The organism is Bradyrhizobium sp. USDA 3256 (assembly GCF_054058275.1).
In genome coordinates this window covers 172199-227760 of sequence record NZ_JBSSAE010000001.1, presented here as the reverse complement: position 1 = coordinate 227760, position 55562 = coordinate 172199, and the positions used below count along the sequence as shown (strand labels likewise).

Sequence of the window (55562 nt, the reverse complement as noted above, 5' to 3'; positions counted from 1 at the left end):
GGCAGCCCAGACCGGCACGGCGAACAGAGAGAGGGCTGACAGCGCGCTTTCCAAGCCTTCAGCGAGGCATATCGTCGCGGCGGCGGGACCGCAATGGATTGCGGCGCCAAGCGCGGTGCCGAGCATCCGGCGCGGCGCCGCCAGCTCGGCTTTGCGCGGCGCGCTTGGGTCGAGGTAGGTCAGTTCGACGGCGACGAGGCGGTTGTCGAGGTCGGTGAGGGCGGCGACCAAGGTGGGATGCGGATGGCGCGGGCGAGGCGGTAGAAAGCGCAGCGTTGCCGCGGGCAGCTGCGCGGCCGCGAGCCCGCGGGCCACGAGATAGGCTTCCGCCGGCGTTGCGGCGAGCGGCTGGGCCTGCCGCCAGATGGCGCGGGCGAGATCGGCCGACGTGTTCGCTGGGCGGCGGAACGGCGCCGGTGGGATGCGCGGCATGCGTCCAAGCGCCTCCATGATCGCCGCTGGCTCACAGCCGGCATAGCAGCGCACCAGCAGACGGCGGTCGCCGTCGCGGATGAAGAGCGAGGGATGGAGGTCGCCGCGTCCCTTGCCGTGGCCGGGGCACGGGCATGGAATCAGGTAGCCGCCACCTGTGGCGATGCCGCACCGTCCGGCGGCGATCGTTCGGGCGGTCCAGTTGCGAACGATTCGCATAAGATGAATTATGGAATATTTATTAGTGGTATCAATAGCTTACAGAAACGTAAGCGTTGGTCGACCGTCATCATCGCTCGCGTCCGCCATCGCGCTCGGTGCCGTCGAGCGTTCGAGAACCCGGTAATAGCCTGGCGTAGAAAATCGTACGATTGGTAGCGGGTGAGCGCTACAACGCGAAACCCACTATTTCCGAAGCCCTATTTTCCTATCGGAGGGTAGCCTAACTCGCGGCGTAGAACGTTGGTAGTTCGTCAAAGCTCGCCGTTCGTACGCAATCCCTCGCCGACGAGAAACTGTCCGCGAATAGGTTCAAATCGCAGAGACCGGAGAGCCGACCTCGTCAGTCATGCGCCCCTTCACTCTGCCACCTTGTGCGGAGAGCGTTCCAATCTGCCCGATGTGGAGGGAGTGGGCGCGACGCCGGCCTTGAGAGCCTCGCGAACTTCATCGTCTTCCAGCCGGTCCAGCAACCAGCAGTCTTGGCCGGACTCCGCGGAAGCGAGGCTTGCGGCGTCCTTCGGACGCGGGTCCGCTTGTTCGACAAGGGGTAATTTCACTTGGTCAGCCACGGCAGCACCCGTCAGGTCAGAGCATGCCGCCCAACATCCACCTTCGTTCGTGCAGGAGCATTGAGCAGGGTCAATTCGCCAGCAACGGACCACCGGAACCAGTTGGAGGGTACTCCGTTGCCCTGCCTTGACACAGCTCTGCTATCGGCGATCACGAAACTCCGACGGGGCACGACGACGACAATTGAATCGCCATCGGCGGGCACGTTTGAGCTGGCTCAAGCCATTTCCGTCACATCGGTCGTCTAATCTGGAACCTAACTGTGGCGTTCGAGGTCACCCCCCGAACCTTTCTTCGGAGAGCGACATGCAATCAGAGACTGCTCCAAACCAGGCTGCACGCGTCGATAATCTGGAACTGCTCGACCGCTACTGGCGCGCCGCCAACTATCTCTCCGTCGGCCAGATCTATCTGCTCGCCAATCCGCTGCTCAAGGAGCCGCTCAAGCCGGACCAGATCAAGCCGCGGCTGCTGGGCCATTGGGGCACCACGCCAGGTCTCAACTTCATCTATGCCCATCTGAACCGCGTGATCCGCGCCTCGGACCTCAACATCATCTATGTCTGCGGCCCCGGCCATGGCGGCCCCGGCATGGTCGCCAACACTTATCGAAGGCACGTACACCGAGATCTATCCGGAGGTGACGCGCGATACGGATGGCCTGCGAAAGCTGTTCCGCCAGTTCTCGTTCCCCGGCGGCATTCCGAGCCATGCGGCGCCGGAAACGCCGGGCTCGATCCACGAAGGCGGAGAGCTGGGCTATGCGCTGGTCCATGCTTTTGGCGCGGCCTTCGACAATCCTGACCTGATCGTGGCCTGCGTGGTCGGCGACGGTGAGGCCGAAACCGGCCCCCTCGCCGCATCCTGGCACTCGAACAAGTTCCTCAATCCGGTGCACGACGGCGCAGTGCTGCCGATCCTGCACCTCAACGGTTACAAGATCGCCAACCCTACCGTGCTCGGCCGGATGAGCGACGAGGAGATCCGCAGCCTGTTCATCGGCTACGGTTACGGGCCGTTGTTTGTTGAAGGCGACGAACCGGCTGCGATGCATCGGCTGATGGCTGCCACGATCGATCGCGCCCTCGCCGGCATCCTCGCGATCCAGCGCGGCGCGCGCGAGGCGAGCTCGCGCTTCCAACGGCCGAGATGGCCGATGATCGTGCTGCGCAGCCCGAAGGGCTGGACGGGACCGAAGGAGGTCGACGGGCTGAAGGTCGAAGGATTCTGGCGCGCGCATCAGGTTCCGATCGCCGACCCGCGCAGCAATCCCGAACACCTGAAACTGCTCGAACGCTGGATGCGGAGCTACGAGCCCGAGATGCTGTTCGATGCGGACGGGCGGCTCGCGCCCGAATTGCAGGCCCTTGCACCCGCTGGCGATCGCCGGATGGGAGCCAACCCTCACGCCAATGGCGGCCTGTTGAAGCGTGAGCTCAAATTGCCGGATTTCCGCGCGCATGCAGTCGAGGTTCCCGCTCCCGGCGCCGTGGTCGCCGAAGCCACGCGCGAGCTCGGCAAGTTCCTGCGCGAGGCCGTGAAGCTCAATGCAGGCGCGCGCAACTTCCGCATCATGGGACCGGACGAAACCGCATCCAACCGGCTCGACGCGGTATTCGAAGCCACCGAGCGGGTCTGGATGGAAGGCATCGAGCCCTACGACGTCCACCTCGCTCACGACGGCCGCGTGATGGAGGTCTTGAGCGAACATCTCTGCCAGGGCTGGCTCGAAGGCTATCTGCTCACCGGCCGCCACGGCTTCTTCTCCTGCTATGAGGCCTTCATCCACATCGTTGACTCGATGTTCAACCAGCACGCCAAATGGCTGAAGGTCTCGCGTGCGCTATCCTGGCGGCGGCCGATCGCCTCGCTGAACTATCTTCTCACCTCGCATGTCTGGCGCCAGGATCACAACGGATTCAGTCACCAGGACCCCGGCTTCGTCGATCTCGTCACCAACAAGAAAGCCGATATCGTCCGCGTCTACTTCCCGCCCGATGCCAACTCTCTGCTCTGGGTCGCCGATCATTGCCTGCGCACCTATGACCGCATCAACGTGATCGTCGCAGGCAAGCAGCCGTCACCGCAATGGCTGCCGATGCGCGAGGCGATCACGCATTGCGAAGCCGGCATCGGTATCTGGAATTGGGCGGGCACTGAGCTTCCCGACGCCGAGCCCGACGTGGTGATGGCCTGCGCCGGCGACGTTCCGACGCTGGAGACGCTGGCCGCCGTCGACCTGCTGCGCCAGGCGCTGCCGGATCTCAAGATCCGCGTCGTCAATGTGGTCGACCTGATGACGCTGCAGCCGAGGGAGCAGCATCCGCACGGCCTGTCCGACCGGGACTTCGACAGCCTGTTCACCCGCGACAAGCCGGTGATCTTCGCCTATCACGGCTATCCCTATCTGATCCACCGCCTGACCTATAATCGCGCCAACCACGCCGGCATGCACGTGCGGGGCTTCGCCGAAGAAGGCACCACGACGACACCATTCGACATGGTGGTGTTGAACCAGCTCGACCGCTTCCACCTCGCGATCGAAGCCATCGAACGGGTGCCGACGCTCGGGATCGCCGCGGCCCACGTCAAGCAGCGGTTTCGCGACAGGCTGATCGAACATACGCGCTATGTGCGCGAGCATGGCGAGGACATGCCGGAAATTCGCGACTGGGTCTGGTCCGGAAGCGCACGTGGCGCCGCGTAGCGAAAATGAAGCGCTGCCTCCGCGGCGCGCATGAACGGGACTGCCAATGTCCGACAATGTCCTGGTTCTCAACGCCGGCTCCTCCAGCGTCAAGTTCGGCCTGTTCGACATCGCGCCGGCCGAGCCGGAGCTCAGGTGCAAAGGCCTGCTCGACGAACAGCAGAATGCGCCGCGCATCCTGGTGACGGATGCAAGCGGCAAGCCACTGTTCGAGAAGCGCCGTCCCGCCGGCGAAGCCGACCGCAACGGCTTGTTCGCCGATATCTTCCCCTGGATCGAGGAATACCTCGGAGCCGGGCGGCTTGCCGCCATCGGCCATCGTATCGTGCATGGCGGGCGCGCGTTCTCCGGTCCCATCGTGCTCGACGAGCGCGCCGTTGCGGCCCTCGACGCCTTGACGCCGCTGGCGCCGCTGCATCAGCCGCGCTGTCTCGCGCCGGTTCGGGCGGTGCAGTCGCTGCAGCCCGGACTGACGCAGATCGCCTGCTTCGACACGGCCTTTCATCATGGCCTGACGCCGCCTGCGAGCCGCTTCGCCATCCCCCGGCGCTTCGAAGAGCGCGGCGTCCGCCGCTACGGATTTCACGGGCTTTCCTTTGAATTTATCGCGGGCCGGCTTGCCACGCTCGCCCCGCCCCAGACGCGGACCGTGATCGCGCATCTCGGCAACGGCGCCAGTCTCTGCGCACTGCATCACGGCAAGAGCGTCGACACCACGATGGGACTTACACCGCTCGACGGTCTTGTGATGGGGACACGCTGTGGAACAATCGACCCGGGTGTTCTGCTCTATCTGTTGCAGGAAGAAAAGATGTCGGTCGATCAGTTGCAAAACCTGCTCTATGAAGCCTCGGGCCTGCTCGGTGTCTCCGGGACATCGGCTGACATGCGTGCCCTGCTCGCAAGCCGCGAGCCCAGCGCACGCGAAGCCATCGACCTGTTCGTCTTCCGCGTCGCCGCCGAAGTCGCCGTGATGACGAACACGCTCGCCGGCCTCGACGGCCTGGCGTTCACTGGCGGCATCGGCGAACATGCCGCCGAGATCAGGCAGCAGATCTGCGATCGCCTCGCCTGGCTCGGCGTCCATCTCGACACAGCGGCGAACGCCAGGGGAGAACAACGCATCGCAGCCGAGGGAAGCTCGGTGGACGTGTGGATCATTCCCACCAACGAGGAGGTCACCATCGCGCGGCATTGCCGCGATTTGCTGGTTGCATTGAATTAGGGCGCGATGAGTTCAAGTTGGACATTGCGCCAACGCGGCCCTCGGGTCCGGATCAGGCTTCAGCTCCGTCGCACGATCTTCTCAGATCCGTCCAGGCTTCGCTCGAGCGCCACCAGCAACTCCAGGCGGCCAGCGATGCCGACGACCTGCGCGTCACGAAGCACGAGCACCTGCGAAATCTGGCGACGGTCCATTTCGCCGACGATCTCGTCGACGGTCGCGCACTCATCAACCGAAACCGGATTCCGGCTCATGACGGCGCCCACCTGGAGAGCTCGCGTCCGCTCGCGAACAAGCTTGCCCTCGTCTCTGCCGAGCAGCGCTTCGAGCCAGAACCCTTCGGGACAATGCACGCCGAGCTCTCTGCGGTGAAGCAAGTCGCCTTCCGAGATCACACCGACCAAAGACCCGGCGTTGTCCAGCACCGGCAAGGCTCGTTGACCGGTTTCCAGCAGTAGCTGGACAGCTTCGAGCAATGACGTGTTCGGATTGATCGTCGCAAACGAGGTACGCATCACGTCCATCGCAAACATGGCCGCCTCCGTTTGATCTTTGGGCTACGTCTTCAGCTTTGCACGAACCGCTCTCCCCGCACTTGACAGCCGTCAATCGTGAACCCGCCCGGATCAGGACTTGCTCATACTGGAGACGATGCCCAGGTCATCAGCTTGCGTGCCAGTGCGCCGAAAGCCTGATCGAAAGCTCCCGCCGCGTTCGACGGCGCCAGAGTCGAAATCGTCGCGGTCTCCTCGAACAATCGCGCTGCCTGGAGGTGACCATCGCCGCCCACGATTTTCGCCGACAACGCGATGATCGCTCGTGGCTGAGGGCCAAGGGTGATCTCGAAACGACGCAGATCGATCAAGAGACGCGGTGCGCCCTCCGCACCGCTATCGGCGCGCAGCGGCGCGTGCGCGATGTCGTAATTCTCGAAACTCTGCAGCAGCCGCGCATGGACCAGCGCCGGAAGGCTATCGCTCCACTGCGCGCCGTCGAAGCCTTCGGTCTCCTCGTCCGGCGTAAACAGAAATCGCTGGGTCTGCAGGCGCGTGATTGCGGTCGGCTCCGCCATGACCAGCGGCGTTGTCAGCGGCTCATGGTGTTGCGGGCCGAAGTTGTCCACGGCATGAAGATCGTACACCACCTTGCGCGGCGCGGGCGTTCCGCCCCCGGTCATGCGCTCCAGCCCGGCGACGATGCCGTCGAGTTTTGGCGTGTTGCGGGCCAATCCTTCCGCGAACGTATTGAGATTGCCGATCGTATCGTGCAGCGGCGCGGCATTGTCGGAGAGCACGGCATCCATACGGCGCAAGGCATCCCGCGCGGCCTGGGTCATGCTCCGTCCGGCGCCTTTTTCAGCGACCAGCGGCTCCCGTGCCGGCGGCGCCGCAGGATCATCACCTCCTTCCAGCGCGATCACCGGAACACCGGTCAGTCCCTGGAAATCGAGACCGACGCGCGTGTCGCTATGCACCGGCGTGCGCTCGGCGACTGCAATCCTGGCATGGACCTCGCGCGGCCGATCGGGAACCAGCTCCAGCGCGGTGACTTCGCCGACGCGGATTCCGTTGAAGAGGACGCCTGCACCAACGAGGAGCCCGGGTACCGGATCGGTGAAGACAAGCTGATAGGTCTCCCGCTTGCCGATGCCGCCGACATTGTTCAGCCGGTAGACGAAGCCGAACACGGCGACGATGGCTGACAGCACGAATGCACCGACGACAATATAGGGCGCACGAATTTCCATGTTGTTTTCTCTCGTCTAGCTGCCCAAGCCCAACATTTGCGCGCGGGCACCATGAAAGTAGGCCTTGACCCAGGGATGATCGGACTCGAGCACGGACGGCAGCGGGCCGATCGCCGCGATCCGTCCGTCGGCAAGCGCGGCAACGCGATCGCAGACGGCCTGCAGGCTGTTCAAGTCGTGCGTCACCATGAATACGGTGAAGCGCAGCGTCCGGTGCAACGTGCGGATCAGGGCGTCGAACTCGCCCGCGGCGATCGGATCAAGGCCGGATGTCGGCTCGTCCAGGAAAAGCAGCGCCGGATCGAGCGCCAGTGCGCGCGCAAGCGCAACACGCTTGGTCATACCGCCCGAGAGCTCGGACGAGAACTTGTCGCCGTCCTCGCGGGTGAGACCGACCATCTCAAGCTTTGCGTCGGCAATTTCGTCGAGCAGCCGCGGTGAAAGTCGCGCCCGTTCGCGCAGCGGAAACTGAACGTTCTGACGAGCGGTCAAGGCCGAGAACAGCGCCCCTTGCTGGAACAGGATGCCCCAACGGCGCTCACCAAGACCGCCGCCCGCGAACTCGATCTGTCCGCTGCGCTTGCGCAGCAAGCCGACCAGTGTCCGCATCAGGACGGACTTGCCGCCGCCGGAAGCGCCCACAAGGCCGATGATCTCCCCATCCTTCACGTCGAGGTCAAGGTGATCGAGGATGATCTTCTTGCCGAAGCCGACCACGAGGTCGCGAATCCGTATCGCCGGAACGTCGGCCATGGCTACATCCCGATCGAAGCGAAGAAGATTGCGAACAGGCCGTCGAGAACGATCACCAGGAAGATCGATTTCACGACCGACGTCGTCGTCTGCTGCCCCAGCGATTCCGCGCTGCCCTTGACGCTCAATCCCTCCACCGCTGCGACCAGCCCGATCACCAGCGCCATGAACGGCGCCTTGATGATGCCGACCTCGAAATGCGTGACGGAAACCGCCTCGTGAAGCCGCGCGATGAAGATCGCAGGGCTCATGCCGCCATAAAGCCAGGCGATCAGTCCCCCGCCATAGAGGGCCGACAGCGAGCCGAGAAAGGCAAGCACCGGCAGCGCCACCACGAGCGCCAGGATTCTCGGGAGGATCAGGACCGCGACAGGATCGAGCCCCATGGTGCTGAGCGCGTCGATCTCCTCGCGCATCTTCATCGCGCCGATCTCCGCCGTATAGGCGCTGCCCGATCGTCCGGCGACCATGATGGCCACGATCAGCATGCCGATCTCGCGCAGCACCAGGATGCCGACCATGTCGACAACGTAGGATTCCGCGCCGAAGCGACGGAAATGGAAAATGCCCTGCTGGGCGATGATGGCCCCGATCAGGAAGGTGATCAGGGCCATGATCGGAACTGCCTGCCATCCCACGCGGCCCAACTGGTAGACGGTCGAGGTCAGCCGGAACGACCGCGGATGCCTGAGGGCACCGAGCAGCGCGGCGCTGAAAGCGCCGAGCATATGCAGAAAGGCGGCGGCATCGGACACCAGCCGCCTGCCGCTGCGGTCGAGCTGATCGAGTTTCTCCAGCACGGGATTGACGGTTACGCGGTCGACCGGCCCGGCCCGGTTCAGTCCTCGCACCTCTTCGAGCAGATCACCATGCGGCCCGTCGGCGCCGGTGAGGACTGCCCTGGTCGCGCCTTTGCGGAGCAGCTTTTCGAGCAGCCAGGCGCCGACCGTGTCGAGTGCGGTGACACGGCGCAGATCGATCGAACCGATATCGGAGCGCGCGGCATGCTCACACAGCCGCTCCAGCACTTCAACATTGGCAACGTTCCAGGCTCCGCATGCGACAAGCGTCCGCGGATCGTTCGTATCTGCCGTCAATACCGGTGCGCTGAGCAAGAGACCAACTCCAAAATCTGCAGAGCAAGCATAGGAGGCCCGACGACGGCCGTGTTTGACCCAACGCAATCGATGACAGGGATGTTCTTGACGCAAATCAATGGCTTGGTGGAACCGCATCCTATGTTTTGACCTGTCCGGCCCGACAGCATCGGGCGCCCCCTTGGGAGACCTTCAATGAACCGCGCCGCCTTCAAGCCCCTGCAGAACACTGCGTTGCCGCACTCATTCAGGCAGATCCGACTGGAACGCGCGCGTGAGCACGATCACCCCGAGGGAGCATCCGCAATCGGCTATGTGATCGTCGCTCCGTTGGACACGACGTCGCGGATCAGTGTCGAGACCTGGAAAACCCATCGCGAAGCCTGCCGCGTCGTCCGTCAGCGGCCGAACGAACCCGATCAGCTCGGTCACCTCGTGCATGGTCCAGGCGACAGCTGGCGCTTCCATTACGACGTAGCCGGTGCGGCGGCCGACGAAGCCGGATATCATTTCGGCAATGAATGCTTCCGGCTCGGCGAATATGTCTCCGTCCGCGAGGCGGACGGCATGCATCCCTATCGCGTCGCCGCCGTCATGCCGCTGTGATCTCTCTCGGCCGGACCAGACCGTCAGCCTTCACGGCGCCGGCCGGGAAAGATCGAGCACGACGTCGACAAGACCGTGGTCGGCCGGATCCGGCTTTGCAGCCACTCGTCCGGGCTGACATAGGATTGATCCGCCTTCTTTTCGAGAAGCTGATAGCTGCGCCCCTCCTCCGACGGCGGAGCAACGATGCCGGCGTTGTGCCCGCCGCTCGCCAGCACGAATGCGATATCGGCCTCCGCAAGGAGATGGATCTTGTGAACTGACCGCCAGGGCGCGACGTGGTCACGCACCGTCCCGACCACGAACATGGGAGCGCGGAGGTCGGAAAGCGCCACCGGATGTCCGTCAGCCAGATAGCGGCCCTCGGCATGTCGTTGTTGAGGAACAGTTTGCGCAGGTAGTCCGAATGCATCCGGTAAGGCATGCGGGTGGCGTCGGCATTCCACGACATCAGATCACTGGGCGCGGCACGCTCGCCCATCAGGTAGTCCCGCACCAGGCGCGACCAGATCATGTCGTTGGATCGAAGCAGCTGGAATGCACCGGCCATCTGCCCTGCTTCGAGCACGCCGCGCTGCTGCATCAATGTCTTCCAGGAACGCGACCTGGCTCTCATTGATGAAGAGCGTCAGCTCGCCCGCTTCCGTGAAATCGACCTGGGCGGCCAGAAGCGTGACCGATCGCAGGCAACCGGGCCGTTCCTTCTGCAGCCGAGCAGCCGCGATCGCAAGCAATGTCCCGCCGAGGCAATAGCCCGCGGCATGGATCGGGCTTCCAGGAACCAGCTGGTTGATCACGTCGACGGCGGCATCGACCCCGAGCTTGCGATAGTCATCGAGGCCGAGATCCCGATCGGCCGGCCCGGGGTTGCGCCATGAGATCATGAACACCGTGAAGCCGCTCGACCAGGAAACGAACCAGCGAATTCTCCGGCGAGAGATCGAGGATGTAGTATTTCATGATCCACGCCGGTACGATAAGCACTGGCTCCGGGCAGACGTCTGCAGCCGCAGGCGCATACTGGATGAGCTCGATCAACTCATTGCGGTAGACAACCTTGCCCTTGGTCGCGGCAACGTCCTTGCCGACCACGAAATTGTCGGCTCCGGGCGGTTTGTCGCTCAACAGGACCCGGTAATCCTCGAGCCAGTTGTGCCAGCCCGACACGAAATTGCCGCCGCCCGAGTCGAACGCATGCCGCAGCACTTCCGGGTTGCTGAACGCGAAGTTGGGCGGCGCCAGCACATCGAGGCACTGGCGGATGGTGAAGTCGACAATTGCCGCGTTTTCCCTGGAGACGCCACGCACGTAGCTCGTCGCCGAATGCCACCACTGCTCGCCGAGCAGGAATGCCTGCGCCATGACATTGTAGGCTGGCGACGTCCAATCCTGGCCGGTAAACCTGTTATCGCCCGGCTGAGGTTTGATCATGAACCAGGGCTGCCAGGCGGCATGCGGCCGTCGACGCCATGCGCGCAAAGCGCAAGCCGTCACCGAGAGCGGTCAAGGCAAGCTCCAACCGCTTCCCGGGTGATGCCGCCAGATGGAGCTGCCAATCGGCGAACGCCAGCGCGAGACTGGCCGGTGAAAGTCCTCCGGTCCATCGCGCCATTGCCGCATGGGCCAGGACGTCGAGCGGCGCGGCCCCCGTCGATGCTTCGCTCCCGGGTGGCGTGGGCGCCAACGCTCCGGCGGCCAACGAATCATCGTTGGCGGGTGACTTTGACTGATCGAGAGCGGCACGGAGTGTCATCGCTGCTTCCTTGCTCGAGTGGCATCAGTTCGGGCCGGACCTGCTCTTGCCGTCCCGCGGTTGTCCTGACACCCAATATCTCTGCCTAATCGAAGCGAAACCGCTTCCGGCCCAGCGCCACAATCTCCGGATCGGTCGGATGATCGCTTGTTTCGACGCGCAAATTGAGATCGGGCCTTTCTTCCCTGAGGTACCGCATCAGCTCGGTCTTTTCGGTGCCTGGCCCGATGACGAGCAGATCGCTACAGCTGCGCACGGCCTGTCCCACCCTGGCGAGGAACGTCGCATCGGTCTCGACGCGGCCATCGCCGATCGTGTTCGCCTTGTGATGCAGATGTTCCGACGGCAAATGGGCATGAACGGCGCTCGCGCTGACGCCCGTCAAGCCAATGCCGAAGATCTTTGCAACAAGGTGGTCAATCCACACGACGGCGTGGGCATGCGATTGAATGGTCGTCTCGCTCATGAAGCAACTCCGGTGTTGGGTTTTACTGCTTGTCTCAATCGGAGCGCCAATGCCGCCAGCAGTTCCCTGCGGCTGACAATACCGACGACGGTGCCGGCGCAGACCACCGGAACCTGAGCAATGTCGTAGACATCCATCTGGGCGACGACGTCCTCGATCGAGGCATTGGCACCGACCGCGATGGGAGATGAGCTCATCAGCGATCCGACGCTCAGCGTGCGCATGCGCTCGCGCTCAGGCGTATTCTCCGCAATGCCGAGCAGCGACTCCAGCCAATTTCCGGACGGAGGGCTGATGCCAAGCTCGTCGCGATGAAGGAAGTCGCCCTCCGTAACCATGCCGACGAGATCGCCGGCATCATCGATGACGGGAAGACCGCGCTGATCGGTTTCGAGCAGCAGCTGGACGGCGTCGAGCACCGTGGCGGTCGGCTTGATCGTCGCAAATGAACTGCGCATGACATCGGTTGCGAGCATGGCGATTCCTCCCATTCAGCACATGTGTTGGCCGCCGTTGATCGAAAGCGTCGAGCCGGTAATGAACCCCGCTTCGTCGGCAGCAAGAAATGCGACGGCACGGGCAATCTCTTCCGGCTGCCCCAGCCGCCCGACCGGAATCTGCGGCAGGATCGCGTTCTGCATGACATCGGAGGGCACCGCGGCCAGCATCTCGGTGTTGATGTATCCCGGGCAGATCGCATTGACCGTGATTCCGAACCGCGCGCTTTCGAGCGCCAGCGCACGGGTGAAACCCAGCTCGGCGCCCTTGCCCGCAGCGTAGTTCGTCTGACCGATCTGGCCCTTCTGGCCATTGATGGACGAGATGTTGATGATCCGGCCGAACCTGCGCGCTCGCATGCCCTCGATAAGCGGTCTGCACATATTGAAGAGCGAATCGAGATCGGTCCGGATCACCGCATCCCATTGCGCCTTGGTCATCCGGTGCAGCGTGGCATCCCGCACGATGCCGGCATTGTTGACCAGGATGTCGACCGGACCAAGCGCTTGTTCTACCTCGCGGACACCGGCGACGCCGGCCTCGAAGTTCGCAACATCCCACTGGAAGACCGGGATTCCGCTCTGTTCGTGGAACCGGTGCGCGGCATCCAGATTCCCCGCATAGCTCGCCGCAACCCGATATCCCGATGCAGTGAGGGCGCGCGATATGGCTGCACCGATTCCCCTGCTTCCGCCCGTTACCAATGCGACGCGTGCCATGCCGGCCTCCTTCAAGCTCGGCAGGATCATTGCGCGAAGTATGCGTCCGGTGGATTGATCTCGCTCAAACGGGATCAACTCGGCGCATGAGGCAGATCAATTTACCCGGCGCCGACACATGCTTCGATGGCTTGTCCCTTCGCCCCGTCAGGAGAACGGCCCATGTTCAGGAACATTCTGGTCCACATTCCCACAGAGCTGTCACCGCGTCCCGCTGTGGACGGCTCCGTCTCCCTCGCGCTCGGCACGAACGCCCATCTCGAAGCGATCGCGATTGGCTATGAGACCGCCAGCATCCCGCTCGTCGCCGAAGGCGGCCTGGCGGTCGCCTCGCTCTACGAGGCCGAACATGATCAGGCTGTCGAACGCGCCGAGGCGGCATTGCGCATCTTCGACATAGAAGCGCGCAATGCAGGGATTTCCTATGCGACGCGCGTCGCGGGCGCGCTGCCGATCGATGCCCGCGAGATCATCTGCGCGAGCGCACGACTGCACGACCTGACTGTGGCGACCCAGCCGCAGAGCAACCACGGCAGTTACGACAACATCATTCCACAGGAGCTTCTGTTTCACGCCGGTGGTCCCGTCCTGTTCATGCCCTACACTTTCCACGGCTCATTCTCGGCCAAGCGGATCGGCATCTGCTGGGATGGCAGCCGGCTCGCCGCGCGCGCCTTGCATGACGCGATGCCGCTGCTGCGCGAAGCCGACGCCCTCGTGATCGTCACCATCGACGGCCCTGAGCCGATCCCCGCGGAGTGCTCCACCGACCATTTGTTGCGCTACCTTGCGAGGGAGGGGCTTCCTGCCAAGGTCACGTCGCTGCCGGCGTCGCGGTCGGAAATCCAGTCGATTCTCCTGTCCATCGCGGCTGACGAGAGTCTCGACCTTCTGGTGATGGGCGGCTACGGCCACTCCCGGCTGCAGGAAATCCTGCTCGGCGGCGTGACCCGCGACATGCTTCGCGCCATGACCGTTCCGGTCCTGATGTCACATTAGGCGCGAGTCCAGCTGTGAGACGTCCTGTCATGACATTCCTGTATCTCGTCGGTCGCGGCCTCATCGTCGTCGGCACGATCTGCGCCGCGATGGCGCCTGTTGCCGCAGATGAGGGCCACGGCCGCCGCCTTGCGCAACTCTACTGCGCCCGGTGCCACGCGATCGACCGGGTAAGCCCCAGCCCGTTGAGGATCGCACCGCCGTTCCGAACGCTGCACGAACGCTATCCGGTGGAGATGCTGCAGGAAGCACTAGCCGAGGGCATCGTGACCGGACATCCGACCATGCCCGAATTCAGCTTCGAGCCGGACGAGGTGAACGACTTCATTTTGTTCCTGAAATCGCTGGAGCGTAGCAAGAACGACCGTTGAGCCAGGTCAATGTGCCCTATCGCTAAGGCTCTAGGATTGGTTTTCAATACGGAGGCCCGACATGCGCGCACATCAAATCATGACAAAGCACGTCATTGCCGTCAGTCCACACACCAAGATCCTGGATGCGGCCAACATCATGTTGCGGTGTCATCTCAGCGGCCTGCCGGTGCTGGATGAAGACGGCACGTTGCGGGGCATGGTCTCGGAGGGAGATTTCCTGCAGCGCGCCGAGATTGGCACAGGACGCAAGCGTTCGGCCTGGCTGGAGCTGTTCACGGGCGTCGGTCGTGCCGCAACCGATTTCGTGCACGAACGCGGCCGCAAGGTCGAGGATGTCATGACCACCAATCCGATCACCGTCGAAGAGCAGACGCCGCTCGACGAAATCGTGCATCTCATGCACAAGCACGGCGTGAAGCGGGTTCCGGTCGTAAACGGCAAGACCATGGTCGGGATCGTCACCCGGGCCGACATCTTGCAGGCCGTCACGTCGATGACACGAGAAGTTCCCGACCCGACCGCCGATGACACCCATATCCGCGAACGAATTCTGCGCGAAATCAACGCGACGGGCTGGCGACCGGCCGGCTTCCAGGTCTGGGTCCGCAACGGCATCGTGCATCTGCATGGTCTGATCTTCGATGATCGCGCCCGCCAGGCCTCCATCGTGCTCGCCGAAAACACCGCGGGCGTCAAAGAGGTTCACGATCACCTCTGCTTCGTCGACGGTTACTCCGGCTACTACGTGGAATCGCCGGAAGATATCAAGGCAGCCAGCTAGTTATGCCGAGAACAATGACATGGCGATGGATACACTGCTTGTCGTGGCAGCAGTCTGCCTGATCTTTTCGTCCTTTGCGCTCGTTCTCGCCCTGACCGATCGCAGCACGACACGTTGGCTACGTCACGAATCGGATCAGGATCACGCCAGCACGCGCGCCGCCTATCCCGACAAGGACGACACTATCCATCTATCCAGCCGCACGCCGAAGCAGTGACGTCCCGACGCGCGCGGCGATCGTTCATCCCGCGTCAAAGCCTACGTACAAATACGCAGGTGGCTTCTACTTAGGGAAAACATCCGAATTTCCCAACCTATCAGATGCGATCAGTCTGCCTCCATCGATTTTCCCATCCTTGGAGCGTCGCCATGCAGATCCAGAACGCCAATTCTCTCGAGATCAACCATCGTTCGAACGGCGTCCTGAGCCGGCAGGCTCGCGTCGAAGGGCCCTTCGGCATGATCGGCACGCCGATGCGGTTCGCCCGCAACAGCGAGATCTACGGAGAAGACGAGGCCGCCGAATATCTCTATCAGGTCGTATCCGGCGCGGTCCGCACCTACAAGATTCTGGAAGACGGACGCCGCCAGATCGGCGCGTTCTACCTGCCCGGCGACATCTTCGGCCTCGAGGCCGGCGAGACCCATATCTCCTCGGCCGAGGCTGTCTGCGAGGCGCGAGTGGTCATGATCAAGCGGTCAGCCCTAATGGCCCGCGCGTGTCATGAAAGGGATATCGCGGAGCAACTGTGGGGGGCGACCGCCCGCGAATTGCGCCGCTCCCAGCAACATCTCATGCTCCTGATCTGCAGTGCCGAAGAACGCGTTGTCGGCTTCCTGCATGACATGGCACGCCGCAGTGTCAAGAATGCCGCGATCGAGCTTCCGATGTCGCGACAGGATATCGCCGACTATCTGGGTCTGACGATCGAAACGGTATCGCGCACCTTTACCCAACTGGAGCAGAACGGCGTGATCTCCCTGCCGACCTCGCGCCGCGTCGAGCTGTGCAACCGCGCGCTGACGAACAGGCTCTTGGCAGCCTGAGTGACGACGGACGCGCGACACGGTACCAGGGCTATCCCTCATCCGGTGCCACGGCTGACGTGGCACGCGACGCCCGCCGACCGCCGGCTCGCGCACCGATTTGAGTAGTCCTGAGCCGGAGCCACCGCTACAGCAAGCCCGGATGTTGCCGGCTGTGTTTGCCGATCCAGGTCAGGCAGGTAGCGAACATGATGAGCATCGCCACTCCGGCGGCGCTCACCACGAACTGGGCTACGACACCACCGGATAGCTCGACAAGACACAGATCTGCCACCAGCGCGAGCACCACGCCTGCACAGAAGGTTTCCAGCGAACGCTCGCCACAACGAATGGCGCCCCTCAGGGCTCTGGTGGAAAATCCGCGCCAATCTGCCGGAACAAATCTCGCGACGAGGATGGCGATAGCCAGGAAATGCAGGAGCCGCAGCGGATCGAGATCCGGCTTGTCGATGGGATAGATCATCCGCGCAATGCTGCTCGGGATCATGGCAGCCAGCGGCTCGATCTCCCAGCTCAGTGCAACCGCGAGACCGAATCCAACATAGGCCATCGCGAACGCCACGACGGGCCACGAGGCGATCTGCCGCCGATACGTCCGGTAGCCATGGGTTGCCCACCATGCACCGAGAACGACGAGAAATTGCCGGGCAAACGGATTGAAGTACCACTCATTGACCGGCCACTCCGGCAAATTCCAGCCATACAGCTGGACCAGCGCGTAGATGGAAGCGGAGACCAGCAGGGACGTCGTGGGAGATTTCAGTACCGCCCAGAGGACGGGCGCAAACGACAAGTGAAAAAGCACGAAGGTCGGCAGCACATCGGTGTTTGCGGGGCGATATTGCAAGATCGCGGCATGGATCAGCGCCGCCCCTGGCGCCTGGAGCAGGACTTTGACATTGGCCCGATCCGCCAATTGGTTGCTTCCCGAGCCATGCACGACCACGACAATGGCTACGATCAAGACCAGGAATGCCGCATAGATTTCCCAGCCCCGCAGCAGCGTGTGAGCGAAGACTGCGCCCCTCACGACGGCGAACCGCCTCGTAGGTCATTCCACAGGTCATGCCGGAGACGAACATGAAGACTTCAGTCGCGTCGCTGAAGCCATAGTGACGCAGGGTCAACCAGCTGAAGACGTTGTTTGGAATGTGGTCGAGGAAGACGCACCAGAGAGCGATGCCTCGACACAGATCGAGACGAAGATCGCGGTCCAAGGCCATACCGGCACCCAGCCCCAAAGCCGGCGGTAATAGTTCCCGGTAAGGCTTCCCATTGCCCTTGCGGCCGATCAGCCTATCAACAATCATGAGCGGGTACCCGCTGTCACTGCTGCTCCGGTGCTTTTTCGACCGAACGAGCGGCCAACTCGTTGATGAGGATCAACGCGCCTCCTTGTTCTCGAGCGCTACCCTGGTTTCAACAGCTCAACCCGGAGGATGCTCGCCGTGCGCGTGCGGGAGATCATGTCGCGGAACGTCATCACGATTGATGCCGATGCATCGGTGATCGATGCCATCAACACGATGCTGTCCCATCGCATCAGCGGCCTTCCCGTCACCGATCGGGACGGAGCGCTGGTCGGCATCCTGTCGGAAGGCGATTTCATCCGGCGCGTGGAAGTCGGCACGCAAAAGCATCGCGGCCGCTGGCTGGCCCTGCTTGCCGGCACCAATCAGGTCGCGCTCGATTTCGCTCGCCAACATGGCCGCAAGGTCCGTCAAATCATGACACCAAGCCCGATCACCGTTGACGAAGACACGCCGCTCGAGCAGGTCGTTGAACTGATGGAATCGCACGGTGTTACCCGTTTCCCCGTGATGCGGGACGATGAGCTGATCGGGATGGTCACGCGGACGGATTTTATGACGGCCGTCGCGAAGCTTCGCCCTGATCGGTTGCCCTGTTCCGTCAACGACGACCAGATCCGTGAATCCGTCATCTCCGCGCTGGCACATGCTGCCTGGCGGCCTTGCGCGCTGAACGTCGGCGTACACGAAGGGATCGTTACCCTGCGCGGCGGTGTCCGGAGCGACAACGCGCACAAGGCGGCTGTCGTTGCTGCGGAGAACGTTGCAGGCGTCAAGCGGATCGACGATCAACTCTCGAAAATCACCTATCCGCCGGCGGAAGACGAGTATGGTGGTGGCGATTTTGTCTCATTGCAGGAAGAGCCTTCGACGGAAGACGATAGCCCTCTATAGACATTGCCGCGGATTTGGGGCGTTCGCGCAACGACGTCTGCACGAGGTCGACATCCACAGTGCGATCTCACGGCCCCGGATAGATTGCTTCGCGGTGAATTTCCCTGCCCGACTGGTCGATGACCACGACATGACGATCGACGTCGCCGATTGGGTGCAGTTTTCGAATTCTGCCGGCCATTTGCTTGCTGTACCCGATCGCATCGGCACCGGGACGCCATCCTTCGTATCGAAGTAATAGGTCTTCATCACGGGCTGAATCGGCAGCTTATGGTCAGCAGCGTCCCTCCGCCAGCGGAGCTGCCTGCTCGGGTCGGCAGGCAGCTTCGCGCGGCAGTTTCGCGCAGTAGGGGATCTGCGCAATTGTCATTAGAGCGGATATCGAAGACGCCCGACTTGATCTGGCTCAATCGGGCTTGCGATCCTGCATCGCGGCTTGCGGCGTAACCGGCTTCGCCTCTTCATCCGCCAACAGCCTGAGCAAGATCTCGCGCTCCGCAGCCGTGAGACGCGGATCTGCGAGCCTCTTTCTGAACAATGCCAGGTTCTCGTCGTGAACAAACCGTTCCATGGGACGGCTCCTCGCTCACATCGCATGTCAGAACGCCCATATTATCAGGCTCGTGCCGGCCAACAAGCCGCGGACGCCCCCCGAGCTGCCCGAAGCGGAATTTATAAGACCAACCAAGTTCTTGGCCAACCCGGATAGCCCGAACATGAGCCGCCTCGCGAATGGTTTGAGCCACATCAAGTACACGCCAATGCGGCGTGGCTACGTTTGGCCGCAGGTCCCTTCCAACATCGCGAGACGCTCATGCCGCCCAAGCCGCCCGCGCGTGGAGTAGCCGTTGAAGCATTCTGGCGGCAACCGACCAATTCGCTGATGGAGGCTCTCAACACGCAATGGCGCGGCCTGCCGCAACAGGAGGCCGAAAGGCGGCTGGCGCAGGTCGGGCCAAATCTGGCCGAGCCTTCGCAGACCCGCTCGATACTGCAAAAGGTCGTGCATCGTCTGGTCAATCCGCTCATTGCCATCCTGATCGTGGCGGCAACCGTCTCGGGGATCAGTGGCGACCTGGGAAGCTTTGCGATCATCGTGCTTGTGGTCGGCCTGTCGCTGACGCTGGACATCGTGCAGGAGCATCGCGCCGAAGTCGCAGCCGACGCCCTGCGACGTTCCGTCGCAATCCAGGCCGACGTCATTCGCGACGGCGCGATCGTGGCCCTGCCGGTGAGCGCGGTTGTGCCGGGAGATGTCGTGGAGCTGCGGACCGGAGACCTCGTGCCTGCCGACGGGGTGGCGCTCGCAGCCCGCGATCTCCAATTGAACGAAGCTCTCATGACGGGTGAACCGTTTCCTGCCGCCAAGACGACCGAGCCCTGCGCCACCAACCTGCCAGCGGAAGCAAGCAACGCCCTGTTCGCCGGCACCAGCGTCGTCGGAGGCAGTGGCGTCATGCTGGTCGTCGAGACCGGGCGCCGTACGCGCTTCGGCATGATCACGGCAGCGCTCCTGGCGAACGATCCGCCGAGCGCGCTCGAACAAGGCTTGCAGAAGCTCGGGATGCTCATTCTGAGGCTGACGCTTTTTCTCACGCTTTTCGTGCTGCTTGCCCACCTCGTCGCGCATCGACCGGCCATGGAATCCTTCCTGTTTGCGGTTGCGCTGGCGGTCGGCCTGACGCCGGAGCTCCTGCCGATGGTGATGACGGTGACGCTGGCGCGCGGAGCGCAGCGGATGGCCAAGAGACAAGTGATCGTCAAGAGGCTGTCCGCGATCCACGATCTTGGCGCGATGGACACGTTGTGCGTCGACAAGACCGGTACGCTGACGGAAGCCAAAATCACCCTCGCGGCACATCTCGATCCCGCCGGATGCAGCAGCGAGCGGGTGCTCGAATTGGCCCGATTGAACAGCGCTTTCCAGACCGGAATCCACAGCCCGCTCGATGAGGCGCTGCTCGCCGTGGAAGCGCCGGAAAAATGCAGCGCCTGGACGCGGCTCTCCGAGATTCCCTTTGATTTCGAACGCCGCTGTCTCTCCATTCTCGTGGCACGCGGCAATGACCGGTTTCTCATCGTCAAGGGCGCGCCGGAAGCGATCATGGATCGCGCCGTCGCCGTCGAGGTTGACGGCATGGCACGACCGCTGGACGACGATCGCCGCGCCGAGCTCGTGCGCCTGCAGGATGACCATGCCAGGCAGGGCTTTCGGCTGCTGGCCGTCGCCGTCCGGACCATGGCCCCGGATCAGACCGATGTTACGACCGGGGACGAACGTCTCCTGACGCTGGTCGGCTTCTGCGCCTTCGCCGACCCGCCCAAACCGGACGCGGCCAGGGCGGTCGAGGAGCTGAAAGCGCGCGGCGTCGGCATCAAGGTGCTTTCCGGAGACCACGCCGCAGTGGTCGCACATGTCGCGAATGCCGTCGGACTGCCCTCGAGGCGCGTCCTGACCGGCGGCCAGATCGCTGATTTGAGCGATCGGGCGCTCGCCGCGCAGATCGAAGGCGTCGACCTGTTCGCCAGAATCGATCCCGAACAGAAGAGACGGATCATTCGGGCCTCGCGCCAGCGTGGTCACATCGTCGGTTTCATGGGCGATGGCGTCAACGACGCGCCGGCGATCCACGCGGCGCATGTCGGGATTTCAGTTGCGGGCGCGACTGAGGTAGCCCGTGCCGCGGCAGACATGATCCTGCTGGCCCCGAACCTCTCGGCACTGGGCGCGGGCGTGATCGAGGGACGGCGAACCTTCGCGAACATCCTGAAATATGTCCGAATGGGAACCAGTTCGAATTTCGGCAACATGCTGTCGATGGCGCTGGCATCCATTGCCCTGCCGCTGCTGCCGCTGCAGATCCTTCTCAACAACCTGCTCTACGATCTCTCCGAGATCGGCATTCCCTTCGACGAGATCGACGAAGAGGACGCCGAAAGACCGCAATGGTGGAATATGGCGGACATCCTGCGATTCACCGTGGTCATGGGCACCATTTCATCGTTGTTCGATGTCGCGACTTTCACCATTTTACTGAAAGTGTTCCGCACCGACACCTCTTCATTTCAAACCGGCTGGTTTCTGGAATCCATCGCGACGCAGATTCTCGTCATCTTCCTGATCCGCTCACAACGGCGGCCGTGGCGGGCCAGTCGGCCAAATCGTGTTCTGGTCGCGGGCTCGCTGGGCGCGCTTGCTGCCGCGATATTCCTTGCGCTGGGGCCGGCCCATGCTTCTTGGCACGATCGTTCTGATCACGCTCGGCTACCTCGTCGCCGCCGAAGCCGGAAAGCACCTTGCGCTACCTGCCAGCAGCCAGCACAAGCCACAAGGCGCCGCGTATCGACCGCAACAAGCTGCCGGCGATACCGCCCTGAAGGGTTGAGGACAAGCCTCGCGCGCCGCCGGCGTGACGAATTGGCGGCACGCGACGCCACTGTTGATCCGTATCAAGGCCGTTCCTTCCTCGGAATGCGATCCTGAATTTTGTTTGATGCTTGGCTTGGCGCAAATGGATCAGTCACGACAATGGGACGAGCACAAGCCCGACGAGCAGCGTCGCGGCACTGCGCCCCGCGCAGCGATACCCACATTCGAACACTGGGTGCGGCGTCGGCGCCGGCCTCGTCGAAGCGGTCCGACCGTCTCGTGGTACGGCCGGCTGCTGATCGCTGGGGCCTTGCTGGTCGCAGCCGGCTGGGAAGTGTTCCGGCTGCTTCTGACCCTCATCACCCTGGACTGAGAGTGCGCTGAACGAGTCTTGGCTCAGCGGAATGCGACAGCGTCGCCCGGCACCAGGTCCGGTGAGTAGCATGCGTCCGCAATCAATTTTCGGAAATACACCGCATCCGCTCTCGGGACGCTCACGCAATGATGCGTCCTGGCAAACTGCGCGGCCTTGGCAGCAGCGATCTCGTTGATTCCGAACAAGCGCTCATAGTCGTGCTCGGAGATTTTCAGGGTAGCGCCCGTGTTGAGACGCTTGAGCCGCGATCGCAGCTCGGCGAGAGTAACACCTGCGTTCATCAGGATGACCGAATGCCTAGACGGAGCTGGACTTCTGCCGGGTGTTGGCTCCCAGCAACGTGTAGAGTGGACAGAACGAAAAGAAGGCCGTGACGATCAGGACGACGCCGATGGTCCCGACAACCAGCCAGCCTGCGCCGAGCGAACCATCCTTCACGGTGTAGGCGAGCAGGGCCAGACCGATGATGATCCGGGCATACTGATCAATCCGTCCGACGTTGCGCATCATGGCATGCTCCTCTTTTGATGCACCCGCATCTTGAACGCGCCTCGGCCGGCGGCCTTGATCGCCATCAATTCGCGGAGTGATAAACCGGCATTGTTTCAATGGTCGGTAGCCGCCATCGCTTTTTGCGGCTCCGCGGGATCGACTGGTCTAGTGCGACATCAGCAGGCAGATCGGAGCCTGCTGCAGGAGGCCGCGCGTCATACCGCCGAACATCCATTCCCCGAGGCGGCTATGCCCGTAGCCCCCGGTGACGATCAGGTCTGCACCTTCGCTCCGGGCCAGCCTGACTAGGTATTCCGCGTCCGGCTCCGCTGTATGGACGCGGACCTCGAACTGGCAGTTGACGTTATGCCGCTCGAGGTAGCCGGCGACATCGCGCAGGCGGCGGGTCGCGGCGTCCTGCTCCTCCGATGCACAGACTTCGGCGATCGTCACCTTCGAGGCCCGGATCAGGAAGGGCAGCGCGTCACGAACTGCCAGACGCGCCTCCCTTGTGTCCTTCCAGCCGACGACGATGCGGTCGGCGGACAAGCTGGTCACACCTTCCGGCACCGACAACGTGGGACGTCCCATCCGAAGGATCGCCTCGGCCGAGTCGAGGTAGTGAAAATTGTCGCGTTGAGATTTCCTGCGCTTGAAGACGATGATATCCGCCGCTCTTGCCTGCTCCGCCAGGAAAATCGTCGGGGATTCCAGCGCCCAGCGCCATTCCGCCACATGGCGCTCCCGTCCCGTTATCCTCCTGAACCAATCGCCCTTCGCCGCAAGATTCGCGCGAATTCGCCCGATGTCCTCCTCGGTGGTCTGCTCGATGATCACTCCCTCGGCAACAACGGGAGGATCAATCGCAGACGCGGAGACACCGATCATCCCTGCGTGAAACCTGTCCGCGATGCTTTCGGCGACGCGAATCTGTCCCTCGTCCTGCTGTTGAGGGTCGACATAGACCATGACGTTGACCAAATTCATATGCGTGCTCCGATGAGGCGGAATGAAAGGTCATCTTTACGCGTGGTCGCGACATCATCGTTGAGCCAAGTCAAACCTGCCGCCGGGCTGGGAGCCTTTCGTCCGCCACTTTCGATCTCGCTCACACGTGCGCCGCCCTGCCGCTGACCAGTGTCAATCGGTCACCGGCTGGGACACCATCGCGCGCTCCTGAACTGGTCGTATGCGCCGAGCGCGTCGGCGGCATACATCAAGGAAGGGCCGCCGCCCATGTAGACCGCCATTCCGAGCGCCTCCTCGACCTCCTTGCGGCCGACACCAAGCTTTACCAGGGCCTGGGCGTGAAAGCCGATGCAGCCGTCGCAGTGAGCGGCAACGCCAAGCGCAAGCGCGATCAATTCCTTCGTCCTGGCGTCGAGCGCACCATTTCTGGTCGCCGCCTGCGCCAGAGCCGAGAACGCGCGCATGGTTTCGGGAATGTCGCTGCGCAGCTGGCCCAGATTCCTGGAAATGTGCCTGCAGACGTTGGAGTAGTCCTTTTCCATGCCAACCTCGATCCTCGACGTTAGGGTTGTCCGGGGGAAGAGCGGCCCCGCTGGCGGGGATGCGCCGGCGAATGCCGCCCTTCATCCGACGCAGCCCGGCGACACGATCTGGCCTAACCTGAAGGACGTGCGTGTCTGGTCTGCAAGGACCTGCACTTTCTGAAGCATGGGCTTCCCGCACTCGTTGCGTCAGATCAAATCGACCTCATTTTCGACGCTTGCGTCAGATCAACAGTTCGGCCGCATCACCAGCTAGGCTGGATGCCGTTTCCAGCACGCAGGGAGGATAGCGGCATGTATGCACATCAGATCATGACCCGTAGGGTGCTTTCGATAACGCCGGACAGCACCATCCTCGATGCCGCAAACATCATGCTCCAGCATCGCATCAGCGGGTTGCCGGTGGTCGACCGTGACGGCGCGCTCGTTGGTATCGTCACCGAACGCGATTTCCTTCGTCGTACCGAGATCGGCACCGAAAAGAAGCGCAACTGGCTGATGACCTTCGTCCTCGGGCCGGGACAATGGGCCGAAGACTACGTGCTCGAGCATGGACGCAAGGTCGCGGAGATCATGACGCGCGCGGTGGTCACCGTGGCCGAGGACGCGCCGCTGGCCGCCGTCGTCGACCTGATGGAGAAGAGCAACGTCAAGCGGCTGCCGGTGGTGCGCGACGGCAAGCTCGTCGGCATCATCACCCGAACCAATCTGCTGCGCACCGTGGCGAGCCTGGCGCACGACATGCCCGCGCCGACCACGAACGACGATCAGATCCGACGACGGATTCTCGACGAGATCGAACCACAGGCTTGGTGCCCGCTGGGACTGAGCGTCATGGTCCGCGATGGCATCGTTCATTTGAGCGGCGTGATCACCGAAAGCAGATTTCGCAAGGCAGCGATCGTCGCCGCCGAGAACGTTCAAGGCGTCGTTCAGGTACACGATCATTTGTGCTGGGGCGATGCCTTCTCCGGATTCTACTTGAAATCGCCGGAAGATCAGGAGCTGCAGAAAAGCCAAGCCAACTGAAGACGGTTTGCGGCGCGCGCCTTCCAATCGTCATCTCAAGTCACCCTGATCGCGCGGAACGGCTAGTTCATTCTGGCAAACAGGCGATCGATGGCGTCCGAGGGGATCGCCACGCCAAGGCTGCGCCCGGATTCGCTCTCGCCGGTGCCGGCGGCAACGATGCCGATCACTTCGCCGCGCAGATTGAACAGCGGGCCGCCTGAGCTGTCGCGATCCAGCAAGGCGTCGGTCTCGATGAGATCCTGGCACGGAATGCCCGGCCGCGAACGGTGCAGCGCGCTGACGATGCCGAAGCTGACGCTTCGACCGCGTTCCGAAGGACCGCCGATCGCAACGACAAAATCCCCCGGCTCTGCCTCGATCGATCGGCCGATGCGAGCCGCCGTCAGGCCGGCGGTCGAGATTCGCAGCATCGCCAGGTCGTACCGCTCGACGGCGACGACGAATTGCGCCTCGACCTGGCGTCCATCCGGCAATCGGACCGAGAGGGTTTTGGCGCCATCGACCAGATGGTTGTTCGTCACGATCAGCCCGGGCTCCGCCTTGATGATGACGCCCGAACCATAGACATGCCTCGTCATGTCAGGCTGCCGATCGGGAGGTGCGGGACTTGAGACCGCTGACGAGGAGACTGCCGCGGCCTCCATGCCGGCGTCGATGCCGACAACGCTCTGGATGATCTTCTCGACCATCGGTGCAAGCGTCTGCGCGCCGTGCACTTCGCCTGCCTGTGCCTGTCCGGACCCGAGCAAGAGCATCCAGGTCACGGCGAGGCCGAAGGTCGACAGGCGGCTGGCCCACGGCTTCGCGGTCTTGCGGCTGGCGCTTTTCGGGTTCATCGCGTGCCCGTCGATTGCAGATGGCTGACGACTATCGGCTTTGCGCCGGGACAGCCTTGATGGGGATCAATCCCGTACGCAAGCGGCCTGCACGCGCACGAGGCCACCGTTCATCCACGGCGGCAGATCGCTTCGCCGCGGGCGAGCAAGCCCCAGCAGGACGGCGATCCAGGGGCCTTCGCGGCAGCTACTTCTGCTGAATGCGGCTCAGATAGTCGATCACGGCGAGGATTCGCGTTCGCACCACGGCTTCCCGCAATCCTCGCGCAGGATCGAGCACGTCGTAAGCCGGATCGACCGTGTGCGGCAAGCTCTTAACGGGGTTGAAGCGCTCACCCCAGATCGGCATCTCCTGATTGCCGTGAGCGGGGAATCGTCTTTCGTCCGTCGATTGTTTCATAGACGGCGTTGGTCGGAAATACCCCGTTGTTGTTCCTGGCCAAGGCCGTCAGATCGGCGGGCGGCAGCTTCAGCTGGCCGCTGACGGGTCCCTTGCCCTTTCCGTCCGCGCCATGGCAGCTCGCACACGAGGCTTGAAATTCCGCCTTGCCGACATCGGCATCCTCGGCGTGAACGGCAGCGGCGAAGACGGCGGTCAGGCCGGCGATCATCAGGCATTTCAGGCCATGGGTCATCGCATCGCACCCCAGTTTCCGGAGAGATGCGTTTAGCAGTGTCGGGCGTGTTCTAGTTTGACCCAAATCAACGGGATTGCACGCCAACCGCCACTTGTCAGTCTGGGAAGACCGTCGAAAATCGAAAGCAAGCCAAAAATAGCCCCGATGGATTCACCTTCTTTGCTGTCCTCCAATCGCAGACAACTCGACTCGGTGTCCGCTTCCGTCCATTTCAAGCCGACCATCTCGCTACGTCGGCAGCCGGTCAGCGCGATTTGACGAACAATGTCTGCGGTCGTGCTGTATTTCTCCTGATTGGCAGCGTCGCGGAGCATCCGACCGAGTATTCGGTACTCAGCCTCCTGGCCTATCAACCGGACGCTTCCAGCGCACGCCGCAATCTGCGAACGATGATGCCGCGCGCGCGATCGTCGGCGGCCGCAGCGATGCGCTCGTTGATATCGAGGACCAGCTTCGACATATCGTTATGCCAATCAAGCGCGACCACGGCTTCGGGAGCTAGCCGTCGGCGGCGCGAAACATCGAGCGGCGTTGGAACGGCGGCGGATAATTCGTAAACGTCGTCCAGCAGCGGCTGAAACAACCGGGCCGCCGGAATGATCCGTTCGGAAATGCGTTCCGCCAGACCGTTGATGGCTGGCTCCTCGCCATGGACCAGAAACAGGCCCCGCTCGATCGGCCGGCGCGCGGCGATCCAACGCGCGAGCTCGGCGCCATTGGCATGTCCAGAATAATCGTCGATGCTTCGGATACTGGCCGCCACCCTGATTTCGTTGCCCCAAAGACGAACGGCTTTAGCGCCATCGACGAGAAAACGGCCGAGTGTTCCCCGGGCCTGAAAGCCAACCAGCAAGACGGTGGCGCGCGCGTTCCACAGCCAATTCTTCAGGTGGTGCCTGATACGTCCAGCGTCGCACATGCCGCTGGCGGCGATGATGATGTGAAAGCCGGTCAGTCTTGCAATTGCCTTGCTCTCCTCCACGGTTTCGGTGAACCGCAGCTGCGGCGAATTCAAAAGCCTGCGCACGTCGACGTCCTGGTCGAGGCTCGATGCGTGCTTGCAGAAGACCTCGGTGGCTCGGATCGCCAGCGGCGAGTCGAGAAAAATCGGCGCAACCGGCACCTCACTGCGCTCCATCAGGTCGACCAAATCGACGATCAGCTCCTGAGTGCGTTCCACCGCGAAAGCCGGAATTAGCAGCGGGCCCTTCCGGGCGGCCGCCTCGCGAACCTCCGCGGCGAGCCGCGCACGGCGGGCGTCGGGCGTGATGGGCGGCCGCTCGCGGTCGCCATAAGTCGATTCAGAGATGACGTAATCGAAACCCGCAGGCGCTTCCGGATCCGGCTGCAGCAATTTGGCGTCCGGGCCGACATCGCCCGAGGCAAGAATACGCAGCGGTTTTCGCGGTGCGTCGCCGTTGGCGCATTCGATCTCGATCGATGCCGAGCCGAGCAGATGCCCGGCGTTCCAGTAACGTGCGCAAACGCCGGGAAGCACATCGACCCATTCTTCGTACGCGACCGGCGTAAAGGACTGCATCGCGGAAACCGCGTCGGCGTGCGTGTAGATCGGCGAAACCTCCGCGCGCCCGCGCGACGCGTTGCGCCGATTGAGCGCGGCAACCTCGGACTCCTGGATGCTGCCGGCGTCCGGCAACATGTAGCTGCAGAGATCGATGGTGCCCCGCGTCGCCAGGATGCGGCCGGCAAAGCCGTTGCGCACGAGCTTTGGCAGCAAGCCGCTGTGGTCGATTGGGCATGCGTCAACAGCACCGCATCGATATCGGCAGGGCGAAATGGAAAAGCGCTGTAATTCAGCTCTTTCAGGGTTTTGTGGCCCTGAAATAATCCGCAGTCGACCAGGAAGCGTCCGGATCGAGTTTCGAAGAGATGGCAGGAGCCAGTCACCGTGCGGGCGGCGCCGCAAAATCGGATTGTCACGCTCATTGGGAAATCTCCGGAACTCCGGGGCGTATCATTTCGCCTTTCAAGGCGTCGACGAAGAGTTCGTCAAGGACGATAGCGTTGGTGGGATGCGGCACGCTGTGTGTCGAGCGGATCGAACGAATGCCCGACCGAAGCATCTCGCGGCCGAGTTCTTCGGAAAACAATGCATGGATGACGACGGCGTCGATCGCGGTTGCGCCGGCTGCCGCCAGCGCCCTGGCGCAGGCGATCATGGTGCCGCCCGACGATACGATATCGTCGACGACCAAGGCGGGACGGCCGGCAATGCGCGCAGGCTCAGGGAACCGGAGTTCGACGGAACGGTCGCCTCGACGGCTCTTGTGCGCGACAGTCGAGGACAGTCCAAGCCGACTGGCGAGATCGGCGACCCACGGCCGCGATTCTGCATCCGGGCCGATGACGATCGTCGCGGGATCAATCCCGATTTTTCCCAGTTCGTCTGCGATTGCCGGCATCGCCGACAGATTGTCGGCTTCGATACCCGGAAATACAGTTCTTATGTCTGCCGTCCGATGCAGATGCGCGTCGACGGTGATAACGCGATCCACGCACCTTGCGAGGAGCGAGCCGACTACCTTCTGGCTGATCGCCTCGCCTTCGTGGAACGCGGTGTCCTGGCGCATGTAGCAAAGATAGGGCGCGAGGAGGACGAGGCGCCTGGCGCCGCCGCGCCGCAGCGCTTCGGCTGCGAGCAGAAGCGCGATGAGTTTTTCGTCGGGTTGATCGAGCGAAGCATAGAGGATGGTCGTGGGTGCCGACGGTCCGACCGTCACCCGGATTTCAGCGTCGGGAAAGCTATGGATGGCAATCTCGCGGGATGCCAGACCCAGCCGCGCCGCAAGCCTGACCGCCTCGCGCGACGATGCCGGTAGGCTTTGGATGACGGCCGCGCTCACGGCGCTGTCCCGCTGGTCCGCGGATTGACGACGGTGTAGCCGGGATTGGCCTTTGCGGCGCCCACGGCAAGGTCGAGTTCGGACTGGTCGAAGGCGTAGATGCGATACAGCGGCTGGCCCTTTTCGACACGGTCGCCAATCTTCCTGAACAGCTTGATGCCGGCGCCCTTGTCGATCGGAGCGCCCGCCGTCCGCGCCAGGCGATTGAGCTGCAGGCAGTTGATGTCAGCCACCTCGCCGTCGTCGGCCGCGATGATGTCGAAAGTCAGTTTGCCGATGTCGGCGCGGCATTGGCTGGGTCCCTGTGCGTCGATAATCTCCTGCATCTTCTTGAGCGCTGCGCCGCTGTCGAGCAGTTCGCGGGCGCGCGCATAACCGCTGCCGCCGCGCATTTGCGGGTCATATTCTAGAAGATGCGCTGCAAGCCGCAACGATTTTTCGCGCAGGTCGGCGGGTGCGGTGCGGTCGTTGCTGAGGACGGCCATTACGTCCGCGGCCTCCAGAACCGGACCGATGCCGTTGCCGATCGGCTGGCGGCCGTCGGTCGTGGTCACTTCCACGGATATGCCGAAATGATCGCCGACGAACTCGAACAATTTGCGCAACCGCATCGCGTCCGCGGCGTTGGCAAGTTTCGCCGTCGGGCCGACCGGCAGGTCGATCAGAAGATGGGTCGAACCGGCCGCGAGCTTCTTCGACATGATCGAAGCCACCATCTGCTCGCGGGTGTCGAGGCTGAGCGGGCGTTCGACGGAAATCAGGATGTCATCGGCCGGCGACAGATTGACGTGTCCACCCCAGACCAGGCAGCCGTGGCAGCTCGCAACGATTTCCTTCATATCCTCGACGTTGACATCAACCCGGGCCAGCACTTCCATGGTATCGGCGGTGCCGGCCGGCGAGGTGATCGCCCGCGAAGACGTTTTGGGAATGGTCAGGCCGTGCGCCGCCACGATCGGCACAACAAGCATGGACGTGCGGTTGCCCGGAATTCCGCCGATGCAATGCTTGTCGACGACAATCGGGCTTGGCCATTTCAACTGCGTGCCGGCCCGCGCCATCGCCTCGACCAAGGCGAGCAGTTCGCCTGAGGTCATGAAGCTTGCCGAGCCGATCAGGAACGCCGCGATTTCCATATCGGAATAGCGGTAGTGCGTAACGTCGTTGATGATCGCGTCGATTTCGGCAGGCTGAAGCGTGCGGCCCTCGATCTTGTTGCGGACAGCATCGAGACTTTCCGGCGAAGCCGCGGGGCTCACCGTGACGAGGCTGCCCACCGGCTCGGCGAACCGCCGAAATGCCGGCTCGGACAGGCCCAGTTCTTCCGGCCCCACCAGCGCGTCTTCGTCGGTGATCAGAAGGGTTGCAAGCAGAACACGCGAATTACAGCGCAACTCGACCCGACTGAAGCCGCGAAAGACTTCGGGTTGCAGAGCGCTCGAATGACGAGAAATCACGACGACGTTTTCCCGGCCCGTGTCGAGACTGACCCGGCGGATCTTCAATTGTGGGCGGGAAGTGTTCGTGGTTTCGGCCATGGCTGGTCAACGCCAGATCGGGATTGGAAGTGCGAACGTTGCCGCGACGAGAGCCTCGGCTTCAACTACGGAGACAGGCGTCCGGTCCGGATACCTTGTGGGTGTCAGCAGGACATCCTGCAACGCCATTCAACTCTCTCCTTTAGGCAAAACCTAGCTTTCTCCCGCGCGTTCGTGTTTGATCCATCGCAAGTGGCGGTTGCAGCGCCACATGGCGAGATTCGCAGGTTCTTGACTTGGAGGCGCGCCTTCAGCTTGCAGCAATAGTGAGAAAGACAGGCCCGTTGGATTGGTCAAGTGAAGCCGCCTTATTCATTTCTACCCAAACAAATGCGCGAGCCAATAGGCCGCACCAGCGGCGAGCCCGCCGACAAGCAGCGTCTGCAGTGCTGACTTGATCTTATTGACACCGGTGAAATGTCCCTTGACCGCGCCGAAGCAGAGCAGCGCGAATCCGGTCGCCGCGACGGAAATGTGCAGTGCCGTCGTGATGCCGTGGGCCAGCATATAAGGGATCAGAGAAATTAACCCGCCGACGATGTAGGAGCCCCCAATCGTGGCGGCGCTGATCGGGGCGCGCTTTGGGTTGGGCCGCTCGAGGCCCAGTTCGAAGCGCATCATGAAGTCGACCCATCGTCGCCGGTCGGCTGCGATCCCGTTCACAACGTTTTGGAGAACGCTTCCCTCAAGACCGTATTCTCGGAAGATCATCTCGACTTCCCCGATCTCCTTCTCGCGCAAGTGATCGATTTCGTAGTTCTCCCGGCTTTCCTCGGCCGCGTAGTGCTCGGCATCGGTGCGTGCCGCGAGATAGCCGCCAAGGCCCATTGCGATGGCACCAGCGACGACTTCGGCGAGGCCGGCCGTAACGATGACGTCCGTGCTGACCACCGCTGCCGAAAGGCCAGCCGCCAATGCAAATGGCACGGTCAGACCGTCGGCCATGCCGATCACCACATCGCGCACCGATTCCGATGCCGTGAAATGCTTCTCGATGTGCGGCGTGGCAGGCATGATGGTCCCCGATCGGTTTAGAGTTTTTGCGAGCTCACAACGGTCGAGATCGCGTGAGAGGCAGCATCCGCAGCAGAGTCCGATCCCGGAAAACGTAATGGTGGGCCAGTGCCGCGGCTGCGTGAAGTCCGATTAGTGCCATCATGGCATTGGCGAGCAGCTCATGAACTTCCTTCACGTCATGCGCAAAGCCGCGATCCGTAGGCCACGGAGAGGCGAGCTCAAACAGGCCGAAAACTGGCAGTGCATGCCCACGGGCAAACTGCAACACGATTCCGGCTACCGGTATCCCAATCAGAGCCACGTAAATCAGACAGTGAACGGCCTTTCCCGCCCACTCGCCCCAGGCGCCAAGGGGCGACTCTTCCGGCGCGGGAGGCGGATCGCTCAAGCGCCAAAACAGCCGAGCGACCACGAAAGCGACGATGGCGAGGCCCATTGACATGTGGACAAATAGGCCGGTCTCGCGCGGCGTCCCGCGTGGCAATTCGTCGCCGAATTGTCCGGTGACCCACGCGCCCAAGACGAGCGCGACGACGATCCAATGCAGCGCCATCGCGATCGCGCCATAACTTTGCGATGAATTTCGAACGCGCATGTTGAAACCTCCATCCGAAGACTAGTGGCCAGCCGATCGTTTGCGGTTGACAGAGGTCAACGGCTAGCCGGCCGATCGACGCGCAACCGATAGCTCACGTAGGCCGTCGCCAGGCTGACCGGAACTGTCAGCGAATTGTCAGGATGGCGCGGATTAGGCTGCTGCGCTTTCGTGCCTGGCGCGGATATCGGGATCTGTACCGGGAGCGATGGTCACCCTTGCACCGCCTAGGTCCGAATGGGTGATCCGAAGTCGCCATCCATAAGCATCAAGGACATCCTGGACGATTGCCAAGCCTAGCCCAGTGCCCGAACCCTGTTCGTCCAGTCGTCCGCCTCTTTCGAGCACGCGCGCAATCTGTTCTTCGGGAATGCCTTCACCATCGTCCTCAACGACCACGGATATCGGCTCGACAATGGCCGTGACGCTGACCCGCGCCTTGGCATGACGCGCTGCGTTCTCAAGGAGATTGCCGAGCACCTCGGCAAGATCGGTGCGATCAAGCGGAATGCGCAAGCCTTCTGGAATTGAGCGCTCAAATCGAATTCTTTCGCCGTAGGGCGTCCGTGCCAACGTGGTCAGAAGCGAGCTTAGGAGAGGATAAAGCTCGGTCACTGCTGCTTCGGTGTTGCGCGCACCGCTGCGTAGCCGGGCGAGCGCCAGCTCCCGGTCGACATAGCGGCTCATGGAATCAGCAACCGCTTCGATATCTTGAGCCATTTTGCTGTCGCCGCGTTCGCGGAGGCGCGCCGCGTCCGCAATAAGCGCCGCGAGCGGCGTCTTGAATCCGTGTGCCAAGTCGGCCGCGCGGCCACGGGAACGCACAATCTCCCGCTCCTGGGCGTCGAGCAGCGCATTGACTTCCTTCACCAGCGGCTCCACTTCGCTCGGCACGGCAGTTGGAAGATGTCGGAGACGGCCGGCCCTGATATCGGAAATACCGCGTCGGAGCAGGGCAAGCGGACGAAGCCCAAGGCCGACTTGAATTGAGGTCGCGATCGCCAGCACGAGCGCGAGCAGCCCGAGCGCGGCGGACAGATCCTTGGCAAAGGCCTTTACCGCTACCGCTGCCCTCGACAAATCCGATGCGACGGCGGCCCGAACGCGCACGCGCCGATCGCCGGCCGTCATCAGCACGCTACGTTCTGCGACGAGCACCCGGGCATCGCCCGGCCCATCTACTTCGTGCTGATGCACTTCACTGGGGCCGAGCTCATCGGACGGTAGGCGGAGCGTCGTATCCCACAACGAACGCGAACGTAGCATCTGGTCGCGATCGTCCGTTACCTGCCAGTACAGGCCGGATAGCGGCTCCTCGAACCTGGGATCGGCAGGTCGCCGGGCAATGACGAGGCGCCCGTCAGAACCGATGTCGATCCCGGCAAGCATTTGCCCGAGATGGACGTCGAGATCAGCCGCCATGGTGCGCGACACATGACGCTGAAACAAGAGCACCAGGCCTGCGCCTGCCACCCCGAGCGCGACGAGGATGGCGATCATGCCACCGGCGACCAGACGAAGGCGTAGCGACGCCCATCTCATGGATGCGTCTCCGGCACCGAGTAACCGAACCCACGCCGCGTCTCGATAATTTCCTGTCCGAGCTTCTTGCGTACCCTGCGCACCAGGACCTCTAGCGTGTTTGAATCGTGCTCCTGCCCCGGACCATAGACGTTTTCGTCCAACTCGTGCTGTGGCACGACGCGCCCGCGATGCCGCAGCAGGTAGGCGATGAGGCGATATTCGAGCTGCGATAGCGCGACAGGTACCCCGCGCAGGCTGACCTTCATCTGACGTTCATCCAACGTCAGATCGCCCGCGCTCAGCACCGAAGAAGCATGACCGGAAGACCGCCGGACGATCGCCCGCAATCGTGCGAGCAGTTCCTCGGTACGGAATGGCTTTGGCAGATAGTCGTCGGCGCCGGCATCGATTCCGTCCACCCGCTCGGCCCAGCTTCCGCGTGCCGTCAGGATCAGGACCGGCATTTGGCGTTCGTTTGCCCGCCAGCGCTTGAGCACCGAAAGCCCATCCATCCCGGGCAGACCCAGGTCGAGAACGACGGCGCCGTAATCTTCCGTGTCGCCGCGAAACCAGGCCTCCTCGCCGTCGCCAACCGTCTCCACCACGTAGCCCGCGGCTTCCAGCGTGCGCGCCACGTCGGACGCAATCCGAGGATCGTCCTCGACCAGAAGCACGCGCATCTACTTCGCCTCGATCTCTTCGATATTGCCGCTATGCGCGTCGACATGCACTTCGAGGACGCGGCCGCGGGGATCGATCACTCGAAGCTCGTAGTGCCAGCGGCCCTCTTCGCGGTTAATTTCAATCCCCGTGATATCGCCGGGCACCTTCACCCGAACCGTTTCCAGGATTTTGGACAGCGGAAGAACCTCGCCAGCCTCCACGGCTCGGCGTACCGCTTCCCGACGCTCGGAATCGTCGTCGCGCGCAAACGATGGCGGCGCTGTCAGTGACGCAAATGCGGCGGTCAGGAGTGCCATCCGGACCACAGTCAATAGACGGTGCAAACGCATGCGTTTCCCAGCTGAATTCGACGCCATGTATGCCGGAATCGACCTGACATTTGGCTGACATGGATCAACAGGGCTCCGTCAGCGCCTTTGCGTCAAAGTCGCGGCCAGCGCGGCCGAATGATCGGCCGGCTTAAAGCAAAGGACGACCGACGATGCGCAAAGCACTGATCCTGACGACCGTGTTGGCCGGGATTGGCGGAGTGGTGGCCGTAGCCCAAGCGAGCCAGGACAGGGTGCCGGACAAGGATAACTCCCAGGTAACGACCCAGACGGAAAGCGTCCGCAAGGACGGCGAGCATCTGGGCGCGCCGCGGGACGAGCGCTCCCACGAAGCCCGCGAGCGACATCGTGAGGAACGCAGGGAAGCCCATGAGAAGGAGGAACACGAGGATCGGGACTAGTATTCCGGTGTACCAAGCCCGGAGTCGGCCTACCGGCTCCGGAGTCACGCAGGCAACATTACAGACAGAGAATAAGCGGGAGCCAAACCTCTCTGTTATCGCGAAGTTTTGCCGCCGCGGCGCTGCGCTCTCTTGCCCCCTGTTCCTTCGATCACATCATGCCCATTGGACCCCAGAACAACTGATCCGCAATTTTCTTCTGACCATCGCTCAGCGCGGCGTAGAGAGGCTTGAGCGTCTTGTCCATGGCACGCATCGCATCGAGTTGCGCACCCATTAACTGTTCATTTTGATCAAGCCGATCCGGCAAACTTACCTGAGAGTCACGTTTGCCCATCATGGTCGTGCATCGGGCAATCATGGTTTTCGCATTGTCACGCGCGGCGGCAGCGTAGGTGTTCCAGAGCGGCTCCTGTGCATCCGTCACCTTAAGCTCCGCTCTGATGTAAGCGAGGCGTCCCTCGATATGGCTGCCCATCGCATTGCACATTGCTTCCGCTGATCTGCCCCCTCCCATCATCCAGGGGCCCATAGCTGCATCGCCCATCATACTAGGCCCCATGAACCCGTAACCCATCATGCCTCGGGGGCCCCAGGTCCATCCGGGCGACGTGCCTTGCTGCGTGGGCTGGCCCTGGGCAACGGCTGTGCCGAAAATTGCCGCCGCGATGGCAAGCGCGACCACTGCACTCTTGCTTAGTTCTCTCACGACGCTCTCCTCCTCATAGGACGAGTGAACACGCGAATGATTGTCTTTAACCGCAACCGCCGCCTTGATTTGGGTCAAGAGCTAACGACGTGACCTCGCCGATCGTTCGGAATTCGGACATGGCGTTGGTCGGAATTTTTTCCGCTACGACGGAAAGACCAGACTAGCTTCACACCTGCTTGCGCAGGCGGGGCAGCATGCGTCGTAGAGTATTGTCGCCAAAAACGATATGATGCACGAGCGCGGCGGCCATATGAAATACGGCCAAAATCACGAGAACGTTGGCCAGAATCTCGTGCGCCTCCTTGACGCTGTGCGCAAACGCTTTGTCAGCGAGCCACGGCGATGGAATTTCTCCAAGCCCGAATAGCGGCAGCGAGTGGCCTTGTGCAAACTGCAGCGCGATGCCGAGCGCAGGTACCACCACCAAGAGGCCGTAGAGGACGTAATGCATCAACCGAGATGCCGGATCGGTCCACTCTATCAACCATCTGCCGAACTCGGTGGGCACGCTTCTCGGTGGCGGGTTTGCAATACGCCACGGTATCCGCACGACTGCGACCACCAGAATAGTCAATCCGATCCAGATATGCGTCAGTAATCCAGAGCCCTGTCCCGACTTCTCGGAAAGCTCTTCACCGAACATGCCCAGCGCCCAAGCAACGATAACGAGAAGAACCGTTACCCAGTGCAACGTCTTGGCGACCGGGCCGTAGTCATCGCTCGCGACGTTCTTCATGGCCTGACCTCACATAGCAAAGGTAGGTTGTCCCGAGCGCGCGAAGTTGATCTGAATCAACGGGAAGATCTCTTTTGTAGCCTGATGTGTCGCTTGCGGATTGCACGCCTCCCGAACCTAAGCGAGCATGGAAAAGACTAGACATTGTCGTTTCGCGTGAAGCAGTGGAGCGGACGAAACCGACCGGCGCCTCATTCGCGCACGCCGTTGTGGTGCTGTGCCTTGTAGGTGTGGCGGGCCTTGCTGTTTGGAAACTTTCGGACGTGCTGGTGCTTGCATTCGGGGCCGCTCTTCTGGCTCTGTTGTTGCGCGGCCTGGCCCACGAGCTAAGCCGCCGAACTCGAATGCCAGAGGCCTGGGCCGTCTTGCCGGTCGTGCTCACGCTCCTCGGATCTATTGTGGCAGTCGGCTGGCTGTTCGGCTCGCAAATCGCATCACAATTCAACCTGCTCGCGAAGGACTTGCCGCAAAGCCTCACACAACTCGCCCGTGAATTCGGATCGAGTTCATGGGGCACGTGGCTTCTCGGGCATGCGCAGGACATCAATCTTGGCAACGTCACTGCGCCAGTTGCGAGTTACGTTGCGGCACTGTTTAGTTCTGTAGTCCGGACTGTCGCCTACATCGCCGTTCTGCTGTTCGCAGCATTGTATTTCGCAGTGCAGCCCACTCGATATGTTCAGGGTCTGTTGCGGTTGGTACCGGCGCCACGGCGGGACGGCGCGAGGGAAATGCTCGAGCTGCTTGGAATTACTCTCAGGCGTTGGATCATTGGCCAGTCAATAACAATGGCAGTAGTGGGCACGCTGACTGCAATCGGCTTGGCGTTGCTCGGCGTCACCGCACCCATAGCATTGGGTTTGATTTCGGGCATATTTGCTTTCGTTCCCTATGTTGGCCCGATCCTAGCCTCAGTGTCCGGGATCCTTATGGCTTCGATGCAGGGGCCCGTGCTGGTGGGCTATGTCGTTGCCCTCTATGCCGGTATCCACTTCGTGGAGGGTAACATCATCACCCCGGTGGTTCAGGCGGAGGCGGTCGAACTTCCTCCGGTCCTTACTCTCTTTGCAACTTTGGTCTTTGGCCTTTTGTTAGGCCCGGTCGGCGTGTTGTTGGCAGCTCCGCTCGCCGTCGTCCTGCTCGTCGCGGTGAACGCGCTTTACATCGAGGGAATACTCGGCGAACGTCGTGTCTGGCCGTCCGCGTACGAGTCTCTCGCGAAACTAGAGTTCGATAAAGCCGCCGGCGCGCAGCAGTCCAGGCACCCGTGATTAGTAGGATCAGGCTGGATACCTCGCTCGCTCTTGCGGCATGAACGTTCGCTGACCTCCCGGAGACCACAATTTGGGTCCCCGGGCTCCTGTAGGGGCCAATATGGCTTTAGGCCGCATTGCGCTGCTCGTCGTCGCGTCCTCGAATAGCCAAAGCTGGCCACAAACAAGACCGGTCGGCACTCAATTCGGGCTTGATCCGGGCGATAAGCCCAACGGCGAACTGCGATAGATCAAATCGCCCGGCAACGCAGAAGCTAGGGTTACCTGCGACATTCCGCCGGAGGGTTCGATGGCTATTAGAGATATTCTGCTCACCCTGACCAGTTACCCGGATCCCACGCCCATTTCTGTGATCGACCGTGCCCTATCGTGCGCCTGCGCGCTTGACGCACATATCGCGGCGATCTCCTGCGAGGTTCACATCCAGGTCCCCGGGAGCTTTATTTCTTTTGGAACTGTCGAGGCGATAGCTGGCGGTGAGGCGCACCGGAGCCATGATAGCGCGAAAGACCTCCTTGCCGCCTTTGAGGCGGCTGCGCAAAAGGCCGGCCTGTCGCACGAGAGCATCCTTGAGAAGAGCCTGAGCCATCGCGTATCGGAGCGGCTGGTGGACTATGCGCGGCTGCGCGATCTCACGATCGTCTCGGTGCCCGATTCCTATAATCAATGGTATGCCGAAGCGATCATCTTCGGATCGGGACGGCCGACCCTGGTATTGCCGGAAGAGCCGCTTTCTCGTCCGTTTGAACTGAACACGGTCATCGTCGCGTGGGATTTCAGCCGCTCGTCAGCGCGGGCGGTTGCCGACGCCATTCCGATGCTGGAAAAGGCAAAGAGAGTGCGCGTTGTCACGGTGACAAACGAGAAGATCATCGACACCAAGCACTCGTCCGAGGAACTCGCCAAGAACCTGTCGCGACACGGGATCGATGTCACTCTTGACCGCGTGGATGCGGCGGGAAGGTCGATCGGCGATGTCCTCACGGGGGAGGCCGCCTCCCACAACGCGGACCTGCTTGTGATGGGAGCCTACGGGCACTCGCGCTTCCGTGAATTCATTCTTGGTGGCGCAACCAGGAGCATGTTGTCGAAGCCGCTGCTCCCCATTCTGTTTTCGCATTAATTGCGCGCTGGCGCGATCGCAATCCGGTTGGCGCCACGATACCGAACTGACCCAATATCGGCGCGAACATGTCGCCGTTTATGATTGGACGAACTGATGATCTCAAAGGATGCGGAGAATGTGATCGAAATCCGCGTCGATGAGATCGAGCAGCTCTTCCATACGCTTGATCCTTTTCCATTTCGTGAGAAGGACCTCGACCGGGAGGCCGAAGAATATATCGTCGGGTGGGCCAGAGAACTGCCGGCGGACCGGCCATTCAGGATCGTGGTTCATTTTCCGGATAACGAGGCGCAAACAGATCTAGCACGAGACCTCCCGGAGGCTCTCGGCAAGTACTTCGCTGGCCGTGCAGCCGTCATTCAGGGCGACCTCAATGAGCTGTTTCGAATTGGCCGTCGATCTCTCGCGATAGGCGTGGCAATCCTTATCGCGTGTCTGCTTGCATCAAACCTGGCGTCCGGACTCCTTGCTGATGCGCCGTTCAGAAGGATGGTGCAAGAAAGCTTCCTGATCTTGGGATGGGTAGCCAATTGGCGGCCCCTCGAAATCTTCCTTTACGATTGGTGGCCCATCACACGACGACGGGATCTTTACCGCAGGCTGTCGGCTGCAGCGGTTGAAAAGAAGCTGTTTCACCCCAGTGAGGCTCCGGCGCGCCGTGTAGCGCTCGAACAAGGCTCCGCAGATGGACCCAAATTCTGTAGCGACAAAAACTCGTGACAGCTCTGCCCGGCGCCTGACCGGCCTTGGCGAAAGCGAGGCACAAGCGCGGCTGGCCGCCGAAGGCCCAAACGAACTACCCCAGCCGGACCGCCGCACGCCGCTCCGTATTGTGCTGGAAGTGCTGCGCGAGCCCATGTTTGCGCTGCTGATCGGTGGCGGCGCCATCTATCTATTGCTGGGTGATGTCAAGGAGGCGCTGATCCTGCTTGCCTTCGCCCTGATGTCGATCGTGATCACGGTGGTTCAGGAGACGCGGACCGAGCACGTGCTTGAAGCACTACGCAACCTGGCGAGCCCGCGCGCTCTGGTCATTCGGGACGGCACGCGCAAGCGGATCTCCGGACGCGAAGTGGTAAGGGGTGATGTCATCCTGCTGGCTGAAGGCGACCGTGTGCCGGCCGACGCACTGCTACTCGAAGCGCTTGACTTCCAGGCCGACGAATCGTTGCTGACCGGGGAATCAGTCCCGGTCCGCAAGCTGGTGTCGCCAAACGCGGCGCGCACGACAATCGCTCCGGGCGGCGAGGATTCACCCTACGTCTACTCCGGCTCATTGGTGGTTCGCGGCACAGGCACCGCGGAGGTCGTCGCGACGGGCGCCAACAGCCAAATGGGCAAAATCGGTCAGTTGCTTCATCGCCTCGAGCCCGAGCCGCCCCGATTGCAGTCTCAGACCCGCAGTCTGGTACGGCTGGCAGCGATCGGCGGAGGTGGCGTCAGCGTGGTCGTCATGGTGCTCTACGGCCTGTTCCGCGGCGGATGGCTGGAAGCACTGCTGGCCGGAATTACCATCGGCATGTCGATGCTGCCGGAAGAGTTCCCGGTAGTGCTCACGGTCTTCATGGCTATGGGAGCCTGGCGAATCTCGCGCGCCCGGGTGCTGACGCGGCGTTCTAACGCCATCGAGGCCCTTGGATCGGCGACCGTGCTGTGCACGGACAAGACCGGCACGCTGACCGAAAATCGGATGTCGGTCGCTGAACTAAGGACGGCGGAAAGTGAATGGCGTCGCAGTGAAGGTGGTCCGATCGGGCCGCGCTTCCACGAAGTCGTAACCTATGGCGTTCTGGCCAGCGCGCCGGAGGCATTCGATCCGATGGAAAGGGCGCTCCGCGAACTCGCGGACACCCTACCCGGACAGGAAGGTTCTTCGTCGGGCGTGGGTGCAAAGCTCGTGAACACGTATGGCCTGAGGCCGGAGCTTCTCGCGGTCACGCAAGTCTGGATGCCGGAACACGGCGAGCCGTTGATCGTGGCCGCGAAGGGTGCTCCCGAGGCCATCGCACGGCTGTGCCGGTTCTCGAAGAACGAGACCGCCGATCTAGAGGCTTCAGTGGATGCCATGGCGGCGGAAGGGATGCGTGTTCTGGCTGTCGCGCAGGCTCGCCATATCGGAACAGACCTGCCCGAAGTTCCCGCCGAATTTGCCTTCAGGCTGCTCGGCCTCGTCGGCTTCGCCGATCCGCTGCGTGCAAGTGTTCCGGCCGCGGTGCGGCAGTGTCAATCGGCCGGCATCAGAGTCGTGATGATCACCGGCGATTATCCCGCGACCGCTGTAGCCATCGCGCGCCAGGCTGGCCTTGCAGCGAACGAGGCGGTGACCGGCGACACGATAGACAGGCATGACCCGGCAGCGCTGATCTCTCGCGCGCGGAGCTCGGTGGTGTTTGCACGGATCGTGCCCGAACAAAAGCTCCGCATCGTTGAGGCGCTGAAAGCCGACGGGCAAATCGTCGCCATGACCGGCGACGGCGTCAACGATGCGCCCTCGCTCAAAGCGGCGCATATCGGGATCGCCATGGGCGGCCGCGGCACGGACGTCGCCCGCGAAGCCGCTTCCATCGTGCTGCTGGATGACGATTTCGGGCCGATCGTGACCGCAATCCGGCTGGGCCGGCGTATCTATGACAACCTCCGCAAGGCGATGAGCTTTATCGTTGCGGTCCACGTCCCAATTGCCGGCCTCGCCTTGCTGCCGCTTCTTCTCGGATTGCCCATCATTTTCAGTCCCATCCACATCGCCTTCCTCGAATTGGTCATTGACCCTGTCTGCTCCCTGGTCTTCGAGGCCGAGAAAGAGGAAGAGGATGTTATGAGCCGGCCACCGCGCTCACCGGCCGAGCCGCTGCTGCCGCTTGCCTTGATTGGCTGGGGAGCCTTGCAGGGTGCTCTTGTCTTTGTGATGGCCGGCGCGATGTTTGTGTTTGCGCTCAGGAACGGCATGCCGGACGATGAGGTCCGAGCGCTCGCCTTCGTGGCGCTCGTACTCGGCATCTTCAGCCTGATTCTTGTCAATCGTTCTTTCAGTTCATCCCTCAAGCTCGCGTTGGTTCGCCCCAATGTGACGCTGCTCTCAATTCTGCTCGCGGTCTTCGCGATACTTGGCTCGTGCCTGACGGTTCCAGCCTTGCGCGAGCTGTTCCGGTTCGGTGTGCTGCATCTGGACGACCTTGCGGCGACGATGGGCGCGGCGCTACTCATCCTCGTCGCGCTGGAATTGCTGAAGCCTTTCTGGCGTGCGCGACTTGGAGCCTGAAAGAAGGCAAATCTGCGAAGCTAATTCATAGCTGCGTTCGGCTTGGTTGCCAGAATGATTGGTACCTTACCTCCGGCGGTACCCTGCCAGAGCGTCGCGGATGAAGGCCCACTCCATCCGAAGAGCAACGACAGCGAACGGCGAATGCTCATCGACTGGGGACGTCGATCACGCCAAATTCCGCCACGGGCAAAATCCAATAGACAATCCTGGATCCAGCGAAAGCAGTCTTCAGCCCTTCGAGCAACTGCGCCGCAGCTTGCGCTTGAAGAACTATCCGCACCATCAGCTCATCGGCATGGCCCTTGACCCGCTCGGCCGACGTTTGCAGCCGTACGTCGGGGCCGTGTCCAGCGACGTCGGAGGCCGTGAATCCGGATACGAGGTGGCGCTGTTCGCTCAGATAGTCGAACAGCTCATCGCGAAGCGATCGCGCGGCGATCAGCGTCAGGCAGACGAGTTCGACACTCATTTGGCCTCCTTCGCAGCGCCGCCAAACCGGCGATAGAGGATCGGCAGCAGGATAAGCGTCAAGGCCGTCGACGAGACGAGACCGCCGATTACTACGACGGCCAGAGGGCGCTGGATCTCCGATCCCGGGCCCGTGGCAAACAAGAGCGGGACGAGGCCGAGCGCCGTGATGCTGGCCGTCATCAAAACGGGTCGAAGCCTGCGTTTGGCACCGTCAACGACAATGCGCCCCTCGGGCACGCCGTGGGCGCGCAGCTGATTGAAATAGGAGACCAGCACGACGCCGTTGAGCACGGCGATGCCGAGCAGCGCGATGAACCCGACGGACGCCGGAACCGAAAGGTATTCGCCGGCGAGTACCAGCGCAAAGACCCCGCCAATGACGGCAAACGGGATGTTGACCAACACCAACAGAGCCTGGCGGATCGAGCCGAAGGTCGTGAACAGCAGCATAAAGATGAGCCCGATCGCAACCGGTACCACGATCGACAGGCGCGCGGCGGCGCGTTGCTGATTTTCGAATTGGCCGCCCCAGGTGAGCCGGTAACCCTGCGGCAGCGTCAATTCGGCCGACACCTTCTGCCGGGCCGCCTCGACGAAGCCGACCATATCGCGGCCGCGGACATTGGCCCGCACGACGCTCATGCGATATCCGTTCTCGCGGTTGACCACGACGGGACCATCGACCCGGTGAATACGGGCCACTTGGGAAAGCGCCACGTGCTGACCGGAGGTGAGCGTCAGCGGCAGGCTCGCCAGCAGCGTCGGCGCCTCCCGCGTTGTCTCGCTGCCGCGGATCAGGATCGGGGTGCGGCGTCCTTCCTCCAGCACCGTGCCGATCGTGCGACCCTCGATCTGGGTGCGCAGCGAATTGGAGATCGCGTCGACCGTCAGGCCGAGGCGTCCCGCCTCCATGCGGTTGACGGAAACGGTGTAATATTGTGCACCCTCGTTGAGGGTGGTGTAGACATCCTCGGCGCCATCGATGCTGGCCAGAATGCCCGACAGCTTGCTCGCAATCTCGTTGAGCTTGGTGATATCAGGCCCGAAGATCTTCACCGCGACATCGCCGCGCACACCACTAATCATCTCCTGCACACGCATGTCGATCGGCTGCGTGAAGCTGAGCGACAGCCCCGGGAAATTAGCCAGTACGCGGCGAAGTTGTTCGATCAATGCGGCTTTTTCGGTTGTCTTCCGCTCTTCTGCCGGTTTCAGGACCAGAAAAGTATCGGTCTGGTTCGGTCCCATCGGGTCCAGGCCGAGTTCGTCGGACCCGGTCCGGGCCACGATGCCTTTCACATCAGGGACCTTCGCGAGGATGGCGGACTGAAGCCTCGCATTGATCGCAATCATTTCGTCGAGATTGATGGATGGCAACGCTTCGACGCTGACGATAGTGTCGCCTTCATCCATTGTCGGCATGAATGTCTTGCCGAGTTGGGTGTAAGCGTAGCCCGCGGCCACGAGAGCTACGACTGCCGCGATGATAACCTTGCGCTCGTTCTTCAGGGCCCAATCCAAAGCGGCAGCATAGAGGCGCGATGCCAGCCGGATCAGCCACGGTTCACCGTGCGAGGCCGTCTTGAGGAGAAACGAGGTCGCCACAGGGATGACGGTGAGCGCCAGAAGCAGCGAGCCGCCCAGCGCAAATATGATTGCGAGTGCGACGGGGATGAACAACTTTCCTTCGAGCCCCTGCAGCGTCAGCAGCGGCACAAACACGATCATGATGATCAGAACGCCCGACGCCACCGGCTGCAGCACCTCAGAGACTGAGCGGAAAATGATGTGAACCAGCGGCGCGGCCTTGTCCGGCCGTTCCTTGCTGAGATTGCCCACGACGTTCTCGACGACCACGACCAAGGCGTCGATCAGCATGCCGATGGCGATCGCTAGGCCGCCCAGGCTCATCAGGTTTGCCGACATGCCGACGATGCGCATGACGATCAGCGCGATGACGATCGCAAGCGGCAGGCTCAGGGCGATCACTAGAGAGGCGCGCCAGTTGCCGAGGAATAGCAGCAACAACACAATCACCAGGACGGTCGCCTCGCCGAGCGCGCGGATGACCGTTCCGACGGCGCGATCGACCAGCCGACTGCGGTCGTAAAACACGTTGATGGTAACACCCTGCGGCAGCCATGGCTTGAGTTCGTCAAGGCGCGCGCGCACGTCGCTGACGAGTTGGCGAGCATTAGCGCCGCGCAGACCAAGGACAAGTCCTTCCACCGTCTCGCCGCGACCGTCGGTCGTGACGGCACCGTAGCGCGTTAACGATCCTTGCTGGACGCGAGCAACGTCCTTGACCCGGATTGGGATGCCGTCCTTGGTATCGATGACGATCTGCCGGATATCCTCGATCGTGCGGATGCTGCCCTCGATCCGCACCAGCGCGCTGTCTTCGCCCTGGTTGACCCGACCGGCTCCATCGTTGCGGCTGTTCGCGTCGATCGCACGTCGGAACAGTTCATAAGAGATACCACGCGCCGCAAGCGCATCGCTGATCGGCACGATCTCGAATGCCCGGACGTAGCCGCCAAGCGCATTGACGTCGGCAACCCCGGGGACTGTTCGCAGCGCGGGACGGATCACCCAATCGAGCAGGCTACGGCGCTCTGCGAGCGACAGATCGGGACCGTCGATGGTGAACATGAACATTTCGCCGAGCGGGCTCGTGATCGGGGCCAGTCCGCCCGTCGCGCCATCTGGCAGGTCGCGCGCGATGTTGGACAGGCGTTCGGAGACCTGGTTGCGCGCCCAGTAGATGTCGGTGCCATCCTCAAAGTCCACGGTGATGTCCGCGAGCGCGTATTTCGTCGTGGAGCGAAGGATCTTCTTGTTTGGCAATCCAAGCAGTTCGAGCTCGATCGGAACAGTGATCCGCTGTTCGACCTCTTCAGGGGTGAGCCCCGGCGCCTTCATGATGACTTTGACCTGGACGGGCGAGACGTCGGGAAACGCGTCGATCGGCAGGCTCGGCAACATCACCAGCCCGGCGCCGATCAGTAGGAGCACCCCGAGCGCGACAAACAGCCGCTGGGAAAGCGCAAATGCAACTAGGCGCTCAAGCATGGCTAGCCGGCTCCGAGCTTGAGCAGGATTCCACGGAGCGCGGAGATGCCGCTAACGGCGACTTCGTCCTTCTCGGTGATCGCCCCCGAAACCACGACATGGTCCTGGTCTTCCTCAAGCAGTTTCACCGGGACCAGACGAAAGCCGCCTGTTGTCGCCACAAAGACCGAGGCCTCTTCGCCGCGTCGGATCAGCGCGCTATAGGGAAGCTCCCAAGCGTTTTCAGCCGACGAAGCAAAACCGATGCGCGCCTGGGCCGTCTGTCCGGGCCGCAGTTCGCCTGTGTTCGGTATCGCCGCCCGGACCAATATGGTTTGGGTCGCGGCATCAGCAGTCTCCGATATCAGCACGACCTGCCCCGGCGTTGCATAGCCTTCGACTTCGACCTTCGCGCCTGGCCGGATGGCACGGATGTTCGACGCAGGAATCGCGATCTCGACCCATAGCGGAGACAGCTGTGCGAGCTTGATGAGCGAAGCCGTTTGCTCAACCCGCTGGCCGGGAGAGGCCAGGATGTCCACGACGGTTGCCGGCCGCGGTGCGACCACCAAAAGGGTCGCGTTGATGGCAGCCTCGGTGGTCAGCTTCGAGATTGCGTCATCCGAAAGACCGTTGAGCCGAAGCATTTGCCGCCGTTCCGCAACGACGATACTTGCTTGGCGGGCCTCGTTTTGGCTGGCCTCCAGAGTACGTTGCGGTACAGCGTTGCTCTGGAAAAGCTGGGTGTTACGGGTGAGCTGCTGGTTGGTCAGAACTTCCTGGGCAACGGCCTGCAGGTAGTCGCGCTGCTGTGACACGAAGCTTGGGCTCTCCATGACGACGAGCGGTTGGCCGGCGTTGACCCGGTCGCCTCGCGCGACCGACAGACCCGTTACCATGCCGGCCACGGGACTGCTCACGACCCACAATTGCGGCGTGGGAATCACGATTTGGGCGGGATAGGGCAGCGTCTTGTCGGTCGGGCTGGCGATCGGACGAACGACGCGAACCCCCAGGCTCGTTGCCTGCTCTGGGCTGAGTTTCACCGCATCCTCGGCCATCGCGATGGACGGCAGCCCGATGAATGCAAATGCGAGTATGGTTCGAACTCGGCTCTGCCACGAGGTCAAACGCGGGCTCGCCTGGTAAGAATGTGTCATCGATCTCTTCCACATCGCAGCCGATCGAAATTCGATTCAATCCAGCTCACGGGGCCCCGATCCGGTTCTCGGTTGAACTTCTGGAGTACGCACCAGCGAGCGAACGGATACTCTCCTCCGGCTGACGAGAGGCTGTTGATCTATGTCAGTTAATTGTCAGATCGGACGTGTTAGGTTGTTTTGGACTTGATCCGAGTGATTGACCGGCGGTGCTTCGCAGAGGAGTGGCGCCGGGATGAGCGTTTCAAAAAGCTACGCTCGGAATAACCTTAACCGTCCCGTCAGCTTTTCGGGAGTTTGCCCTCGCTGCTGAGGCTGCATGATGGGCTTGACGCAGCATCCAGGCGGCCAAGCGGCGCTCCTCCTCGCTCGCCTCCCTCACCACGCGAAGCCTTTTCAGGAAGCGGGCCAGGGCCGCTTTTCGTGAATCGCAGTCCAACGCGTAGGCGGTTTGCTTGAATTCAATGCCGTCAAGGAGCCCTTGAATGTAACCCGAGATCGGGTCCGCAGGATGGCCGCGAGCCGCGCCGTCTCCCGGCTTACGGATACTTCCTTAGGTGAAGTCCCCAAATTTCGGCTGCCCGGCCGACGCTTTAGAAAGAGCTTCGCCAGCATGCAATTGGCTCGATCGCAAAGGGCCTGCAATGAATCACTCGATTTACACCGCGGACAAGGCCACGCACCTGAAGGTGGTTGTCTCCGTGCTGCTCACAAGCATCGCCATCATGGCGACCACACTGACCGCCCGCCTGGCCCATCCGGAAATAAATATGAATGCGACGGCCCGGACTGTCTACGAGACTCGTTCAGGCAATGCTGTTACCGCGATCGTGCAACGTGATCGGCACCCTATTTAGATCGGCTGCTGGAGGGTGGTGAGATGACAAGCGAGGCAATCAAAGCGCTGATGATATTGGCGCTGTATGGCGTGCTCGAAATCGCGCTTTTTTACTCGTCGATTGGCAGGCTTGCCCGGCGTCCGACCCGCTCCAACATCCGTTGAGCGGGCGACCCACGAGTTTGTCAGTCGAGCATCGGAAGACTAGCGCGTACACTCGCAAATGCGCGTCGTCCGCTTCGGGTTACGACCGCAAAACCCGCCGCTGTTGTTGCGCGGATCCCGCTGTTTGCGAGGTATGAATGAATCGCCGATCCCTGCTTATAGGGACGTTTGCCATCTGCGCAGCCCGCATGCCGATGGCTCCCGCCTCGCAGCCCTCGACCTACGAGGAAGCCATGCGACGTGTGTGGCGGCCACTTGACCCGGCGCGCGGCGCTCGCGAGCTCGTGCGCGCCGCGACGCTGGCAGCGAACCAGCCACAACACACAGCCGTGCCGGTTCATCCTTTCCGACAACGGAATCACCATCCGTCCCGATCTCGTCCGTCGTTGCCCCGTGGTCGATCCCGACGATCACCACCTCTTCGCTTCACTCGGCTGCGCAGCCGAGAACCTGGTGCAGGCCGCCCCAATACTCGGCCTGAATGCCAGCGTTGAAGTCGATACCACCGATCCGGGCTCGGTCTTCATCGCTCTCGACCGCACTGCGCCGTCGCACCATGCGTTGGCAGATGCGATCACGCAGCGCCAATGCACGCGCGTCAAGTATGATGGCCGAGCCCTAAACTCAGAGGACCTGCGCGCGGTCGCGACCGCCGGCTCGCTATGTGGCGTGGAGTGCCTCGTTGTGACTGAGCGATCGCGCATGGAGGCCATTCTCGAATACGTCATTCAGGGCAACACCGTGCAGATGCGCGACCCCGCGTTCATGGCAGAATTGATCTCCTGGATCCGCTTCAACGATTCCATGGCGATCGAGCGCTTGGATGGGCTTGCCGCACGTAGCTCTGGCAATCCGGCACTGCCCGCCTGGCTGGCGCGTCGCCTCCTGAAGTTCGTGTTCACCGAGAATGGAGAGAACGACAAGTACGCCGAGCATGTTCGCTCGTCGGCGGGCATTGCCGTGTTCGTCAGTCCGCGTAACGACAAGGCTGGCTGGGTTGCTGCCGGACGCGCCTACCAGCGCTTCGCACTGCAAGCGACGGCGCTCGGAATTCGGAATGCTCTTCTCAATCAACCGGTCGAGGTGTCTTTCCTGCGTCCGCAGATTGCAGCCCATCTGGGGCTTGGCGTCCGGCGCCCGGATCTGATTGTGCGATTTGGCCGTTGCGCATCACAGCCACCGTCGCTGCGTCGACCGGTTACCACCGTGATTGATGCCTCGTGAGCCCGAGCGAAACTTGCTTGCGTTCATACTGACTGCCTCATTTGTGCAGGCACTCTCGCTTATTGGTCCTACCGGCGGGAGCCGAATTGCATTCTGGCTCGTCAGTTCGGGAGTGGAGACGCCGGCCGTGATGCCATCACAGCCCCGCAGCGTGACCACGCCGGCCACGCGCGAGTTTGCCGATCGAAACACCGGAGGACCAGAGCGCGCCCTCAAGGCGAATTCCGACCGCTTGTCTCGAGGTCCCCAATCACGTGAGGCCGAGGTTGCGGACCAGCATATAGATCGCCACCGCGAATATGAGCGCTGCGAACACCGTGTTCAATGCACCTTTACGCGCGGCGAGCGAGTTGGCCGAGCGGGCGCCGAAGAGCCCGCCGAGAACTCCGCCTGAGACAAACAACGCGGCAAGATACCAATCCACGAGGCCGGACAGGGCGTAGTTGGCCGCCGTCGTCAGCCCAAAGGCGGTCACCGCCACAAGAGAAGAGCCGACCGCAAAGAGGATCGGCATATCGGTGGCAGCGATCAGCGCCGGCACGATCAGGAACCCGCCGCCGATCCCGAAGAAGCCGGACAAAGCGCCCGTGACGAGCCCCAAGGCGAGAACCTTCGGCAGATTTCCCCGGTTGAGCCGAACCGACGGCTCGCCCGCGCCTGAGCGCCCTTTCAGCATCAGTGCGCCCACGACCATCATGACAATGGCGAACAACGCCAGCAGCTTCTGGCCCTCGACGATCTTGCCGACGGTGGAGCCGAGGAAGGCGCCGGCCACGCCTGCGAATGCGAATACGGAGGCGCAGCGCCACTTCACGTTGCCGGCGCGTGCGTGGTTGACGAGGTTCGCGGCAGCGTTCGCCGCGACGGCGATCGCGCTGGTGCCGATCGCCACGTGCGGATCCGACACGCCAACCACATAGACGAGGAGCGGCACTGCCAAAATCGAGCCGCCACCTCCGACCAGCCCCAGCGAAAATCCGACCAACGAGCCGGAGGCGAGGCCGAACGCGCCTTGGGTCAACGACAGCATAGCTGGCAGCTCCTGGTTTCGTCCCCTCTTACGCGGCTCGAGCGGGCGAGCCGTAAACGCTGCGGTTCCAAGGCGCGCGCATGAGAATGCGGGCCATGCCGCAAAAGCCGGTGACACCGGCCGTGATCAGCCCGGCACCGACGAAGGAAGGCACCGCGAAGAACCACGGCGACACAAGAAGGCCAAGCAGCGTACCCGCGACAGCAAGACTGCCGGCGCCAATCTGCACCTGGCGCTGAAGCTCCAGCGGTTGACGCCGGTCTCTCACGACCGGCAGGCCGGCCCTATGCCACGCGTCGAGCCCGCCTTCGACGATAAAGGCTTCGCAGGCCTCACCGAGCTTCGTCGCGAGCCGGGCCGCGTTGGCCTGAGTGCGGGCGCCGCTTTTGCAGTGAAAAATGACCGGCTTGCCCTGGTGCACGGCGAGGTCGATCTCGTCCAGCTTCGACAGCGGCAGGTTTCGCGCGCCGGGGATCTTCTCGCGGGCGTGCTCATCGACTTCGCGGATGTCGACCAGGAGGCCGCCATTGTCGAGAAGGCGGCGCGCCTCGGCTGGCTTGATTGCGGGTAGTGGCATGATTAGCTCCTCTGCTTTCCTAAATTAGTTCTTCGCCTTGGTAGGCTTGCAAAACAGCCTGTGCAGCGTGGCAAAGAGTTGCTCGATGCGCGGATCGGCGATGCGGTACCAGAGCGTCTGGCTTTCGCGCCGAAAGGTGACGAGGCCCTCCCCGCGCATCCTTGCGAGGTGCTGCGACAGGGCCGATTGCGACAGACCCACGGCTTCGGCGAGTGCATTCACGTTGCTCTCGCCGCGTTCGACGAGTTGGCACAAGATCATCAGCCGACGCTCGTTGGCGAGCGCGCGCAGAATGCCGGCGACCTCGACCGCCTGCTTTTCGAAAGTCTCCAGATCGAAGGTTTGGGAGGCCATTGGCCATTCCTTACTTAAGCTATTACTTATTTAGCTACTACTAATATATCTGTCAAGACCAACCGAACCGGTGGCATCAGGAGGTTCAAGCCATGTCAGGACAACCCATCATCCGCGCGTTCTTCGACGAGCCGACCAACACGGCAAGCTATCTAGTCGCCGATCCGGCGAGCAAGAAGGCCGCCATCATCGACCCGGTATTTGACTACGACCACAACTCGGGCGAGGTGGACACGCACTCGGTAGAGACGATCTTGAAGGCCGCAGAAGCAGCTGGCTACGCAATCGAATGGGTGCTTGAGACGCATGCCCATGCCGACCACCTCTCTGGCGCCCCTTTCATCAAGGCGAAGACCGGCGCCCAAATCGGCATCGGCGAGCACATCAAGGACGTGCAGCGCATCTTCCGGCCGATATTCAACGCCACCGACCTGAAGACCGACGGCAGCGACTTCGACCGTCTCTTCCGGGACGGCGAGCGCTTCAAGATCGGCGAACTCGACGTCGAGGTGATCTACACACCCGGCCGCACGCTGGCCGACGTCTCTTACAAGATCGAGGATGCGGTGTTCGTCGGCGACACCCTGTTCATGCCGGACTACGGCACGGCGCGCGCCGACTTCCCCGGCGGCGACGCGCGCAAGCTCTACCGGTCGATACAGCGGCTCCTGGCGCTGCCACCCGAGACACGACTGTTCATGTGTCACGACTATAAGGCTCCCGATCGCGAGACCTACGCCTGGGAGACAACGGTCCGCGAGGAGCGCGAGAAGAACGTTCAGGTCAAGGAGGGCGTCACGGAGGATGAGTTCGTGGCCCTGCGCCAGGCGCGCGACGCCAAGCTCTCGGCGCCGCGATTGCTGCTACCGTCCATCCAGGTCAACATCCGCGCCGGCAAGTTCCCGCCGGCCGAAGCCAACGGAGTACGCTATCTCGCCATTCCCGTGACGCTGAAGGGAGGAGCGGAGACCTGCGTTTAAGCGCAGGCGTCTGCGACTCTCGCCGCGGACGTAATGGCTGTCCTCAGCAACGACCGCGCCGCACCCGCCGACCTTCGCGAAAAATCGCTGCGGCTTGCAGCGCATCTTCTGGAATATGACCCGGAAATACACGGCGGCAACGGTTGTGCGCGCGCCCGCGAACTGCTCGACAGTGGTGCCGCGCTCAAGAAGATGCAGGAGATCATCGACGCGCAGGGGCTCTGCCAATGCCGCGCCGACGTCGGCAAACTGACCTTCGATACCATCGCGGCCGACGACGGCGAGGTTGGATTTCGCTGACCTTGTCAAACAGCGTGGATTCATGACGCGAAGGCTCGTTCGCGCGACCGCTCGGCAGGCAGGCCAAGCATTCCGTCGCCTCGGAGAAGGACATGAGCTCGTTCGTGATCCGGGAGAGGTCTCCCGACTCGGCGAGAATCCTCAGCGCCCCGTGCATTGCCGCGCCGGCGCTCGCGAGCGTCACACCCGGGAAGGACACCCGCGCGACACCTAGGGCGCGGAGCTCGGCTCTGTGGCTTTCGAAGGGGATAGACTGACTTGAGACTGTTGTCCGCCGGTTTTCCCACGTCGATTGTATCTCAGGTGGCCCTCCTATCGGCACAAAGCTCGACCGGACAGGAGTCGATTGTCCGACGAGCAACGTCAATGCGAACGTCCGAGGGCGCTCGCGTACGAGAGCGCACGTTAGCGGCGGTTTGAATATTTCCGGACACCAAAGGCAACGAGGAAATTTTTTCGCGAATGCGCCAGCGACGGTGAGGCATCGCGCCTAGGGTAATCTGCTAACGTCGGCAGTAAATTCCGCAAGCGCTCGCCGCTGTTCACCAGCGCCTGAATCAACCAACGCGGCTTGATTGCAACCTAAGTGCCTGAATTTACTGGCGCTCCCTAGGGGAATCGAACTCTGTTTCAGCCTTGAGAGGGTAAAGTCGCTCCGCTTGATGATCATCGTGAGGAGCGTCCTGCGATGGAGACCTTACGGATGTCAGTCCCGGCTCGTCTGCATGAGCCAGCGTTACCACACCAGTTTCGCACCAGGAACGACCCAGCCGGAGCGCAACGAACGCGATCAGATTCAAACAAAAGTCAGCAAACTCAACGAAGCCAATCGCTATCCCGCCGCTCATAACGGCCTGGTTGCAGGTTTGATGCGGGCCGAACTAGCAACGAGATCAATTGCTAGCCGCACTCTGTTGGTGACGGTGCCGATCTGTCGCCCCAACATCTGCCACGTGCCAAAGAGCTGATGTAGCCCTGCCTAGCAGCACGCACTTCGGCGGTGAAGGCCTTCCGAACTCTATCCCTTTTTCTCGCCGCGGCATCCAATTACACGACGAGCTCATAGCGGCCATTCCGCTTAGGAACTGCCCAAGCATGATGCTCCTGGATGATCACCAACGCCGACATTTTGTGGAGTGGCGCCAGCGCAGGTGCGTGCACCTCGTTGAGTTGCGCGATCGCCTGGAGGTTCGATCGTGCGTGATGCGCCTCGCAAATTGTCCTTGCAGGCGAATCCAGACAAGGCGATCTTACGCCTTGCGCGCGTACTTGCTCGTCTGGCCGCGAGGGAAGATCATGAAAGAGAGCTCGCCGATCGAAGAGAAAAGGAAGAGAGCGACGATCTATGCTCGATTCTCAACCGATCTTCAGAACGAGCGCTCGATTGAAGATCAGCTTTCACTTTGTCAAGCCTATGCAGAGCGCGAAGGCTTAACCGTTATCAGCACCCATGAAGATCGGGCTCGTTCAGGCGGCTCGGTCATGGGACGCGAAGGCCTTCTGCGGATGTTATACCAAGCGCGGGAGAGATCCTTTGACGTGGTGATCGTCGAAGCGCTCGATCGCCTCTCTCGCGATATGGAAGATCTAGCAGGTATCCATAAGCGACTATCTTTTCTCGGCATCGAGATCCGGGCAGTCCACGAAGGCGTTGTGAACACCGTGCTGGTCGGTCTTCGCGGCCTGGTCGGACAACTCTATCGCGAGGACAACGCGCACAAGGTGCGGCGCGGCCAAGCAGGTCGGGTCAAGCAGGGTTTGGCGGGAGGTGGCCTAACATACGGATACGCTGCGGTCGCTGGAAAGAGCGGCGAACGAGTCATCGTTGAGGTCGAGGCACAAGTGATCCGGCGCATCTTCCAGGAATACGTGGACGGTCGGACGCCTCGCGAAATTGCGCACGATCTCAACAAGGAGAGGGTATCCCCTCCGCGGGGGCGGGCATGGAATGCCTCAACTATCAATGGCAATCTCGAAAGAGGCGCCGGCATTCTTCAGAACGAGCTTTATGTAGGGCGCCTCGTCTGGAACAAAGTCAGGATGGTGAAAGATCCCGACTCGGGAAAGCGCCTGTCACGACCAAATCCTAAGAGTGACTGGCAGGTGGCTGAAGTGCCGCATCTTGCAATTATCAATCCAGAGCTATTCAGAGCTGCTCAGCACCGCAAAGGGGAGCGCGGTCACACCCACCCCAGCCATCAACGCCGGCCTCGTCGGATGCTATCTGGCCTGCTCCGTTGCGGCTCGTGCGGCTCGGGCATGGCAACCAATGGGCGGGACAAGTCAGGGCGCGTTCGCATTCGCTGCTCGGCGGCGACGGAGAGCGGCACGTGTCCGGACGCCAAGACTTTTTATTTAGACACTGTCGAGAGCGCGGTCCTCAACGGTCTAAAGGCCGAATTGCGCGCGCCGAAGGTTATCTCAGAATACGTACGCACGTATCTTGAGGAGAGGAAGCGCCTCGCTGCCACCTCACAGGCAAAACGGCAGCGCCTTGAGCAGCAGCTTGGGCAAATAAGCCGGGAAATCGAACGACTGGTGGATGCGATTGCGAAAGGACATGGCGATCCATCCGTTCTCGGACCGCGATCGACTGCCTTAGATGCCGAACGAAAGCGGATATCTGAGGAGTTGCAGAGTGAACCACCCGCCCTGAAGGAAGTCGCGCTGCATCCGGCCATCCTCAAACGATATGAGGAGCAACTCGGTCGGCTTGAAGAAGCACTGGGCAAAGGTGTCCGTGCGGGCGACGGAGAGGCCGCAGAAGCCATCAGAGACCTGGTCGAGACAGTCACTGTGTTCCGCGACCCAGGCCGCCCAGGTGGTGTAGCCGTGGAGATAGTAGGCCGGCTAACCGCCCTGCTCGGGGAAAAGGCCTATCCAAACCAAGTCAAA

The 55562-nt window shown here is 62.1% G+C and carries 52 protein-coding genes and 7 pseudogenes (1 of these 59 cut by a window edge); 24 read left to right on the top strand and 35 right to left on the bottom strand.

Features of this window, described 5'->3' with window-relative positions:
• Nucleotides 1–651, bottom strand: partial view of a DUF7146 domain-containing protein gene (locus ACVWY5_RS01175; protein ID WP_038377920.1) — the 5' portion only. 312 nt of this gene lie to the left of the window's left edge; 651 of the gene's 963 nt are visible here — the first part of the coding sequence; it begins with the start codon at nt 649–651; its stop codon lies beyond the left edge, outside the window.
• A gap of 879 nt (nt 652–1530) precedes the next feature.
• On the opposite strand from ACVWY5_RS01175, the pseudogene ACVWY5_RS01170 reads away from it, so the two are divergent.
• A pseudogene (locus tag ACVWY5_RS01170) lies at nt 1531–3931 on the top strand (phosphoketolase family protein).
• A 46-nt stretch (nt 3932–3977) separates the two neighbouring features.
• Entirely contained in the window at nt 3978–5156 is a 1179-nt protein-coding gene (locus ACVWY5_RS01165; protein ID WP_028337295.1) for an acetate/propionate family kinase, read from the top strand.
• A 59-nt stretch (nt 5157–5215) separates the two neighbouring features.
• On the opposite strand, the gene ACVWY5_RS01160 is transcribed toward ACVWY5_RS01165, so the two are convergent.
• The 4 genes from ACVWY5_RS01160 to ACVWY5_RS01145 form a co-directional block, all read right to left on the bottom strand.
• Nucleotides 5216–5689: a CBS domain-containing protein gene (locus ACVWY5_RS01160; protein WP_028337294.1), complete on the bottom strand. Its 474-nt coding sequence runs from the start codon at nt 5687–5689 to the stop codon at nt 5216–5218.
• A 104-nt stretch (nt 5690–5793) separates the two neighbouring features.
• Nucleotides 5794–6903, bottom strand: coding sequence for an ABC-type transport auxiliary lipoprotein family protein (locus ACVWY5_RS01155; protein WP_028337293.1), 1110 nt, complete (start codon nt 6901–6903; stop codon nt 5794–5796).
• Between the two features lie 15 nt (nt 6904–6918).
• Entirely contained in the window at nt 6919–7656 is a 738-nt protein-coding gene (locus ACVWY5_RS01150; RefSeq protein WP_028337292.1) for an ATP-binding cassette domain-containing protein, read from the bottom strand.
• 2 nt (nt 7657–7658) lie between these two features.
• Entirely contained in the window at nt 7659–8771 is a 1113-nt protein-coding gene (locus ACVWY5_RS01145) for an MlaE family ABC transporter permease (protein ID WP_028337291.1), read from the bottom strand.
• A gap of 177 nt (nt 8772–8948) precedes the next feature.
• On the opposite strand from ACVWY5_RS01145, the gene ACVWY5_RS01140 reads away from it, so the two are divergent.
• Nucleotides 8949–9359: a hypothetical protein gene (locus ACVWY5_RS01140; RefSeq protein ID WP_028337290.1), complete on the top strand. Its 411-nt coding sequence runs from the start codon at nt 8949–8951 to the stop codon at nt 9357–9359.
• A 95-nt stretch (nt 9360–9454) separates the two neighbouring features.
• On the opposite strand, the pseudogene ACVWY5_RS01135 reads toward ACVWY5_RS01140, so the two are convergent.
• The 4 genes and pseudogenes from ACVWY5_RS01135 to phbB all read right to left on the bottom strand — a co-directional run.
• Nucleotides 9455–11112, bottom strand: a pseudogene (locus tag ACVWY5_RS01135) (PHA/PHB synthase family protein); the annotation flags it as partial.
• Between the two features lie 85 nt (nt 11113–11197).
• The gene (locus ACVWY5_RS01130) at nt 11198–11578 is read right to left on the bottom strand and encodes a hypothetical protein (protein ID WP_051376337.1); all 381 of its coding nucleotides are present in this window, start codon (nt 11576–11578) and stop codon (nt 11198–11200) included.
• The gene (locus ACVWY5_RS01125) at nt 11575–12054 is read right to left on the bottom strand and encodes a CBS domain-containing protein (protein ID WP_038377925.1); all 480 of its coding nucleotides are present in this window, start codon (nt 12052–12054) and stop codon (nt 11575–11577) included. The genes ACVWY5_RS01130 and ACVWY5_RS01125 overlap by 4 nt, the downstream gene beginning before the upstream one ends.
• Nucleotides 12055–12069: 15 nt before the next feature.
• On the bottom strand, nt 12070–12795 hold the full coding sequence (gene phbB / locus ACVWY5_RS01120) for an acetoacetyl-CoA reductase (protein WP_028337283.1): 726 nt from the start codon (nt 12793–12795) through the stop codon (nt 12070–12072).
• Between the two features lie 162 nt (nt 12796–12957).
• On the opposite strand from phbB, the gene ACVWY5_RS01115 reads away from it, so the two are divergent.
• The 5 genes from ACVWY5_RS01115 to ACVWY5_RS01095 all read left to right on the top strand — a co-directional run bounded on the left by ACVWY5_RS01115 (nt 12958) and on the right by ACVWY5_RS01095 (nt 15996).
• Complete coding sequence (locus tag ACVWY5_RS01115) at nt 12958–13794, top strand: universal stress protein (RefSeq protein ID WP_028337282.1); 837 nt, start codon at nt 12958–12960, stop codon at nt 13792–13794.
• An 89-nt stretch (nt 13795–13883) separates the two neighbouring features.
• Nucleotides 13884–14165: a cytochrome c gene (locus ACVWY5_RS01110; RefSeq protein ID WP_321177103.1), complete on the top strand. Its 282-nt coding sequence runs from the start codon at nt 13884–13886 to the stop codon at nt 14163–14165.
• Between the two features lie 61 nt (nt 14166–14226).
• Nucleotides 14227–14949 (top strand): CBS domain-containing protein, encoded by a 723-nt coding sequence (locus tag ACVWY5_RS01105; protein WP_028337280.1) that lies wholly within the window; start codon nt 14227–14229, stop codon nt 14947–14949.
• A 25-nt stretch (nt 14950–14974) separates the two neighbouring features.
• Nucleotides 14975–15166 (top strand): hypothetical protein, encoded by a 192-nt coding sequence (locus ACVWY5_RS01100; RefSeq protein ID WP_321177601.1) that lies wholly within the window; start codon nt 14975–14977, stop codon nt 15164–15166.
• Between the two features lie 242 nt (nt 15167–15408).
• Entirely contained in the window at nt 15409–15996 is a 588-nt protein-coding gene (locus ACVWY5_RS01095) for a helix-turn-helix domain-containing protein (RefSeq protein ID WP_038377924.1), read from the top strand.
• 127 nt (nt 15997–16123) lie between these two features.
• Here the strand turns inward: ACVWY5_RS01095 and ACVWY5_RS01090 are convergent.
• Nucleotides 16124–17219: pseudogene (locus tag ACVWY5_RS01090) on the bottom strand (OpgC domain-containing protein).
• A 243-nt stretch (nt 17220–17462) separates the two neighbouring features.
• Here ACVWY5_RS01090 and ACVWY5_RS01085 point away from each other — a divergent pair.
• A complete protein-coding gene (locus tag ACVWY5_RS01085; RefSeq protein ID WP_051376339.1) occupies nt 17463–18200 on the top strand; it encodes a CBS domain-containing protein in 738 nt (245 codons plus the stop codon).
• A 406-nt stretch (nt 18201–18606) separates the two neighbouring features.
• Here the strand turns inward: ACVWY5_RS01085 and ACVWY5_RS01080 are convergent, their stop codons facing one another.
• A complete protein-coding gene (locus ACVWY5_RS01080) occupies nt 18607–18771 on the bottom strand; it encodes a hypothetical protein (RefSeq protein WP_321177099.1) in 165 nt (54 codons plus the stop codon).
• A gap of 243 nt (nt 18772–19014) precedes the next feature.
• On the opposite strand from ACVWY5_RS01080, the gene mgtA reads away from it, so the two are divergent.
• Both mgtA and ACVWY5_RS01070 read left to right on the top strand, forming a co-directional pair.
• Nucleotides 19015–21684: a magnesium-translocating P-type ATPase gene (gene mgtA / locus ACVWY5_RS01075; RefSeq protein WP_321177098.1), complete on the top strand. Its 2670-nt coding sequence runs from the start codon at nt 19015–19017 to the stop codon at nt 21682–21684.
• Entirely contained in the window at nt 21641–21943 is a 303-nt protein-coding gene (locus ACVWY5_RS01070) for a hypothetical protein (protein WP_321177097.1), read from the top strand. Before mgtA ends, ACVWY5_RS01070 begins: the two co-directional genes overlap by 44 nt.
• Nucleotides 21944–21966: 23 nt before the next feature.
• On the opposite strand, the gene ACVWY5_RS01065 is transcribed toward ACVWY5_RS01070, so the two are convergent.
• The 4 genes from ACVWY5_RS01065 to ACVWY5_RS01050 all read right to left on the bottom strand — a co-directional run bounded on the left by ACVWY5_RS01065 (nt 21967) and on the right by ACVWY5_RS01050 (nt 23949).
• The gene (locus tag ACVWY5_RS01065; protein WP_028337275.1) at nt 21967–22227 is read right to left on the bottom strand and encodes a hypothetical protein; all 261 of its coding nucleotides are present in this window, start codon (nt 22225–22227) and stop codon (nt 21967–21969) included.
• Between the two features lie 16 nt (nt 22228–22243).
• The gene (locus tag ACVWY5_RS01060; protein ID WP_028337274.1) at nt 22244–22456 is read right to left on the bottom strand and encodes a YgaP family membrane protein; all 213 of its coding nucleotides are present in this window, start codon (nt 22454–22456) and stop codon (nt 22244–22246) included.
• A gap of 147 nt (nt 22457–22603) precedes the next feature.
• On the bottom strand, nt 22604–23425 hold the full coding sequence (locus tag ACVWY5_RS01055) for a universal stress protein (RefSeq protein WP_028337273.1): 822 nt from the start codon (nt 23423–23425) through the stop codon (nt 22604–22606).
• A gap of 161 nt (nt 23426–23586) precedes the next feature.
• Nucleotides 23587–23949 (bottom strand): carboxymuconolactone decarboxylase family protein, encoded by a 363-nt coding sequence (locus tag ACVWY5_RS01050; RefSeq protein WP_028337272.1) that lies wholly within the window; start codon nt 23947–23949, stop codon nt 23587–23589.
• A gap of 294 nt (nt 23950–24243) precedes the next feature.
• Here ACVWY5_RS01050 and ACVWY5_RS01045 point away from each other — a divergent pair, with 294 nt between their 5' ends.
• A complete protein-coding gene (locus ACVWY5_RS01045; RefSeq protein ID WP_028337271.1) occupies nt 24244–24978 on the top strand; it encodes a CBS domain-containing protein in 735 nt (244 codons plus the stop codon).
• 62 nt (nt 24979–25040) lie between these two features.
• On the opposite strand, the gene ACVWY5_RS01040 is transcribed toward ACVWY5_RS01045, so the two are convergent.
• From ACVWY5_RS01040 to ACVWY5_RS00985, 12 genes and pseudogenes are all read right to left on the bottom strand, one after another.
• Nucleotides 25041–25817: a trypsin-like peptidase domain-containing protein gene (locus tag ACVWY5_RS01040; protein ID WP_051376336.1), complete on the bottom strand. Its 777-nt coding sequence runs from the start codon at nt 25815–25817 to the stop codon at nt 25041–25043.
• 187 nt (nt 25818–26004) lie between these two features.
• On the bottom strand, nt 26005–26166 hold the full coding sequence (locus ACVWY5_RS01035) for a hypothetical protein (protein WP_321177096.1): 162 nt from the start codon (nt 26164–26166) through the stop codon (nt 26005–26007).
• Nucleotides 26150–26428: a c-type cytochrome gene (locus ACVWY5_RS01030; protein WP_456671624.1), complete on the bottom strand. Its 279-nt coding sequence runs from the start codon at nt 26426–26428 to the stop codon at nt 26150–26152. The genes ACVWY5_RS01035 and ACVWY5_RS01030 overlap by 17 nt, the downstream gene beginning before the upstream one ends.
• 161 nt (nt 26429–26589) lie before the next feature.
• Nucleotides 26590–26796: pseudogene (locus tag ACVWY5_RS01025) on the bottom strand (integrase); the annotation flags it as partial.
• An 8-nt stretch (nt 26797–26804) separates the two neighbouring features.
• A pseudogene (locus tag ACVWY5_RS01020) lies at nt 26805–28402 on the bottom strand (MBL fold metallo-hydrolase RNA specificity domain-containing protein).
• Nucleotides 28399–29319 (bottom strand): ribose-phosphate diphosphokinase, encoded by a 921-nt coding sequence (locus tag ACVWY5_RS01015; protein WP_028337269.1) that lies wholly within the window; start codon nt 29317–29319, stop codon nt 28399–28401. The pseudogene ACVWY5_RS01020 and the gene ACVWY5_RS01015 overlap by 4 nt, the downstream one beginning before the upstream one ends.
• Nucleotides 29316–30857: a thymidine phosphorylase family protein gene (locus ACVWY5_RS01010; protein WP_028337268.1), complete on the bottom strand. Its 1542-nt coding sequence runs from the start codon at nt 30855–30857 to the stop codon at nt 29316–29318. The genes ACVWY5_RS01015 and ACVWY5_RS01010 overlap by 4 nt, the downstream gene beginning before the upstream one ends.
• 318 nt (nt 30858–31175) lie before the next feature.
• Nucleotides 31176–31871: a VIT1/CCC1 transporter family protein gene (locus ACVWY5_RS01005; RefSeq protein WP_028337267.1), complete on the bottom strand. Its 696-nt coding sequence runs from the start codon at nt 31869–31871 to the stop codon at nt 31176–31178.
• A 34-nt stretch (nt 31872–31905) separates the two neighbouring features.
• Entirely contained in the window at nt 31906–32469 is a 564-nt protein-coding gene (locus ACVWY5_RS01000) for a cytochrome b (RefSeq protein ID WP_028337266.1), read from the bottom strand.
• Between the two features lie 153 nt (nt 32470–32622).
• Nucleotides 32623–34011, bottom strand: a complete 1389-nt coding sequence (locus tag ACVWY5_RS00995) for a sensor histidine kinase (protein WP_028337265.1) — start codon at nt 34009–34011, stop codon at nt 32623–32625.
• Nucleotides 34008–34673: a response regulator transcription factor gene (locus tag ACVWY5_RS00990; protein WP_028337264.1), complete on the bottom strand. Its 666-nt coding sequence runs from the start codon at nt 34671–34673 to the stop codon at nt 34008–34010. The genes ACVWY5_RS00995 and ACVWY5_RS00990 overlap by 4 nt, the downstream gene beginning before the upstream one ends.
• Complete coding sequence (locus tag ACVWY5_RS00985) at nt 34674–34973, bottom strand: PepSY domain-containing protein (protein ID WP_321177094.1); 300 nt, start codon at nt 34971–34973, stop codon at nt 34674–34676.
• A 185-nt stretch (nt 34974–35158) separates the two neighbouring features.
• Here ACVWY5_RS00985 and ACVWY5_RS00980 point away from each other — a divergent pair, with 185 nt between their 5' ends.
• Nucleotides 35159–35407, top strand: coding sequence for a hypothetical protein (locus tag ACVWY5_RS00980; RefSeq protein WP_028337262.1), 249 nt, complete (start codon nt 35159–35161; stop codon nt 35405–35407).
• A 151-nt stretch (nt 35408–35558) separates the two neighbouring features.
• On the opposite strand, the gene ACVWY5_RS00975 is transcribed toward ACVWY5_RS00980, so the two are convergent.
• Together ACVWY5_RS00975 and ACVWY5_RS00970 are read right to left on the bottom strand one after the other, a co-directional pair.
• On the bottom strand, nt 35559–36194 hold the full coding sequence (locus tag ACVWY5_RS00975) for a Spy/CpxP family protein refolding chaperone (protein WP_321177093.1): 636 nt from the start codon (nt 36192–36194) through the stop codon (nt 35559–35561).
• Between the two features lie 91 nt (nt 36195–36285).
• Nucleotides 36286–36855, bottom strand: coding sequence for a cytochrome b (locus ACVWY5_RS00970; RefSeq protein WP_028337260.1), 570 nt, complete (start codon nt 36853–36855; stop codon nt 36286–36288).
• Nucleotides 36856–37019: 164 nt separating this feature from the next.
• Between ACVWY5_RS00970 and ACVWY5_RS00965 the strand changes: the two genes are divergently transcribed.
• The 4 genes from ACVWY5_RS00965 (at nt 37020) to ACVWY5_RS00950 (ending at nt 42514) form a co-directional block, all read left to right on the top strand.
• Nucleotides 37020–38126, top strand: coding sequence for an AI-2E family transporter (locus tag ACVWY5_RS00965; protein WP_321177092.1), 1107 nt, complete (start codon nt 37020–37022; stop codon nt 38124–38126).
• Nucleotides 38127–38418: 292 nt separating this feature from the next.
• Nucleotides 38419–39252 carry a universal stress protein gene (locus ACVWY5_RS00960; RefSeq protein ID WP_028337258.1) on the top strand — a complete coding sequence of 278 codons (834 nt, stop codon included), beginning with the start codon at nt 38419–38421 and terminating at the stop codon, nt 39250–39252.
• Nucleotides 39253–39348: 96 nt separating this feature from the next.
• Nucleotides 39349–39975, top strand: a complete 627-nt coding sequence (locus ACVWY5_RS00955; RefSeq protein WP_051376338.1) for a hypothetical protein — start codon at nt 39349–39351, stop codon at nt 39973–39975.
• The gene (locus ACVWY5_RS00950; protein ID WP_051376335.1) at nt 39941–42514 is read left to right on the top strand and encodes a cation-translocating P-type ATPase; all 2574 of its coding nucleotides are present in this window, start codon (nt 39941–39943) and stop codon (nt 42512–42514) included. Before ACVWY5_RS00955 ends, ACVWY5_RS00950 begins: the two co-directional genes overlap by 35 nt.
• Before the next feature lie 148 nt (nt 42515–42662).
• On the opposite strand, the gene ACVWY5_RS00945 is transcribed toward ACVWY5_RS00950, so the two are convergent.
• The 3 genes from ACVWY5_RS00945 to ACVWY5_RS00935 are packed head-to-tail and all read right to left on the bottom strand — an operon-like array spanning nt 42663 to nt 47100.
• Nucleotides 42663–42986, bottom strand: a complete 324-nt coding sequence (locus ACVWY5_RS00945; RefSeq protein ID WP_028337256.1) for a DUF3240 family protein — start codon at nt 42984–42986, stop codon at nt 42663–42665.
• Nucleotides 42983–46060, bottom strand: coding sequence for a CusA/CzcA family heavy metal efflux RND transporter (locus tag ACVWY5_RS00940; protein WP_028337255.1), 3078 nt, complete (start codon nt 46058–46060; stop codon nt 42983–42985). The genes ACVWY5_RS00945 and ACVWY5_RS00940 overlap by 4 nt, the downstream gene beginning before the upstream one ends.
• A gap of 2 nt (nt 46061–46062) precedes the next feature.
• Nucleotides 46063–47100, bottom strand: coding sequence for an efflux RND transporter periplasmic adaptor subunit (locus ACVWY5_RS00935; RefSeq protein WP_456671635.1), 1038 nt, complete (start codon nt 47098–47100; stop codon nt 46063–46065).
• A 743-nt stretch (nt 47101–47843) separates the two neighbouring features.
• Here ACVWY5_RS00935 and ACVWY5_RS00930 point away from each other — a divergent pair.
• The 3 genes from ACVWY5_RS00930 (at nt 47844) to ACVWY5_RS00920 (ending at nt 49426) form a co-directional block, all read left to right on the top strand.
• On the top strand, nt 47844–48056 hold the full coding sequence (locus ACVWY5_RS00930; protein ID WP_028337253.1) for a hypothetical protein: 213 nt from the start codon (nt 47844–47846) through the stop codon (nt 48054–48056).
• Between the two features lie 23 nt (nt 48057–48079).
• Entirely contained in the window at nt 48080–48202 is a 123-nt protein-coding gene (locus ACVWY5_RS00925; RefSeq protein WP_321177091.1) for a hypothetical protein, read from the top strand.
• Nucleotides 48203–48457: 255 nt separating this feature from the next.
• A complete protein-coding gene (locus ACVWY5_RS00920) occupies nt 48458–49426 on the top strand; it encodes an Acg family FMN-binding oxidoreductase (protein WP_321177090.1) in 969 nt (322 codons plus the stop codon).
• 250 nt (nt 49427–49676) lie between these two features.
• On the opposite strand, the gene ACVWY5_RS00915 is transcribed toward ACVWY5_RS00920, so the two are convergent.
• The 3 genes from ACVWY5_RS00915 to ACVWY5_RS00905 are packed head-to-tail and all read right to left on the bottom strand — an operon-like array spanning nt 49677 to nt 51387.
• The gene (locus ACVWY5_RS00915; RefSeq protein WP_038377918.1) at nt 49677–50456 is read right to left on the bottom strand and encodes a sulfite exporter TauE/SafE family protein; all 780 of its coding nucleotides are present in this window, start codon (nt 50454–50456) and stop codon (nt 49677–49679) included.
• 28 nt (nt 50457–50484) lie between these two features.
• On the bottom strand, nt 50485–51033 hold the full coding sequence (locus tag ACVWY5_RS00910; protein ID WP_028337251.1) for a rhodanese family protein: 549 nt from the start codon (nt 51031–51033) through the stop codon (nt 50485–50487).
• 24 nt (nt 51034–51057) lie between these two features.
• The gene (locus ACVWY5_RS00905; protein ID WP_028337250.1) at nt 51058–51387 is read right to left on the bottom strand and encodes a metalloregulator ArsR/SmtB family transcription factor; all 330 of its coding nucleotides are present in this window, start codon (nt 51385–51387) and stop codon (nt 51058–51060) included.
• 92 nt (nt 51388–51479) lie between these two features.
• Between ACVWY5_RS00905 and ACVWY5_RS00900 the strand changes: the two genes are divergently transcribed.
• The 4 genes and pseudogenes from ACVWY5_RS00900 to ACVWY5_RS00885 all read left to right on the top strand — a co-directional run.
• Nucleotides 51480–52367, top strand: coding sequence for an MBL fold metallo-hydrolase (locus ACVWY5_RS00900; RefSeq protein ID WP_028337249.1), 888 nt, complete (start codon nt 51480–51482; stop codon nt 52365–52367).
• 21 nt (nt 52368–52388) lie between these two features.
• Nucleotides 52389–52655: pseudogene (locus tag ACVWY5_RS00895) on the top strand (thymidine phosphorylase); the annotation flags it as partial.
• A gap of 737 nt (nt 52656–53392) precedes the next feature.
• Nucleotides 53393–53635, top strand: a complete 243-nt coding sequence (locus ACVWY5_RS00890; protein WP_321177089.1) for a hypothetical protein — start codon at nt 53393–53395, stop codon at nt 53633–53635.
• Nucleotides 53636–53762: 127 nt separating this feature from the next.
• A pseudogene (locus ACVWY5_RS00885) lies at nt 53763–54998 on the top strand (recombinase family protein); the annotation flags it as partial.
• Nucleotides 54999–55562: the final 564 nt, after the last annotated feature.

What these genes read in the sequence shown, in the direction of transcription:
- ACVWY5_RS01165 (WP_028337295.1), top strand. Translation starts at nt 3,978, where the DNA reads ATGTCCGACAATGTCCTGGTTCTCAACGCCGGCTCCTCCAGCGTCAAG.
- ACVWY5_RS01160 (WP_028337294.1), bottom strand. Translation starts at nt 5,689, where the DNA reads ATGTTTGCGATGGACGTGATGCGTACCTCGTTTGCGACGATCAATCCG.
- ACVWY5_RS01155 (WP_028337293.1), bottom strand. Translation starts at nt 6,903, where the DNA reads ATGGAAATTCGTGCGCCCTATATTGTCGTCGGTGCATTCGTGCTGTCA.
- ACVWY5_RS01150 (WP_028337292.1), bottom strand. Translation starts at nt 7,656, where the DNA reads ATGGCCGACGTTCCGGCGATACGGATTCGCGACCTCGTGGTCGGCTTC.
- ACVWY5_RS01140 (WP_028337290.1), top strand. Translation starts at nt 8,949, where the DNA reads ATGAACCGCGCCGCCTTCAAGCCCCTGCAGAACACTGCGTTGCCGCAC.
- ACVWY5_RS01130 (WP_051376337.1), bottom strand. Translation starts at nt 11,578, where the DNA reads ATGAGCGAGACGACCATTCAATCGCATGCCCACGCCGTCGTGTGGATT.
- ACVWY5_RS01125 (WP_038377925.1), bottom strand. Translation starts at nt 12,054, where the DNA reads ATGCTCGCAACCGATGTCATGCGCAGTTCATTTGCGACGATCAAGCCG.
- phbB (WP_028337283.1), bottom strand. Translation starts at nt 12,795, where the DNA reads ATGGCACGCGTCGCATTGGTAACGGGCGGAAGCAGGGGAATCGGTGCA.
- ACVWY5_RS01115 (WP_028337282.1), top strand. Translation starts at nt 12,958, where the DNA reads ATGTTCAGGAACATTCTGGTCCACATTCCCACAGAGCTGTCACCGCGT.
- ACVWY5_RS01110 (WP_321177103.1), top strand. Translation starts at nt 13,884, where the DNA reads ATGGCGCCTGTTGCCGCAGATGAGGGCCACGGCCGCCGCCTTGCGCAA.
- ACVWY5_RS01105 (WP_028337280.1), top strand. Translation starts at nt 14,227, where the DNA reads ATGCGCGCACATCAAATCATGACAAAGCACGTCATTGCCGTCAGTCCA.
- ACVWY5_RS01100 (WP_321177601.1), top strand. Translation starts at nt 14,975, where the DNA reads ATGGATACACTGCTTGTCGTGGCAGCAGTCTGCCTGATCTTTTCGTCC.
- ACVWY5_RS01095 (WP_038377924.1), top strand. Translation starts at nt 15,409, where the DNA reads ATGATCGGCACGCCGATGCGGTTCGCCCGCAACAGCGAGATCTACGGA.
- ACVWY5_RS01085 (WP_051376339.1), top strand. Translation starts at nt 17,463, where the DNA reads ATGTCGCGGAACGTCATCACGATTGATGCCGATGCATCGGTGATCGAT.
- ACVWY5_RS01080 (WP_321177099.1), bottom strand. Translation starts at nt 18,771, where the DNA reads ATGGAACGGTTTGTTCACGACGAGAACCTGGCATTGTTCAGAAAGAGG.
- mgtA (WP_321177098.1), top strand. Translation starts at nt 19,015, where the DNA reads ATGCCGCCCAAGCCGCCCGCGCGTGGAGTAGCCGTTGAAGCATTCTGG.
- ACVWY5_RS01065 (WP_028337275.1), bottom strand. Translation starts at nt 22,227, where the DNA reads ATGAACGCAGGTGTTACTCTCGCCGAGCTGCGATCGCGGCTCAAGCGT.
- ACVWY5_RS01060 (WP_028337274.1), bottom strand. Translation starts at nt 22,456, where the DNA reads ATGATGCGCAACGTCGGACGGATTGATCAGTATGCCCGGATCATCATC.
- ACVWY5_RS01055 (WP_028337273.1), bottom strand. Translation starts at nt 23,425, where the DNA reads ATGAATTTGGTCAACGTCATGGTCTATGTCGACCCTCAACAGCAGGAC.
- ACVWY5_RS01050 (WP_028337272.1), bottom strand. Translation starts at nt 23,949, where the DNA reads ATGGAAAAGGACTACTCCAACGTCTGCAGGCACATTTCCAGGAATCTG.
- ACVWY5_RS01045 (WP_028337271.1), top strand. Translation starts at nt 24,244, where the DNA reads ATGTATGCACATCAGATCATGACCCGTAGGGTGCTTTCGATAACGCCG.
- ACVWY5_RS01040 (WP_051376336.1), bottom strand. Translation starts at nt 25,817, where the DNA reads ATGAACCCGAAAAGCGCCAGCCGCAAGACCGCGAAGCCGTGGGCCAGC.
- ACVWY5_RS01035 (WP_321177096.1), bottom strand. Translation starts at nt 26,166, where the DNA reads ATGCCGATCTGGGGTGAGCGCTTCAACCCCGTTAAGAGCTTGCCGCAC.
- ACVWY5_RS01030 (WP_456671624.1), bottom strand. Translation starts at nt 26,428, where the DNA reads ATGATCGCCGGCCTGACCGCCGTCTTCGCCGCTGCCGTTCACGCCGAG.
- ACVWY5_RS01010 (WP_028337268.1), bottom strand. Translation starts at nt 30,857, where the DNA reads ATGGCCGAAACCACGAACACTTCCCGCCCACAATTGAAGATCCGCCGG.
- ACVWY5_RS01005 (WP_028337267.1), bottom strand. Translation starts at nt 31,871, where the DNA reads ATGCCTGCCACGCCGCACATCGAGAAGCATTTCACGGCATCGGAATCG.
- ACVWY5_RS01000 (WP_028337266.1), bottom strand. Translation starts at nt 32,469, where the DNA reads ATGCGCGTTCGAAATTCATCGCAAAGTTATGGCGCGATCGCGATGGCG.
- ACVWY5_RS00995 (WP_028337265.1), bottom strand. Translation starts at nt 34,011, where the DNA reads ATGAGATGGGCGTCGCTACGCCTTCGTCTGGTCGCCGGTGGCATGATC.
- ACVWY5_RS00990 (WP_028337264.1), bottom strand. Translation starts at nt 34,673, where the DNA reads ATGCGCGTGCTTCTGGTCGAGGACGATCCTCGGATTGCGTCCGACGTG.
- ACVWY5_RS00985 (WP_321177094.1), bottom strand. Translation starts at nt 34,973, where the DNA reads ATGGCACTCCTGACCGCCGCATTTGCGTCACTGACAGCGCCGCCATCG.
- ACVWY5_RS00980 (WP_028337262.1), top strand. Translation starts at nt 35,159, where the DNA reads ATGCGCAAAGCACTGATCCTGACGACCGTGTTGGCCGGGATTGGCGGA.
- ACVWY5_RS00970 (WP_028337260.1), bottom strand. Translation starts at nt 36,855, where the DNA reads ATGAAGAACGTCGCGAGCGATGACTACGGCCCGGTCGCCAAGACGTTG.
- ACVWY5_RS00960 (WP_028337258.1), top strand. Translation starts at nt 38,419, where the DNA reads ATGGCTATTAGAGATATTCTGCTCACCCTGACCAGTTACCCGGATCCC.
- ACVWY5_RS00955 (WP_051376338.1), top strand. Translation starts at nt 39,349, where the DNA reads ATGATCTCAAAGGATGCGGAGAATGTGATCGAAATCCGCGTCGATGAG.
- ACVWY5_RS00950 (WP_051376335.1), top strand. Translation starts at nt 39,941, where the DNA reads ATGGACCCAAATTCTGTAGCGACAAAAACTCGTGACAGCTCTGCCCGG.
- ACVWY5_RS00945 (WP_028337256.1), bottom strand. Translation starts at nt 42,986, where the DNA reads ATGAGTGTCGAACTCGTCTGCCTGACGCTGATCGCCGCGCGATCGCTT.
- ACVWY5_RS00940 (WP_028337255.1), bottom strand. Translation starts at nt 46,060, where the DNA reads ATGCTTGAGCGCCTAGTTGCATTTGCGCTTTCCCAGCGGCTGTTTGTC.
- ACVWY5_RS00935 (WP_456671635.1), bottom strand. Translation starts at nt 47,100, where the DNA reads ATGGCCGAGGATGCGGTGAAACTCAGCCCAGAGCAGGCAACGAGCCTG.
- ACVWY5_RS00930 (WP_028337253.1), top strand. Translation starts at nt 47,844, where the DNA reads ATGAATCACTCGATTTACACCGCGGACAAGGCCACGCACCTGAAGGTG.
- ACVWY5_RS00925 (WP_321177091.1), top strand. Translation starts at nt 48,080, where the DNA reads ATGACAAGCGAGGCAATCAAAGCGCTGATGATATTGGCGCTGTATGGC.
- ACVWY5_RS00915 (WP_038377918.1), bottom strand. Translation starts at nt 50,456, where the DNA reads ATGCTGTCGTTGACCCAAGGCGCGTTCGGCCTCGCCTCCGGCTCGTTG.
- ACVWY5_RS00910 (WP_028337251.1), bottom strand. Translation starts at nt 51,033, where the DNA reads ATGCCACTACCCGCAATCAAGCCAGCCGAGGCGCGCCGCCTTCTCGAC.
- ACVWY5_RS00905 (WP_028337250.1), bottom strand. Translation starts at nt 51,387, where the DNA reads ATGGCCTCCCAAACCTTCGATCTGGAGACTTTCGAAAAGCAGGCGGTC.
- ACVWY5_RS00900 (WP_028337249.1), top strand. Translation starts at nt 51,480, where the DNA reads ATGTCAGGACAACCCATCATCCGCGCGTTCTTCGACGAGCCGACCAAC.
- ACVWY5_RS00890 (WP_321177089.1), top strand. Translation starts at nt 53,393, where the DNA reads ATGAGCCAGCGTTACCACACCAGTTTCGCACCAGGAACGACCCAGCCG.